36 protein-coding genes (2 of these 36 cut by a window edge) are annotated in these 57,671 nt (G+C 44.5%); 20 read left to right on the top strand and 16 right to left on the bottom strand.

The genetic code is table 11. From position 1 onward, the window contains the following. The 17 genes from MUCPA_RS33450 to MUCPA_RS33365 all read left to right on the top strand — a co-directional run. Positions 1-2,746, top strand: the 3' portion of a protein-coding gene (locus tag MUCPA_RS33450; protein ID WP_008512787.1) for an alpha-L-rhamnosidase. 32 nt of this gene lie to the left of the window's left edge; 2,746 of the gene's 2,778 nt are visible here — the last part of the coding sequence; its start codon lies beyond the left edge, outside the window; it ends in the stop codon at positions 2,744-2,746. Next, entirely contained in the window at positions 2,743-3,978 is a 1,236-nt protein-coding gene (locus MUCPA_RS33445; RefSeq protein ID WP_008512786.1) for a sialidase family protein, read from the top strand. Before MUCPA_RS33450 ends, MUCPA_RS33445 begins: the two co-directional genes overlap by 4 nt. A gap of 4 nt (positions 3,979-3,982) precedes the next feature. Continuing rightward, positions 3,983-5,395, top strand: coding sequence for a dienelactone hydrolase family protein (locus MUCPA_RS33440; protein WP_008512785.1), 1,413 nt, complete (start codon positions 3,983-3,985; stop codon positions 5,393-5,395). Positions 5,396-5,447: 52 nt separating this feature from the next. Further along, a complete protein-coding gene (locus tag MUCPA_RS33435) occupies positions 5,448-6,374 on the top strand; it encodes a sugar phosphate isomerase/epimerase family protein (RefSeq protein ID WP_008512784.1) in 927 nt (308 codons plus the stop codon). A gap of 334 nt (positions 6,375-6,708) precedes the next feature. After that, positions 6,709-8,676, top strand: a complete 1,968-nt coding sequence (locus tag MUCPA_RS33430) for a hypothetical protein (RefSeq protein WP_233276818.1) — start codon at positions 6,709-6,711, stop codon at positions 8,674-8,676. After that, complete coding sequence (locus tag MUCPA_RS33425) at positions 8,663-9,379, top strand: L-rhamnose mutarotase (protein ID WP_008512782.1); 717 nt, start codon at positions 8,663-8,665, stop codon at positions 9,377-9,379. The genes MUCPA_RS33430 and MUCPA_RS33425 overlap by 14 nt, the downstream gene beginning before the upstream one ends. Positions 9,380-9,589: 210 nt before the next feature. Beyond that, entirely contained in the window at positions 9,590-10,663 is a 1,074-nt protein-coding gene (locus MUCPA_RS33420; protein WP_008512781.1) for a Gfo/Idh/MocA family protein, read from the top strand. A gap of 201 nt (positions 10,664-10,864) precedes the next feature. Continuing rightward, a complete protein-coding gene (locus MUCPA_RS33415; protein ID WP_008512780.1) occupies positions 10,865-12,457 on the top strand; it encodes a sodium:solute symporter family transporter in 1,593 nt (530 codons plus the stop codon). A gap of 41 nt (positions 12,458-12,498) precedes the next feature. Next, the gene (locus tag MUCPA_RS33410) at positions 12,499-14,703 is read left to right on the top strand and encodes an alpha-L-rhamnosidase-related protein (RefSeq protein WP_008512779.1); all 2,205 of its coding nucleotides are present in this window, start codon (positions 12,499-12,501) and stop codon (positions 14,701-14,703) included. A 20-nt stretch (positions 14,704-14,723) separates the two neighbouring features. Beyond that, positions 14,724-15,797 carry a mandelate racemase/muconate lactonizing enzyme family protein gene (locus MUCPA_RS33405; RefSeq protein ID WP_008512778.1) on the top strand — a complete coding sequence of 358 codons (1,074 nt, stop codon included), beginning with the start codon at positions 14,724-14,726 and terminating at the stop codon, positions 15,795-15,797. A 3-nt stretch (positions 15,798-15,800) separates the two neighbouring features. Continuing rightward, positions 15,801-19,094, top strand: a complete 3,294-nt coding sequence (locus tag MUCPA_RS33400; protein ID WP_008512776.1) for a glycoside hydrolase family 2 TIM barrel-domain containing protein — start codon at positions 15,801-15,803, stop codon at positions 19,092-19,094. A 1-nt stretch (position 19,095) separates the two neighbouring features. Next, positions 19,096-22,761: a glycosyl hydrolase gene (locus MUCPA_RS33395; protein WP_008512775.1), complete on the top strand. Its 3,666-nt coding sequence runs from the start codon at positions 19,096-19,098 to the stop codon at positions 22,759-22,761. Between the two features lie 3 nt (positions 22,762-22,764). Beyond that, positions 22,765-24,804 carry an aceric acid hydrolase gene (locus MUCPA_RS33390; protein ID WP_008512774.1) on the top strand — a complete coding sequence of 680 codons (2,040 nt, stop codon included), beginning with the start codon at positions 22,765-22,767 and terminating at the stop codon, positions 24,802-24,804. Positions 24,805-25,055: 251 nt separating this feature from the next. Beyond that, positions 25,056-25,511, top strand: coding sequence for a DUF4279 domain-containing protein (locus MUCPA_RS33385; RefSeq protein ID WP_008512772.1), 456 nt, complete (start codon positions 25,056-25,058; stop codon positions 25,509-25,511). A gap of 26 nt (positions 25,512-25,537) precedes the next feature. Continuing rightward, complete coding sequence (locus MUCPA_RS33380; RefSeq protein ID WP_008512770.1) at positions 25,538-25,966, top strand: hypothetical protein; 429 nt, start codon at positions 25,538-25,540, stop codon at positions 25,964-25,966. 222 nt (positions 25,967-26,188) lie between these two features. Then, a complete protein-coding gene (locus MUCPA_RS36595; RefSeq protein WP_008512768.1) occupies positions 26,189-29,581 on the top strand; it encodes a VIT domain-containing protein in 3,393 nt (1,130 codons plus the stop codon). Positions 29,582-29,738: 157 nt separating this feature from the next. Then, entirely contained in the window at positions 29,739-30,317 is a 579-nt protein-coding gene (locus tag MUCPA_RS33365; RefSeq protein WP_008512762.1) for a YdeI/OmpD-associated family protein, read from the top strand. Positions 30,318-30,510: 193 nt separating this feature from the next. Here MUCPA_RS33365 and MUCPA_RS33360 read toward each other — a convergent pair whose 3' ends face one another. The 16 genes from MUCPA_RS33360 to MUCPA_RS36590 all read right to left on the bottom strand — a co-directional run bounded on the left by MUCPA_RS33360 (position 30,511) and on the right by MUCPA_RS36590 (position 54,032). Next, entirely contained in the window at positions 30,511-30,924 is a 414-nt protein-coding gene (locus tag MUCPA_RS33360) for an SRPBCC family protein (RefSeq protein ID WP_008512754.1), read from the bottom strand. Then, positions 30,921-31,262: an SRPBCC family protein gene (locus tag MUCPA_RS33355; protein ID WP_233276817.1), complete on the bottom strand. Its 342-nt coding sequence runs from the start codon at positions 31,260-31,262 to the stop codon at positions 30,921-30,923. The genes MUCPA_RS33360 and MUCPA_RS33355 overlap by 4 nt, the downstream gene beginning before the upstream one ends. Continuing rightward, positions 31,220-31,429 carry an SRPBCC family protein gene (locus MUCPA_RS39130; RefSeq protein WP_233276816.1) on the bottom strand — a complete coding sequence of 70 codons (210 nt, stop codon included), beginning with the start codon at positions 31,427-31,429 and terminating at the stop codon, positions 31,220-31,222. Before MUCPA_RS39130 ends, MUCPA_RS33355 begins: the two co-directional genes overlap by 43 nt. Further along, positions 31,426-31,746: an ArsR/SmtB family transcription factor gene (locus MUCPA_RS33350; RefSeq protein WP_040628637.1), complete on the bottom strand. Its 321-nt coding sequence runs from the start codon at positions 31,744-31,746 to the stop codon at positions 31,426-31,428. Before MUCPA_RS33350 ends, MUCPA_RS39130 begins: the two co-directional genes overlap by 4 nt. Positions 31,747-32,053: 307 nt before the next feature. Beyond that, positions 32,054-32,944 (bottom strand): right-handed parallel beta-helix repeat-containing protein, encoded by an 891-nt coding sequence (locus MUCPA_RS33345; protein ID WP_008512748.1) that lies wholly within the window; start codon positions 32,942-32,944, stop codon positions 32,054-32,056. A 325-nt stretch (positions 32,945-33,269) separates the two neighbouring features. Then, positions 33,270-33,707 carry a hypothetical protein gene (locus tag MUCPA_RS33340; RefSeq protein WP_008512747.1) on the bottom strand — a complete coding sequence of 146 codons (438 nt, stop codon included), beginning with the start codon at positions 33,705-33,707 and terminating at the stop codon, positions 33,270-33,272. 90 nt (positions 33,708-33,797) lie between these two features. After that, complete coding sequence (locus MUCPA_RS33335; RefSeq protein ID WP_008512745.1) at positions 33,798-34,745, bottom strand: pectinesterase family protein; 948 nt, start codon at positions 34,743-34,745, stop codon at positions 33,798-33,800. Positions 34,746-34,849: 104 nt separating this feature from the next. Further along, entirely contained in the window at positions 34,850-36,745 is a 1,896-nt protein-coding gene (locus tag MUCPA_RS33330; protein ID WP_008512743.1) for a RagB/SusD family nutrient uptake outer membrane protein, read from the bottom strand. A 12-nt stretch (positions 36,746-36,757) separates the two neighbouring features. Next, a complete protein-coding gene (locus tag MUCPA_RS33325) occupies positions 36,758-40,018 on the bottom strand; it encodes a SusC/RagA family TonB-linked outer membrane protein (RefSeq protein ID WP_008512741.1) in 3,261 nt (1,086 codons plus the stop codon). 247 nt (positions 40,019-40,265) lie between these two features. Continuing rightward, positions 40,266-44,657: a hybrid sensor histidine kinase/response regulator transcription factor gene (locus MUCPA_RS33320; protein ID WP_008512739.1), complete on the bottom strand. Its 4,392-nt coding sequence runs from the start codon at positions 44,655-44,657 to the stop codon at positions 40,266-40,268. Between the two features lie 306 nt (positions 44,658-44,963). Next, the gene (locus MUCPA_RS33315) at positions 44,964-45,353 is read right to left on the bottom strand and encodes a hypothetical protein (RefSeq protein ID WP_040626793.1); all 390 of its coding nucleotides are present in this window, start codon (positions 45,351-45,353) and stop codon (positions 44,964-44,966) included. A gap of 91 nt (positions 45,354-45,444) precedes the next feature. Next, complete coding sequence (locus tag MUCPA_RS33310) at positions 45,445-47,055, bottom strand: hypothetical protein (protein WP_008512738.1); 1,611 nt, start codon at positions 47,053-47,055, stop codon at positions 45,445-45,447. A 151-nt stretch (positions 47,056-47,206) separates the two neighbouring features. After that, on the bottom strand, positions 47,207-48,379 hold the full coding sequence (locus tag MUCPA_RS33305; protein WP_008512737.1) for an exonuclease/endonuclease/phosphatase family protein: 1,173 nt from the start codon (positions 48,377-48,379) through the stop codon (positions 47,207-47,209). A 144-nt stretch (positions 48,380-48,523) separates the two neighbouring features. Next, positions 48,524-49,921, bottom strand: coding sequence for a hypothetical protein (locus MUCPA_RS33300; RefSeq protein WP_008512736.1), 1,398 nt, complete (start codon positions 49,919-49,921; stop codon positions 48,524-48,526). 16 nt (positions 49,922-49,937) lie between these two features. Further along, a complete protein-coding gene (locus tag MUCPA_RS33295; protein WP_008512735.1) occupies positions 49,938-52,760 on the bottom strand; it encodes a TonB-dependent receptor in 2,823 nt (940 codons plus the stop codon). A gap of 279 nt (positions 52,761-53,039) precedes the next feature. Beyond that, positions 53,040-54,032, bottom strand: a complete 993-nt coding sequence (locus MUCPA_RS36590) for an AraC family transcriptional regulator (protein ID WP_008512734.1) — start codon at positions 54,030-54,032, stop codon at positions 53,040-53,042. Positions 54,033-54,133: 101 nt separating this feature from the next. On the opposite strand from MUCPA_RS36590, the gene MUCPA_RS33285 reads away from it, so the two are divergent. From MUCPA_RS33285 to MUCPA_RS33275, 3 genes are all read left to right on the top strand, one after another. Next, the gene (locus MUCPA_RS33285) at positions 54,134-56,236 is read left to right on the top strand and encodes a TonB-dependent receptor plug domain-containing protein (protein WP_040626792.1); all 2,103 of its coding nucleotides are present in this window, start codon (positions 54,134-54,136) and stop codon (positions 56,234-56,236) included. Between the two features lie 19 nt (positions 56,237-56,255). Then, positions 56,256-56,861: an HmuY family protein gene (locus MUCPA_RS33280; RefSeq protein ID WP_008512732.1), complete on the top strand. Its 606-nt coding sequence runs from the start codon at positions 56,256-56,258 to the stop codon at positions 56,859-56,861. Between the two features lie 63 nt (positions 56,862-56,924). Next, positions 56,925-57,671, top strand: partial view of a heme/hemin ABC transporter substrate-binding protein gene (locus MUCPA_RS33275; RefSeq protein WP_040626791.1) — the 5' portion only. The gene runs 99 nt beyond the window's last position; the window shows 747 of its 846 coding nt (coding positions 1-747); its start codon is at positions 56,925-56,927; its stop codon lies off the right edge, out of view.

Below are 57,671 nucleotides of genomic sequence, written 5' to 3'. Positions count from 1 at the left end.
ATTAGCCTTATTGCTGGGCGCGGTATCTTCGGCTGTCTTTGGCGGCAAACTGCCGCCCGTACCGCAGTTGCAAAACCTGCGCTGCGAAATGCTGGTTGACCCGGAAGGGATTGACGCTGTCAATCCGCGTTTGAGCTGGGAGATCACGTCCGGAGAACGCGATGTGCAGCAAATTGCCTATCATATTTTGGTAGCATCTTCAGCCGAAAAGCTGGCAGCCAATACCGGCGACCTTTGGGATTCGGGTGTTGTAAAGTCTGGCCGCTCCGTCCAGGTAACTTACGCCGGGAAAATACTGGTCAGCCGCGCAAGTTGTTTCTGGAAGATAAAGGTAATCACCAGCAAAGGCGAAAGCAACTGGAGCAAAATGGCTACCTGGAGCATGGGCCTGTTAAAGCCAACCGACTGGCAGGCCAAATGGATTGGGCTCGATAAGTCTTTCGCATGGGATAGTGTTTCTAAGTTTTCGAGGCTTTCGGCAAGATATTTCCGCAAGGAATTTAAAGCTCAGGCAGCAATCAAAAAAGCCACGGTTTATATAGCCGGTTTGGGTTTGTACGAATTATATATTAATGGCACGCAGGTAGGCAACCAGGTAATGGCCCCATCGCCAACTGATTTTACCAAAGCGGTTAAGTATAATACTTATGATGTTACTGCGCAGCTTAAGCAAGGCGATAACGCTATTGGAACCATCCTGGGCAATGGCCGCTTTTTTACCATGCGCCAAAATTATAAACCGCTAAAAATTAAAACTTTCGGTTACCCTAAAATGCAGTTGCAGTTAGAGGTTTTATATGCCGATGGAACAAAGAAAATAATTGCCAGTGACGATTCCTGGAAAGTTACTACCGATGGGCCGATCCGCACCAATAACGAATATGATGGGGAAGAGTACGATGCCAATAAAGAACTAACAGGCTGGGCAGCGCCGGGCTTTAACGATGCATCCTGGCTGAAGCCCGGGTTAGTACAATCTCCCGGTGGCAGGGTAGAGGCCCAGATGAACGAAAAGATCAGGGTGGTAGATTTGATCAGGCCGAAATCGATCACCCAACTTAACCCAACTACTTATGTGATGGATATGGGCCAAAACATGGCTGGCTGGATTAAAATGAAGGTTAAAGGTACTAAGGGCCAGAAGGTTGAACTGCGTTTTGCCGAAACTACTAAGAGTGATGGTGAGCTTTACGTAGCCAATTTACGTGACGCCAAAGCCACTGATGTGTATACCTTAAAAGGTGGAGAAACCGAAAGCTGGCACCCGGTTTTTGTATACCATGGCTTCCGTTATGTGGAAATTGTGGGCTATCCCGGCACGCCAACCATAGCTGATTTTGAAGGCCAGGTAGTTAATGATGACCTGGAAAATACCGGGCGTTTTGAAACATCCAGTCAACTCGTTAACCAAATTTATAAAAATGCTTACTGGGGGATCCGTGCCAATTATAAAGGCATGCCGTTGGATTGCCCCCAGCGTAACGAGCGCATGCCCTGGCTGGCCGATCACGCCACCGGCTCGTACAGCGAAAGTTTTGTGTTTGATAATGCCAAACTCTATGCTAAATGGGTGGATGATATAGCCGATTCGCAAAAGCCAGAAGGTAACCTGCCCGATGTGGCGCCCGCCTACTGGAACTATTACAGCGACGATGTAACCTGGCCGGCTACCTACCTGATTGTGGCCGATATGTTGTATCAGCAATATGGGGATACCAAACCTATCGCGAAGCATTATGACTCGATGAAGAAATGGCTCGGCTATATGCAGGGCAAATACATGAAGGATTATATCCTAACCAAGGATAAATATGGCGACTGGTGCGTGCCGCCCGAATCGCCGCAACTGATCCACTCAAAGGATACCTTACGCGCTACCGATGGTAAGCTGATAGCTACAGCCTATTATTTCAGGCTGCTATCGTTAATGCAAAAATTTGCCAAAATTTTAAATAAGCCCCAGGATGCCCAACAATTCGAAGTTTTATCAGCCAAAATTAAAACCGCCTTTAACCAGCAGTTTTTTAATGATAAAACCAGCCGCTACAGCAATAACTCGGTAACTTCAAACTTGCTGCCGATGTATTTCGGCATGGTTCCCGAGGGTAAACGCGAGGCCGTTTTTAAAAATATCGAGGATAAGATCATGATTGATAATACGGGCCATATCAGCACCGGCGTTATCGGCACGCAATGGTTGATGCGCAGCTTAACGGATAACCAACGGACAGATATTGCCTATCATATCGTATCCAATACCGATTACCCAAGCTGGGGCTACATGGTAAACAAAGGGGCTACCACATTTTGGGAGCTATGGAATGGCGATACGGCAAACCCGCAGATGAATTCGCAAAACCACGTGATGTTATTGGGTGATTTGCTGGTATGGTTTTACGAAGATCTTGCCGGTATTAAAACCAACCCTTTGCAGCCCGCCTTCAAACAATTGATGATGAAACCGGAGCCGGTTGAGGGATTAGATTTTGTAAACGCCAGCTATCATTCTATCCAGGGGATGATCAGCAGCAACTGGAAAAAAGACGGTAAGACCTTTACCTGGAATATTACCATCCCGGCGAACGCCAGCGCTGTAATTTATGTACCGGCAACATCCGAGGCAGGTGTTTTTGAGTCTGATAAAAAGGCAGCCGTATCAGAAGGTGTTCAGTTCATCAGGATGGAAAAAGACAGGGCTGTGTTCAAAATCAGCTCAGGTAATTATTCATTTAAATCAGCACTATGAAAACAGATATTAAAAACTTCGCGATTGGGCTTTTAAAAACACGTAATTGTCCCGGCGAAATACAAAATAGCCGGGCCGGAAGGCTGGCTAATGTAAGCTTAAAAGGCTTCCTGTTATGTCCGCTGTTATGCCTTATCATGGTTTCGTCTTTTGCTCAAATCCCTAATCCCTGGCGCAAAGGAATCCTTACCGATGAGTTCATTTACGAAAAAGCTCCTTTTCCAGAGTGTCATGCCGCCACGATAGCCGAAACTGACGAAGGCTTGGTGGCCGCCTGGTTTGGCGGGACCAAAGAACGCAACCCTGATGTATGTATCTGGATAAGCCGTCAAAAGAAAAACGGGAAATGGTCTACCCCCGAAAACGTAGCCAACGGTATTCAGCCTGACACCACTCGCTATGCTTGCTGGAACCCGGTTTTATACCAGGTGCCCCACGGACAATTGATTTTATTTTACAAAATTGGCCCTAAACCGGCCACATGGAAAGGCTTTTACAAAACATCCGACGACGGTGGCAAAACCTGGTCGGAGCAACAGGCGCTCCCTAACAGCATTTTAGGACCCATCAAAAACAAACCGGTGTTGCTGAGCAACGGCCAGCTTTTATCACCATCGAGCACCGAAGAAAAAGGCTGGGACGTGCATTTTGAAATGAGCCCCGACAATGGTAAAACCTGGAAACTGATTGGCCCCGTAGCCGATGGCGAAACCCAGGGTGGCATACAACCCAGTATTTTGTTTCACAAAAATGGCAGCTTGCAGGCCCTGTGCCGCAGTAAGGATAGGGCTATTGTTGAAACTTGGTCAACCGATAATGGTTTAACCTGGTCGCCACTGGCTAAAACATCCTTGCCCAATAATAATTCGGGCACCGACGCGGTAACTTTAAAAGATGGCCGCCAATTATTGGTTTATAACCATGTGCTTCCCCCAGGTAAATTAGCTAAAGGTGCGCGTACGCCCTTAAATGTGGCGCTATCTAAAGATGGTAAAAAATGGTTTGCCTCGTTAATTCTCGAAGATTCGCCTATCAGCCAATATTCTTACCCTGCCGTTATACAAACCAGCGACGGCCTGGTGCATTTTGTTTATACCTGGCGCAGGCAACGCATCAAGCATGTAGTTGTTGATCCGTCGAAGCTCAAAATGGTTGAAATTAAAAACGGCGAATGGCCTAAAGTACAGGGCTATACCCTGCCTGTGGTAACCGGCGATACTAAAGATTTATAGTTTGATGATCAAAAGGCTCAATATCGTTTTCATTTTCTTGCTGATGGTTCCGGCGAAATTGTTTGCGCAAAAAAGTGCGGATGATAGCCTGAAAGAGCCTTTGAAACAGGTATTGACTGAGATAGAAGCCCGGTTTCATGTACAGATCAAGTATGATGAAAGCCTGGTAAAAGGTAAAATAGTAACGTTTGCCAAATGGCGTTTCAGGCCGGATGCTGACAAAACATTGAATAACATATTAACTCCTTTAGATATATCGTTCCCTAAAACGGGCAACGTTTACAAACTCCGGAAGTTTGATTATCCCCGCTGGACGGTTGAGGACGGCAGGCAACAACTGGACTATCTGTCGTCGCTTTACAACGACGTAGCCAGCTTTGAAAAACGCAAGCAAGCTATCCGCGAATGCGTATACAGTACACTCGGCCTTTCGCCCCTTCCGGCAAAGCCTAACTCGAAACCTATTGTTACCCATATCAGGCAGATGGACGGCTATACTATTGAGAATGTAGCTATCGAAACTCTGCCCGGTTTATATGTGTGCGGCTCATTATACCGCCCCGCTAAAAGCAAAGGGAAAATCCCGGTGGTTATTGCGCCTAACGGGCATTTTCAGAGTGGCCGTTATAATAAGGATCAGCAAAAGCTCTGTGCTACGCTGGCGCGGATGGGGGCGATGGCCCTCAGTTATGATTTGTTTGCCTGGGGCGAATCAACTTTACAATTTAAGTTTGAAGATCATAACCGTAGCCTGGCCATGTCTATCCAGGCATTGAACGGAATTAGGATGATCGATTTTTTACTGGCTCAAAAAAATGCCGACCCGGCACGTTTGGGAATTACAGGTGCATCCGGCGGTGGCAGCCAAACGATATTGCTCTCGGCCTTAGACGATAGGATTAAGGCGAGCGCCCCGGTGGTGATGCTCTCTTGCTATTTCTACGGCGGCTCGCTGTCCGAAAGCGGCATGCCCATTCATTTATGCGAAGGGGGCACAGATAACCCGGAACTGGCGGCCCTATTTGCACCTAAACCGCAATTGGTGGTATCGGATGGTAAAGACTGGACAGAGCACGTACCCGAAATTGAATTTCCGTACCTGCAAAAGGTTTACGGCTATTACGGGAAGAGGGATGCCGTTACCAATGTGCATTTGGCTAACGAAGGGCACGACTATGGTATCTCAAAACGCAAGGCAGTATACCAGTTTATGGCCAAAAATTTAGGCCTCGATTTAAAAGCTGTACAAGACGAAAACGGTAATATCGACGAAAGTAAAAGCACGGTGGAAAACGAACAGGCCCTGTATGTATTTGGCGATAAAGGCGAACGCCTGCCCGGCAATGCCATACATGGATTTGAAAATATGGAGCAAGTTTTTAATCAGGCTACCTCGGGCAATAAACAGCATAACTGATTTTGCCGATTAGTGATTTAAGGAACCTATTTAAAAAATTATAGATCAGGATATGAAATCTGAAGAAGAAATATCAGCAACTTTTAACAGGCGCCGCTTTTTAGGAAATACCGCTTTGCTTACTGCGGGCTTGCTGTTAGCTAAAAGCACATCATGGGCGGATGTATTTTTGGCGGATAGCAAAAAGCAAAAATACAAAGTTGCCGTTGTTGACCTGATGATTTTAAAAAGACAAAAACTGGGTGCCTTCCAGTTAACGAAGGATATTGGCGCCGATGGTTTGGAGGTTGATATGGGCGGGCTGGGCAACCGGCCAACGTTTGAAAGCCAATTGGCTGCGCCCGAAATACGCCAGCAGTTTTCAAATAAAGCTAAAGAACTCAACCTGGAAATATGTTCATTGGCGATGACTGGCTTCTACGCCCAGTCGTATGCTGAACGCGATGGGGTTGACCGCATGGTTCAAGATTGTATAGATACCGCCAAGGCGATGAATGTGAAGGTTGCATTTTTACCCCTTGGCGTGTGCGACCTGGTTAAAAAACCCGAACTGCGCCCAGCCGTAATTGAACGCCTAAAGGCTATCGCACCTAAAGCGGAAGCGGCTGGTGTAACCATCGGTATAGAAACATCCTTAGCCGCGGCTGATGAAGCCAAACTGCTGGACGAGGTTGGCTCGGCGTATGTGAAAAGCTATTTTAATTTCGCCAACGCCTGTGATAACGGCAGAGACGTAAGTCAGGAACTGGAGATTTTAGGCAGGAAACGGATTTGCCAGATCCATTGTACCGATACGGACGGCGTGTGGCTGCAGAACGACCCGAAGATCGACATGAAAAAGGTTAAGAAAACCCTCGAGAAAATGAAATGGAGCGGCTGGTTAGTGATTGCCCGCTCACGCGATAAAAACGATACCAAAAATGTAAAAGGGAATTTTAGCGCAAATACGGCATATGTAAAATCTATTTTTCAATCCTGATTTTTTTGTGAGTAACAATCAAAACATATCGTCAATTACGCAAGAGCAGATAGGGGAAGTGTCATCATCACCTCACCAACCTGCGCCATTGCGAGGAACGAAGCAATCTCTATGCTATACAGAGCGGCTACACCCTTGCGGAGGTTGCGTTATGCATGATAATGCCGATCTAAATAAGTTAATGCTGATCAATCTCAAAGCGTCATTGCGAGGTACGAAGCAATCGCGAACAATACAGAGCAGACCTGTCTCCGTGCGATTGCTTCGTACCTCGCAACGACACAGTTTGAGAAACTATTCGCACGTCTTCCCAATTTTCCTTCCGTTGGTTAGAATGGTGTCCCGCAGCAACAACAACAATAGCCTTGTTCCAGCATTTGCTAAAAAAGCCATTCTCATCTTGTTGCTTTTCTTGTGTGCAAACCCTCTCCAAGCCGCCGATATCTGGGTATCACCAACAGGCTCCGACCAAAATAGCGGCACTAAAGAGCAACCCCTGGCCACACCATCAGCCGCCATACGCCGTGCAAGAGAACTGCGCAGGCTGAATGATCCGGGAATCAAGGATGGCATTCATATCATCTTAAAGGGAGGCAACTATCAATTGTTCGAAACTATAGTAGTGCGCCCCGAAGATTCAGGCACAGCTGTCAGCCCGACAGTGATAGAAGCCGCGCCAGGCGAAATGCCAATATTCAACGGAGGTATAAACATAACAGGCTGGCAAAAACTTACCAAACCGGTTAGCGGCTTACCCCATATAACCAAAGGGAAAATCTGGGTGGCGGATGCGCCAATGATAGGGGTCGACGTGCTCAACTTCAGGCAGCTTTGGATCAATGGCCGCAAGGCTGTCCGCAGCCGCGAGGTAAACACTGGTAACATGAGCCGTATTTTATCATGGAACCACAAGGATCAAACCTGTTGGATCCCCAAACCTAAAACCGCCGATCTATCTCATGTCGACGGTATGGAGATGTTTATCCACCAGATGTGGGCCATCGCCATCCTGCGTATTAAATCGCTTACCGTTCAGGGCGACAGCGCGAAGCTTTCCTTCCTTCAGCCAGAAAGCCGTATACAATCCGAGCATCCCTGGCCTGCACCCATGATCTCAAAAACAGCCGGCAACTCGGCCTTCTACCTAACAAACGCCATCCAGTTTTTAGATCAGCCTGGCGAATGGTATCTCGACGCTAAAAATCGGAAAATATATTACTGGCCACGTATGGGAGAGAACATTGCATTAGCCACCATAGTTGCGCCATCGCTGGAAACCCTGTTGAATGTTGAAGGCACCATCGATAATCCAGTGAGCTATGTTTACTTTAAAAATATCGGCTTTGCCTATTCCACCTGGTTATATCCATCGCGCGCGGGGCTTGTACCGCACCAGGCTGGCATGTATATGCTCGATGCGTACAAGTTAAGAATACCTGGCACTCCCGACAAAAAAGGGCTGGAAAACCAGGCCTGGGTTGGCCGTCCGGCGGCTGCGGTTTCGGTGGCGTACGCTAACCATACCGGTTTTGAATTATGCCGGTTTGAACACTTAGCCTCCACCGGCCTCGATTATAAACGAGGCACCCACGATGATGAAATTAAGGCTTGCCTGTTTAAAGATATTGGGGGCACGGGGATACTTGCCGGCGTATTTTCGGACGAAGCAACCGAAGTTCACTTACCTTACAATCCTAAAGACCTGAGAGAGGTTTGCACTAACGAACATATCGTCGATAACCTGGTAACCGATGTTACCAACGAGGATTGGGGTTGTGTAGGGATAGGGGCAGGCTATGTAAAAAACATCAACATTGAACATAACGAAATTTGCGAAGTAGCATACAGCGGAATCAGTGTGGGATGGGGCTGGACCAAGACGATTAACGCCATGAGCGGTAACCGAATCTACGCCAATAAAATCAGTCATTATGCCAAACACATGTACGATGTTGCCGGGATTTATACCCTATCGGCGCAGCCCGGAACCATGATATTGGAGAACTATGTCGACTCAATTTACAAGGCCCCCTACGCTCACGATCCAATACATTGGTTCTATTTGTATACCGACGAGGGCTCATCATATATCACCGTAAAAGATAATTGGTGTCCGGCTGAAAAGTTCCTGAAAAACGCCAACGGCCCCGGTAATACCTGGGAAAATAATGGCCCCCAAGTGGCGGAGAAGATAAGAAATACGGCCGGCCTGGAGCCAGCTTACCGTTATCTTTTAAAAGAGAAAGTCAACAATCCGGATAATCAAGCTATTAATCACTATGTAAGTAATGAAATTAAGTAAACTATATAATATTTTGAATATCAATATTTTATTGATATTATGTGTTGTCGTTTCTTTGCTGTGCGGCTCACGTAAAAGCTTTGCTGTTGCATCTTCCAAAACACCTTCGGTAGTTGAGCTGACCGGAAAAACAGGTGCAAGCATCAATGCCCGGCTATTGCTTAACGTATGCAAACAAAATGGTATCCCCTTGTCATCAGTTTACCAGTGGAAGAATCATTTGGTGATTTATGGTAACCTGCCGGACACGGTGAAATTGCTAAAACAAATCAAAGCCAGGTATCCTGCTTGCAGCATTAAATCGTACAGTCGCCCTTTTTATAATTTCAACCGGAAGTACTGCAATAACCAAACGGAAGCCAAGGACTGGGAAAATATTATCCTTACCGCAAACCTGGTTGCAGACCCTAAAATGCAACAGGAATACCTGCAATATCACGCTACGCAGTTTCAAAAATGGCCCGAGGTTTCAAACGGATTTTGCCATGCCAATTTTCAACAACTACTGGTATTTGAAAACGGCAGGCAGTTGATGCTCGTGATCAGTATCCCGAAAGGAGAAAGCCTGGATAAGCTAAATCCCAAAACTACCGAGAATAACCCAAGGGTTGACGAATGGAACGCGATGATGAAAAAATACCAAACCGGTATTCCCGGAACAAAAAAGAATGAAGTATGGGTGTTTTTTAAACCGGTGGGATAGTCTTGAGTCCTGAGCCGGGAGTCTTGAGTCCGGAGTTCTGAGCCGAGAGCCTTGAGTCTTAAATTAATAAAGAGTTTAGTAACCATAAAAATGCCGGAGCACTCAATAACCAATAACTAATAACCGAATAACCAGTAACCTAATAACCCAATAACGAATAACCAGTAACTCAATAACAAATAACCTAATAACAAATAACAACACACAGTCATGCTCAAATTAGGAATATTAGGATTAGGCGAGGGCCGGAGTACGATGTCGGCAGCTATACAAAGCCCTAAATGGGAATTGAAAATGGTGTGCGACCGCAGTGAGGATCTATGCCGCAAACGCGCCGACGAATTCAAAATGTACGATTACACAACCAACTACCAGGATATGTTGGATGATAGAGAAATAGACGCGATAGCAATTTATACGCCCGATCATTTACATGCTGAACATGTTAAGCAGGCGCTGTTGCATGGTAAGCACGTGATTTGCACCAAGCCCTTTATTGATGACCTGTCAACAGCCAACGAATTGATTGAGCTGGCCGAAAAGGTTGGCAAGAAAGTGTTTATTGGGCAGAGCTCTCGTTTTTTTGAGCCCGCCAAAAGGCAACGGAAGGATTTTGAAGCTCAGCTGATAGGCGATTTAATTACGATTGAAAGTCACTACCACGCCGACCATCGCTGGTTTTTAGAAAAGCCCTGGGCATTGGAGTCGTCATTTAAATGGTTGTACGGCGGTCTGAGTCATCCGGTGGATTTTATCCGCTGGTATATGCCCGACATTGAAGAGGTAATGGGCTATGGCATGATCAGCAGTAATGCTAAAACAGCCGGGTTAAAAAATGAGGATACCATGCATTTCATCTTCCGCGCAACCGATGGGCGTATTGCCAGGGTGAGCGGAGCATACACAGGCCCAACGCAGCCTGCCCAAAGAGATAGCGGCATGACCGTTATTTTAAGAGGCACCGAAGGCGCATCGCAGGCCGATTACCATGAGCTGCGTTATGCCATCACCGATAAAACCGGCGAGGAAAAGATAGTTTGCTGGGGCGATAGCACCATCAAATATTACTTCCGTTTTGAGGGTCAGAGCCACCACGCGGGCGAGTATCAAAACTACCTGGAATATTTTGCCGATAGCATAGAGCAGGATTTTACCGCATATCCCGATTTAAAAGAGGGTATAGGCACTGTGGCTTTATTGCAGGCGATGGATCAGTCACTGCAAACAGGAAAGCCAGTTAAGATTGCGGATATATTAAACGGCATAGGCCCCCTAACCCCCTGAAGGGGGAACGAGTTGGGAGAGATATTAGAAGTAAGAAACAAGAGGCAGGATGCACGCCGGGGAAACCAACCTTCACGCACTAATAACTAATATATTCATTAACAGACAATACAGAAAGAATAACTCAATAACCTAATAATCCAATAACCTAATAACTCAATAACTCAATAACCAATAACCCACTAACAAACAGCAACACACATGAACAGCATCATTGACCGACTCACCATATTGGATTATGGCATTGTGGTAGCCTACCTCATCATATTGATAGTGATAGGTTACAGGGCCAGTTTTGTGGGCAGAAATAAGGAGGAGTCGTACTTTTTGGCTGACAAATCATTGGGTTGGGCCAGTATTGGTTTCAATATGTGGGGTACCAATGTTGGGCCATCGTTGCTTTTGGCGTTTGCAAGCATTGGTTATAGCTCGGGCATTGTAGGGGCTAATTTTGATTGGTATGCTTTTGTTTTCCTGATGTTGCTGGCGATGGTTTTTGCACCGCGCTACCTGGCCGCCAAGGTGACCACCATGCCCGAGTTTATGGGGAAGCGCTATGGCGATTCAACACAAAATATACTGGCTTGGTACGCGCTGGTTAAAATGCTTATCTCCTGGCTGTCATTAGGTCTGTTTGCCGGGGGCCTTTTGGTGAGGCAGGTATTGGGCATCCCCATGTGGGAGTCGGTTATCGTGCTGGTATCATTCGCAGGTTTATTTGCCTTTACTGGCGGTTTAAAAGCAATAGCTAAAGTTAATATCTTTCAGATGTTGTTGTTAATTGGCGTATCCGTTACGCTCAACGTTTTGGGGGTGATCAAAGTAGGTAGCATCTCATCGGTTATTCATAATGTACCGGCAAATTACTGGCAACTGATTCATCCCGCTAACGATCCTAAATATCCCTGGTATGCTATCCTGTTGGGTTATCCCGTTTCGGCTATCGCTTTTTTCTGTACCGATCAGGCCATGGTACAATCAGTATTGGGCGCAAAAAACCTCGAGCAGGGGCAATTGGGCGTGAGCTTTATCGGCTGGCTGAAAATCCTTTCGCTGCCCTTGTTTATTTTAACAGGGATGATTTGTTATATCCTGTTCCCGCATCTCAAAGACCCAAGCGAAGCGTATATGACGATGGTAACCAATCTTTTCCCTCCGGGAATGAATGGCTTGGTTATCGTTGTGCTGATAGCCGTTTTGGTGGGTACCATAGGCTCGTCGTTAAATGCATTGAGTACCGTATTTACCATGGATATCTATGTTAAAAAGCTTAACCCGATGGCCAGTAATCAGCAAATCATCAGGATGGGCAGGCTAACGGTAATTGCGGGTTGCATCTTTGCCATCGGCATGGCGTTGGCTATCGATAGCATTAAAGGCCTCAACCTGTTTGATGTATTTCAATCCATTCTTGGCTTTATAGCACCTCCGCTGGCTGTCGTGTTCCTGCTTTCTGTATTTTGGAAACGCACATCCCGAAAGGCGGTAAACTTTGTTTTATCAATAGGTTCTATCATCAGCCTCGGCACCGGTGTGTTATATTTATGGGTGTGGCCTGCAACTACTCACCATTTTTGGCCGCATTACTTGCTTCTGTCGTTTCTCATCTTTGTGGTACTAACGGTGTTGGCCATAGGCATCTCCGTTCTGGATCCGTCTCCGCAAATTTACGTGGTTGATGAAGCTGCCGAAGCACCTGTTTGGACAACGACCCCAACGGTTAAGCTATCCTGGATTTTACTTAGCCTGGTGATGGTGGGCTTGTATTTGTTTTTTAGTTTCGTTAAGTTTTAGATGATGGAATTTGATTTTACAACGATTTTAAATTTGAATAAATGATAAAGATAAAATTACATAAGTTGCTTTTTTATAAGGCTTTATTAGCTGTATTTGCTGTTTGTAATTTAACTGGTTTTAGTACGGCATCGGCCCAAGCCAAAAAAGCGACCTGGATTTATTACCCCGGCGATTTTGAAGTTTGGCTGGGTAATAAAATGCAAAACCGCAGAACCGACCGAGGATCATTTTTACCGGTATTATGGAAAATGGATAGCCATTATGTACTGGTTGAATTCCATAAAGATTTTGATGTACCCGCCACCGAGGAGGTAAAGCTATATGTGGAAGGCATCTATAATGCCAAGGTTGATGGGCAGGCTTTTATAGGCTACCCTAAAAGCATCACCGTACCGGCGGGCCATCACAAGGTGAGCTTAAAGGTTTATTGCCAGGATAGGGTTCCAGCTATATTTGTGCAGGGCAAAACCGTTGTATCTGATGATACCTGGTTGGTTACGTTTGAGGATAAAGAGTGGATAGATGCCACCGGCAAGGTATCCGATAAATCGGGCACTACTTACCTTAATGCTGGGGCCTGGAACTTTAACGACCCGCTTTCACCGCCGTCTAAATTCAGGTTGCCAACTTTGCCGCAGCATGCTGTTAAAAGCGAAAAAAAAGCAAATTCAATTTTTCTTGATTTTGGTAAAGAAACTTTTGGCTTTGTTAAACTGCATGGCTTAAAGGGAAAGGGCAAGCTGCATATTTATTATGGCGAGTCGAGAGAGGAGGCCATGTCTGTTGAGCATTGCGAAACCCTGGACGAACTGGATATCAATGAGCCTGTAAAAAAGGATTCGGTGATGGAACTGTCCAAGGCTTTGCGTTATGTTAATGCGCAGTATGATGGCGGCATCAGTGTGGATTCTGTTTCCATGTTGTACGAGTATGCGCCGCTAACGCAAAGGGGAGCGTTCCGTTGCTCGGATGATGAGGTGAACAAAATTTACGATATCTCGAAATATACGCTTCAGTTAGCCACCCGCGAGTTTTTTATCGATGGTATTAAGCGCGACAGGTGGATCTGGTCGGGCGACGCTTATCAAAGCTATGCCATGAACTATTATTCGTTCTTTGATTCGCCAACGGTTACCCGCACCATATTGGCCCTTCGCGGTAAAGATCCCGTAACCAGCCATATCAATACCATTATGGATTATACCTTTTACTGGTTTTTAAGTATCAACGACTATTACCAGTACACGGGCGATAAAAGCTTCATCAAACAGTTTTACCCCAGGATGCAAACGCTGATGGATTATTGCCTGGCGCGCCGCGACAGCAACGGTATGATGGCAGGCTTACCCGGCGATTGGCTGTTTATTGATTGGGCCGATGGCTTAAGCAAAAAAGGCGAGCTGAGTTTTGAGCAACTGTTATTTTGCCGTAGCCTGGAAACTATGGCTACCTGCGCCAAATTAAATAACGATGCCGAAGGAGCGGCAAAATACCAGGCCCTGGCCGATGAGCTCAAAGCCAAGATATTCAAATTGTATTGGAACGATCAGAAACACGCCCTGGTACATAGTCTGATTGATGGCGCTCAAAGCGATAATGTTACGCGTTATACCAATATGTTCGCTATCTTCTTCAATTACTTTAACGAGCAGCAAAAGCAGGATGTAAAAACCAACGTGCTGCTAAATGATAAGATACAAAAAATTACCACCCCCTATATGCGCTTTTACGAGCTGGAGGCATTATGCGCCATGGGTGAGCAGGGTTACGTTTTAAAACAAATGAAGGATTATTGGGGCGGGATGCTCAAGCTGGGCGCTACCTCTTTCTGGGAAGAATATAACCCCGATAAAACCGGAGCCGACGTTTACGCCATGTATGGTCGCCCATTTGGCAAGAGCCTCTGCCACGCCTGGGGAGCCAGCCCGATATACCTGTTAGGTAAATACTATTTAGGAATAAAACCCTTAACGCCAGGCTATCAAAGCTATTTGGTTGAACCTAATTTAGGTGGATTAAAATGGATGGAAGGTACTGTGCCAACACCCGATGGAAATATCAAAATGTATTGCAGCACCAGCCAGATAAAAATTAAAGGCGATATAGGCACTGGCTTATTGCGCATTAAAAGCAAAAGCAAACCAGTTTGTAAAACCGGAACCATACAAGCTAAAGGCAATAACGGCTATGAGTTGAGTATTGAAAAGGGCAAGGATTATATCGTTTCTTATTCAGCTTTATAAATTTTATAAAAATTATTGAAATGGAAAAAATAAAAAGTTACCAGGTTTATAGCGCAAAGGCTAAGTTAGAAAAACCAATTTCGGATGCTACACATACGCTCACCGAGATTTCTTTTATTGTTCTACGGATTCAAACCGCAGGCGGAGTAATTGGCGAATCGTATTTGCTCAGCTTTCAGTACAGCGCCGGTGCTATAGCGGGTGCCATGAAAGATGTAGGCGAGATGGTTATTGGCGAGCCGGTTCACAATACGGTAAAAGTATTTGAGCAAATTAATGCCGCCAACGAGTACTTTGGGCAGGAGGGAATAAACCGCTGGGCACAAGCCGCTTATAATATTGCCATGTGGGATGCCTGGTGCAAAATATTGGGCCAGCCTATCTGGAAAGTGCTGGGTGCTTCGCGTACAGAAGTGCCTATTTACGGAAGCGGGGGATGGACGTCTTACTCAGTGGAAGAGCTGATTGCCGAAGTGACCGGCTACAAGGCCCGTGGATTTAAAGCGGTAAAGATAAAAGTTGGAAAGCCCGATTGGAAGGAAGACCTGGAAAGGTTAACCCTTGTACGCGAAGCCGTAGGCAACGAGATTGGTATTATGATGGATGCCAACCAGGGCATGACGGTGCCAAACGCCATCACCCTGGCCCGTGCGGCACGCGCCTTAAACATTCAATGGCTTGAAGAGCCCATCCACCATGCCGATTTTGAAGGTTATAAATTGTTGCGCAACCAAACCGGCATTTCGTTGGCTATGGGCGAGCGCGAGTATTCAACTTTACCACTTCGCGAGTTGCTGAGCCGCAATGCTATCGATATCTGGCAGCCTGATATTTTACGCCTGGGCGGAGTAGAGGCCTGGAGGGATAGTGCCGCATTGGCCGGTAGTTTCCATATCCCGGTGCTGCCGCATTATTATAAAGATTATGACATTCCGTTGCTGTGTACCATACCCAATGGGGCCGGGGCCGAATCCTTCGATTGGATCGATCCGCTGATTGATCATCCTATCCAAATCAGAAACGGTATGGCATCGCCACATAACAGGCCCGGCTGGGGTTTTGGTTTTAAGGATGAGTTTTTAAACGAAATTTAATTTATGAAAAGATCGAAATGGGCTTTTTTGCTGGCTGGTATGCTTTGTTCGCCGCATGTGCTGGCCCAATTGGTAGATAAAACTCCGGCGGCTATCCCTAATGCCCCGGAAATTTATAATGCCGAACCCTGGGAAAATCCATCCGTGGATGGCATCAACCGCGACGCTGCCAGAGCCACGGCCTATTCGTTCAGTAATATTGATGGCGCTCTGAGTTTCGATAGGGAAAAATCAGGCCGGATGATCTCTTTAAACGGTCTGTGGGATTTTTCCTTCGCCCTGAAGCCATCCGATGCGCCAAAGGATTTTTATAAAAGCAGGGTAAGCGGCTGGAAAAAGATCATCGTACCCTCAAGCTGGGAAATGCAAGGCTATGATAAGCCGATCTACAAAAGCGCCGTTTACCCGTTTCGCCCGGTAAACCCGCCACATGTACCCCAGGATTACAACGGTATGGGCAGTTATCAGCGAACATTCACTATCCCTGCTAACTGGAAGGATATGAATATCACGCTGCACTTTGGCGGCGTGGCATCGGGTTTTAAAGTTTGGGTGAACGGCAAATTTTTAGGTTACGGCGAGGATAGCTTTAATTCGTCGGAGTTTAATATCACGCCTTATCTGCAAGCTGGTGAGAATGTGTTATCGGTACAGGTGATCCGTTGGAGCGATGGTTATTTTTTGGAAGACCAGGATCAATGGCGCATGAGTGGCATCCATCGCGAGGTGATGTTACTGGCCGAACCTAAACTGCGCATAGCCGATTTCTTTTGGCAGGGCAAACTGGATAAGGATTATAAAGATGTACTGTTTCAGTTAAGGCCGAGGATTGAGAACCTCACCGGTAAACAAGTGGTAGGGTATCATATAACCGCTCAATTGTACGATCAAAACAACAAACCTGTACTGGATAAACCCCTGGACAGAAGCGTGGAAAGCATCATCAACGAAATATTTCCTCGTTTGGATAACGTCAAGTTCGGCTTGATGGAAGCCAAATTGAAAAACCCTGCCAAATGGAGCCCCGAAATGCCTAACCTTTATAAACTGGTTATTGCGCTTCGGGATTCTACAGGCCATATACTGGAGGCGAAAAGCTGCCGGGTAGGCTTCAGGAGCATTGAGTTTTCTAAAGACGACAGTAAATTGCTGATCAATGGAAAGCTAACTTACCTGTACGCCGTAAACCGCCCCGATCATGATCCCGTTAAGGGGAAAGCCTTATCGCGGGATATTATCCTGCGGGACGTGCAAACTATTAAACGCTTCAATTTTAATTGCATCCGTACCAGCCATTATCCGATGGATCCCTACCTCTATGATCTGTGCGATCAGTACGGATTGCTGGTCATCGACGAAGCTAACCTTGAAACGCACGGTTTAGGTTCTAAACTGAGTAACGACCCGGTGTGGGCAAGTGCTTACCTGGATCGCGTTACCCGAATGGTAATGCGCGACAAGAATCACCCGAGTATCATCATCTGGAGTTTGGGCAACGAGGCGGGCCGCGGGCCAAACCACTCGGCTATGGCCGGTTGGGTTCATGATTTTGATATTACCCGCCCGGTGCATTATGAGCCCGCTCAGGGCACTCCGCAGGCCGAGGGGTATATTGACCAATCGGATCCAAGATATTTGAAACCAAACGACCATTCGCACCGCCTGCAGAATCCTGTTGACCAACCTTATGTCGATATTGTAAGCCGGATGTATCCGGGGCTGTTCACTATACCCTTACTGGCTAATCAGCAAAACGGCGATCATCGCCCTATATTTTTCGTTGAGTATTCGCACGCCATGGGTAATTCAAACGGTAACCTTAAGGAGTTTTGGGATCTGTTCCGCTCTACCAAACGGATCATCGGGGCCGGTATCTGGGAGTTTAAGGATCAGGGCTTGTTAAAAACTGATTCTGCCGGAGTACCTTTTTATGCCTACGGCGGCGATTATGGCGAGCGCTATTTTGACGACTTTACCATCAAGGGAATTGTTGCTTCTGATGGCAGGCCCAAAGCTGCTATTTACGAATGCAAGCACGTATTTCAGCAAACAACCTGCGAACTTGCTGACGCGGCTAAAGGTTTAATTAAAGTAACTAATCGTAATGGTGCTCAATCACTTAACTACTTTGATGTAAACCTGAAAATATTGGAAGATGGTAAAGTAATTTCAAGCAAGGCTATCCCGCATATCAACCTTGCGCCAGGCAGAGATACCGTTATTAGTATATTACCTTATCTGCCTAAATTAAAGGCGGGTATAGAATATTTTGCCAATATCAGCTTCACTTTACCCGAAAGTGCCTTATGGGCCGATAAAGGTTTTGAAGTAGCATCCGATCAGTTTGCCTTAAGCGGATTAGCTGCTGCGAAAAAGCAAAACGAAAATTTTGCAGCTGTCCGCCTGAGCGAAACAACCGATGGTTACTCTGTAGCCGGGAGCAATTTTACAGTAAGTATTAATAAAGCCAATGGCGCCCTTGCTTCCTACATATTAGATGGCAAGGAGCAGGTTTTTAGTCCGCTGCTGCCGCACTTTAGCCGCCCCGCTACTGATAACGACCACCGGGGATGGAAAGCTGATAAAAAACTTCAGGTGTGGTATGAGCCTGATTTAAAGCTGACGGGAATTGCCAGCGATAACTCACGCAAAGGCACCGTTAAAATCATCAGCAAATACAGTTTAATTAAGGGTAAAGCTTCTGTTGATGTTACCTATACTATAAATGGTAATGGCACCGTTAAGGTAGATTATAATTTAACTCCTTTAGCGGGTTTGCCAAATATACCGAAGGTAGGGATGCAGTGTGGAATAGTGAGGGCTTACGGCCAGATCAGCTGGTACGGGCGCGGATTAATGGAAAATTACATCGACAGGCGGACAGGTTTTCCGGTTGGTATTTACTCACAACCAATAGACCAGTTTATGGAAAATTATGTGGTGCCGCAGGAGAACGGTAACCGTACCGATGTGCGTTGGATGTTTCTATCCGATAAAAAGAACGACGGCCTGCTGGTAGTTGCCGATAGTTTATTAAGCATGAGCGCCTGGCCGTATACCGAGCAAAATATTGTAGCCGCAAGGCATACCAATAAACTGAAGGACGCCGTTTTTTTAACCTTAAATATCGACCTGATCCAGATGGGCGTTGGCGGCAACGATAGCTGGACAGACCAGGCTGCACCACTACCAGAATATCAAATTCAGGCTAAACCTTATCGCTATAGTTTTTATATATTGCCGGCAAAAAGCAAACCCGAAGAAGCGGGCGTGCTGGCAAAGAAAATAAAATTCTGATATGCAGATACTGATTAAATATACCGTTCAAATAAAAAAATATATTTTATTGATAGCCTTGTGTTTATGTGCTATAGCTAACGCGGGTGCCCAGCATAAAAAATCATCACACAAAAAAGCGTCGCATCAAAGTACAACACGCAAAAAAACAACGAGCCACCACGAAAGTAGCAGCCATAGCAAAAAAACAAAGCATTCCGATTCGCGCGGAAAGAAATCAAAGCATGGCAAAAGCAAGGAGAGCAGCCATAGTAAAAGGCATGGCAGGCATACACGGTATGAACCCGCTAATGACGAGCAGGACGAAGAAGTTGCCGTTGTAAAAACCGAACCGGTTAACGATGAGTCGCCCTTAAGGCAAGCCTTTCTGCACCCATCGGATGAAGCCAAACCCTGGGTGTTTTGGTATTGGATACAGGGAAACGTATCCCGCGAGGGTATCACAGCCGACCTGGAAGCTATGAAAGAGGCCGGTATTGGCGGTGCTTATTTAATGAGTATCAAAGGCCCGGTAACACCACCGCTGATGAATCCTCCCGTGGTGCAACTAACACCGCAGTGGTGGCAGATGGTTCATTTTGCCATGACAGAGGCCCAAAGAATTGGTGTTAAGCTGGCCATGCACGATTGCGACGGCTTTGCCCTGGCAGGTGGCCCCTGGATAAAGCCAGAAATGTCGATGCAGAAGCTTACCTGGTCTAAAACCATTATCACCGGCGGTCGCCGTTATAACGATACTTTAGCCCGGCCAAAAACCAACGAAGGTTATTATAAAGACGTAGCCGTTTTTGCTTATCCGCTTAATTCGGGCGATACGCTTTCTACAGAAACTGTGATACCCCGGATAACCAGCAGTAAGCCCGGCGCCGAGGTGCAGTTTCTGGCCACCAAAGGCAATAAAAAAAGTTTCAGCAGCGATACCACCTGCTGGATTCAGTATGCCTTTAATCAACCCTTTACATGCCGATCGGTTACTATCCGTACCAACGGTAACAATTACGAGGCCCAGCGCCTCCGGATCCTGGTGAGCGACGATGGACAGAGCTTTCGCCCGGCTGCGCAGTTAGAGCCCGCGCGCAGTGGCTGGCAGGACGGCGATGCACCAAATACCTATTCCATCAATCCGGTTACCGCAAAATATTTCCGTTTTGTGTATGACAAGGCAGGCTCTGAGCCGGGTGCCGAAGACCTGGAATCGGCCAAGTGGAAACCTAATTTACGCATACAGGGCATCGATCTTTCGGGAGCGGTACGCATCAACCAGTTTGAAGGGAAAAACGGCGAGATCTGGCGTGTGGCCAAACGCACCACAGCCAGCGAAGTGCCCGATAATCTTTGCATCCCGAAGGAAAAATTAATTAATATTACCACTTACCTGGATGCCAGCGGCCGGTTAAACTGGAATGTGCCTGCCGGTAAATGGGTAATAATCAGGATGGGGCATACCTCAACCGGCCACATGAACGAAACCGGCGGCGGTGGTATTGGGCTGGAATGTGATAAGTTTAACCCGGAAGTAGTGAAATTTCAGTTTGATCATTGGTTTGGCGAAGCTGTACGGCAAGCCGGGCCCGACCTTGCCGCGCAGGTTTTAAAGATATTCCATGTAGATAGCTGGGAGTGCGGCAGCCAAAACTGGTCGCCCGTTTTTCAGGCTGAATTTAGCAAACGGAGGGGATATGATTTATTGCCCTATCTGCCTGTAATGGCTGGAATCCCTATCCAAAGCGCCGAAGTATCTGAAAAAGTACTTTACGACGTAAGGCGCACCATTGCCGAATTACTGGTTGACAATTTTTATGTAACTATGGCCAGGCTGGCGCACGAAAAAGGAACTGTTTTCAGTGCCGAAAGCACCGCGCCAACAATGGTGGGCGATGGCATGCTGCATTACCGCGAGGCAGATCTGCCGACGGGAGAGTTCTGGCTTAACAGCCCCACACATGATAAGCCAAGCGATATGCTCGATGCCATTTCGGGAGGACACATTTACGGTAAAAACATCATACAGGCCGAAGCCTTTACTACGGTTAGGATGGCCTGGGATGAGTATCCGGGAATGCTGAAGCCCTTAGGCGACCGTAATATGGCCTTAGGCGTCAATCGCTTTGTATTACACGTTTTCTCGCATAACCCCTGGCTGGACCGTAAACCGGGCATGACGCTGGATGGCGTAGGCCTCTATTTCCAGCGCGACCAAACCTGGTGGAAACAGGGCTTCGCCTGGATACAATATTTACAACGTTGCCAGGCCATGCTGCAAATGGGAAAGCCTGTGGTGGATGTTGCCGTTTTCACGGGAGAAGAAGTTCCGCGCCGTGCCGTATTGCCGGATAGGTTAGTGAGCGTATTGCCGGGTATCTTCGGTGCCGATGTAGTAAAAAACGAAGCTAAGCGTTTAGCCAACGAAGGGCAACCCCTGCATTCGATACCTGACGGTGTCACATCATCAGCCAATATGGCCGAGCCTCAAAAGTGGGTTGACCCTTTGCGGGGATATGCTTATGATTCCTTTAACCGGGATGCTTTATTGCGCCTTGCAACGGTTAGAGATGGCAGGATAACACTTCCGGGAGGAGCGAGCTATGGCTTGCTGGTATTACCCGGTTCCACAAAAATGGATCCTTCCGGCGGTGGATTGATGTCACCCGAGGTGTCCGACCGGATTAAGCAACTGGTGAATGAGGGCGCTAATATCCTGATCAACGAAGACCCTAAGGCGGCCCCTGGGCTGGTATCGCCGATGTTAAAGGTGGGTGGCTTAATGACGGTGCAGGGCAAGGGACGTATTTTAAAAGGCCCGTATCAGGCTGAAACATTTGATAACATAGGTTTACAACGTGATGTGATCGCTACTGATTCAACCGGCGCACACGCTTTGGATGTGGCCTGGACGCATCGCACCGACCCCGAATTTGATATCTACTTTATATCCAACCAACAAAATAAACAAAGGGCAGTTGATCTTTCTTTTCGCATAGCGAACAAGATTCCTGAAATGTGGGATCCCGTAACCGGGGAAACTTATCAATGCAGCGAATATACCAACGAGAATGGGCGGACTAATTTAACCCTACGTTTGGAGCCTAACGGATCCTTTTTTATCGTTTTCCGCAAGCCAAGTCAGGTTACATCCCGTAAAGGAAGAAACTGGTCTGATTTTAAATCCATTCGCTCGGTTGATGGCATTTGGCAAGTGAATTTTGATACCAAAAACGGCGGTCCCGATGCCCCCGTACTATTCACTACTTTAACAGATTGGAGCAAGAATGATATTCCGTCCATAAAATATTACTCGGGTACTGCCGATTATATGCAGATTGTGAAATGGAACAGTAACCTGGTGGCCCATCGCCAGATCTGGCTCGATTTGGGCAATGTGGCCAATACGGCCAGCGTTACCATCAATGGGATTTTTTGCGGTACCGCCTGGACGCCACCGTACCGGGTTGATATTACCAAAGCCCTGCATACAGGATACAACAAAGTGCATGTTGAGGTGAGCAATACCTGGGCAAACCGCTTGATTGGCGACCATGCCCTGCCCGAAAATAAGCGCGTAACCTGGACAACCGCGCCCTTCCGCTTAGAAGGAAAACCATTATTGCCTGCCGGGTTATTGGGACCCGTTAAAATAGTTGAGATTGACAGAACAAAAAGATATTGATCAATGATTACAATAAAAAAAATTGGCCTTGGTGTGGCAGGCCTGGTAATGGCATGTGCATCGATGGCGCAAAACAAAAGTTTGGTAAATACCTCCAAAAGCCCGTATGCGGTTTTAAGCAGCGTAGATATGGATGGTGTAACCTGGACCAAAGGTTTTTGGGCCGACAGGTTTAAAGTTTGCCGCGATTCGATGTTGCCCAACTTATGGAAAGTTTATACAGACCCGGCTATGGGGCATGCTACGCAGAATTTTGAAATTGCCGCCGGACTGGATACCGGATCGCACGTTGGCCCCCCGTTTCAGGATGGCGACTTTTACAAGCTGATTGAAGGGGTAGCCAGCATGTATGCCGTTACTAAAGATCCTAAATTAGATGCCCTGATGGATAAGACCATCGCCTTGCTGGCTAAGGCCCAGCGCGCGGATGGCTATATCCATACACCAACCGAAATTGACGAACGCCAGAACCCTAATAAAGCCAAGGCCTTTGCCGACAGGTTGAATTTTGAGACCTATAATTTAGGCCACCTGATGACAGCGGCCTGCGTACATTACCGGGCTACAGGGAAAAGAAACTTTTTAGATATTGCCATTAAGGCGACGGATTACTTATACCGCTTTTATAAAACCGCATCGCCAGAGCTGGCACGTAACGCCATCTGCCCATCGCATTATATGGGCGTGGTGGAAATGTACCGCACCACGCGCGAGCCGAAATACCTGGAGCTATCCAAAAACCTGATAGACATCCGTGGATTAATGAAAGACGGTACCGATGATAACCAGGACAGGATTCCATTCCGTGAGCAAACCCAGGCTTTGGGGCATGCCGTCAGGGCCAATTATTTATATGCAGGCGCGGCTGATGTATATGCAGAAACTGGCGACACCACTTTAATGCATACCCTAAACTTGGTTTGGAACGATGTGGTTAACCGCAAAATGTATATTACCGGTGGCTGTGGAGCTATTTACGATGGAGCATCGCCCGATGGAACATCGTATTTACTGAAAGATGTGCAGCAGATTCACCAGGCTTACGGTCGCGATTACCAGTTACCTAATTTTACCGCCCATAACGAAACCTGTGCCAGCGTTGGTAATGTGCTATGGAACTGGCGAATGCTGCAATTAACCGGAAAGGCGCAGTATGCTGATGTGATGGAGCTTACCTTATATAACGGCATGCTGTCGGGCATCAGCCTGAACGGCAAAAAGTTTTTGTATACCAACCCGCTGAGTGTTTCGGATGATATGCCTTTTCAGCAACGCTGGTCGAAGGATAGGGTGGACTATATCGGTTATTCGGATTGCTGCCCGCCGAACGTGATCCGCACCATTGCTGAAATTGGCAACTATGCTTATAGCATATCCGATAAAGGTGTTTGGGTAAACTTATACGGCGGCAATAACCTGTCAACCCAGTTGTTGAAGGATGGCTCCAAAATAAAACTCTCCCAACAAACGGATTATCCCTGGGATGGTAAAATCAGCATAGCTTTAAACGAAGTTCCGGCAAAGGCGTTTTCTTTATTTTTGCGGATACCCGGATGGTGCGGCAGCGGTGCCAGTGTAACTGTTAACGGTAAAGCGGTGAATACAATTTTAACTCCGGGCCAATATGCAGAAATTAACGGCAAATGGCATGCAGGCGATAAAATTGAACTGTTGTTGCCGATGCCGGTGAAAATGATAGAAGCCAACCCGCTGGTAGAAGAAGTGCGTAACCAGATTGCTGTAAAACGTGGGCCTGTTGTTTATTGCGTTGAATCTGCCGGGATGCCCAAAGATAAAAAGGTTTTCAGTCTGTCGCTGTCGAGCAAGATCAACTTAGTGCCACAAAAAATCGTGATTGATAACAGCGATATTGTTGCTTTAAACGGCAATGCCACACTGGAGAATGCCAACTGGAAAAATAAGTTATATCGTGAAGTATCCACTAAAGATCTGGGTACAGTAGATGTACAGTTGATTCCGTATTTTGCATGGGGCAACCGTGGGCATGTGGAAATGGAAACCTGGATACCTTTTAGTAAGTGAACAACAAGCGAAAGATAGGGCAGAGCGCCGGTTAGTTTGCATTTTGCCTCCGTAGTTTTTTACTGACAATCCGGAAATAAGTTTTTTTTGCCCGGTTAAGTAATTGATGTATTAATTCTGCAAGCTTGAATAAGAAGCCGTTGTTCCTTTTTGAATAACGGCTTCTTCTATTCTTGAGTACATCATACAGCATCGTATTATTTCTGGTTTGAATTTAATATACTTGACCTTTAGTACTATTTGAAATAATTATGTACAAAAAAGAAAATGAACTTAATAGAAATGATGAATACGGATGTTCGCTGTTAATTGAAACAGACGAAGATCATCCTGCCATTATAACCAATTTATTACAGGTTGAACCTTCAGAACTAATTGTAAAAGGAAGTCAAAAGTATAATAAAAACACAGGGGAAGTAATTGCTGGAAAGTTTAATAATCGAAATCTTTGGATACTAAATGTGGAGAAGCAAGTTGGAAGTGACGAGGTACATCTAAACAAGCCTATAGAAATTATGCTTGATCTATTAGACAAGCATCAGAGTTCTTTTTTAGAGGTCTTAGATAAATATCCCAAGAATCACTTGTTATGTTATGCTTACTTTTATGATTACAATCCATACTTTGTTCTTAGTAAGCAATTAATTTGTAGGTTAAGTAAATATTCAATCGGCATTGAGTTTGATACTTACTATCTCGTTGAATAAGAGAACAGCCGTTTTAATAAAAAAAGATGGAACAGTTTAAAGTAATGGTAACAGGTGTTGATGATAATATCATATGGCATGTACAAACTGAAGAAAACGTGGCTTTAAGTCATCCTGTTTACCAATTTTTATGGAAAGAAATTAATTGGATGAACTGGAAGGAAGATTATTTGACAGCATACCATAACTGGTTAGATTCTGATGATGAAAGTATTTATGATATTAACGCCCCTACCAATAGAAGGATGATAGATGCAATAACCAGGGTAAATAATCGGAGCGAAATGTTTAAAATTTATTACTGGTTCGATATCGATCGTGATAAAAATCCAAATCACATATGGAGTATATGTCCTTTATCAAATGAACCTCTAAAAGACCTACCCGTGGATACACATCGCAATAATAGAAAAGTTTCGCCATCGATACCGTTGATCTTTCCAGCAGGCAGATAGTATGCTGCCCACAAATATGGGGGGGATCGCGTGAAAAGTGAGTAACTAATGCTGTCAAAGTGAACCACATCGGAAGGGCGTAAAAGTCAGATCAAGTTTAATTTTAAAGAATCTCCTTTTTTAGCTCCAATCCCCGGCAGGGAATCGCAACCGGCGAAAATATTTTTAAAAAAAGTTTATGGAATGTAATACCTCCCTGCATCCTCGGGGAAATTAACAACCATGAAAAGCCTGAAATATTTCTTCGCACTGTTATTTGTTGTACTACAAACGTTAACCGCCCGTGCCCAAACGCCACAATTAACCGTGGATGGTAAAAGCAATAACGGCGTAAAACTGCAACAGTTAAAAATTGATGTTGCCATTTACGGTAATATCAGCCGCACTACCTGGCAAATGACTTTTGCCAACTCTACATCAAGAGTATTGGAGGGTACACTTACCTTTCCGTTGAAAGATGGTATTAGCGTGAGCCGTTACGCACTGGATATTAATGGCAAAATTCGGGAAGCCGTCCCGGTTGACCGTGGAAAGGGTGCTGTGGTGTTCGAGTCGATAGAGCGTAGGCGCGTCGATCCGGGCCTGCTTGAAAAAGTGGAGGGGAATACTTTCCGTACACGCATTTATCCTATAAACCCCAACAGCACACGCACGGTAACTATTGGTTACGAAGAGGAAATTCCATTGGCAGATAACGGAAATCTTAAATTTAATTTGCCGCTCAATGTAAAGGATACAGTTAAAAATTTTTCGCTCCAGGTAGCAGTTGTTCAAAGCGCGGCTGCCCCTATTACGGATAATGCCAATAGTGATGAGCTGCAATTTGATAAACATCAGAATACGTATTCCGCTTCTATCGATAAAAATGATTATGTGCCCAATCATTCCTTATCGTTCTCAATACCCAAGCCACTGGATGCAAGTGAGGTGGTGATACAAGCGCAAGGCAACAAATATTATTATTTTATCAACACAAGGCTACAAGCCAAAACGATTAGCAGGCCGGTTTCGCAGCACATTGGTTTATTATGGGATGCTTCGTTAAGTGGGGCAAACCGGGATATAAAAAAGGAGTTTACATTACTGGATGCTTATTTTAAACGGGTTAACAATGCCGAAATTACATTGGTAACTTTTGGCAATACCGTTTTAAGCACGAAGGCATACACAATTGATGGTGGAAACTGGGCTCAGCTTAAAACCGATTTGGAACATGTTACCTACGATGGGGCTACCAACTTTGGCAACGTCAATTTATCAAAATATGCGGTAGATGAGTTTTTGCTGATGAGTGATGGGCATCAAACCTTCGGCGAGAAAAATATCAAACTGGGCAATAGGCCTGTTTATTGTGTTAATTCAGCAACGGTTGCCGACTATAGTAATCTGAAACTGATTGCGCTTAAATCCGGCGGCGAACTGATCGACCTCAATAAGGACGACGATAAAGCGGCTCTAAACAAACTCACCACGCAATCTCTTCATTTTTTAGGTGTGAAAGCCACCGATGCGGTAGAAGAGAATTATCCCTCCTTGCCGGTTGCCGTAAGTGGCGCTTTTTCTGTCGCAGGTATCACCCGGAATCCCAATCAAACTATTACTTTACAATATGGCTATGGTGATAAGGTGGCTTACGAAAAAACAATAACGCTTGATCTGGCAAAAAACGGCGTTGAGGATATAAACGTAGCCAGGCTTTGGGCGCAGAAAAAGATAAGTGAACTGGATATTAATTATGAGGCCAACCGGCAGGAAATTGAATCGCTTGGAAAGCGTTTCTGTATGGTTACCCGGAATACATCGCTGATTGTTTTAGAAACCGTATACGACTATATACAGTATGAAATTGAGCCTCCGGCGGAGTTGCAGGCGCAGTATGATATGATTATGAAGCAAAGAGGGACCGATAATACCGGTACCCGGCGCGAAAACGTAACTACCGCTGTGAACATGCAGAGCGAACTGAGCCAGTGGTGGGCCGCTGATACACAAGCTAAAGCAATTAAGGTGACCGACGAACCGTCGCACCCGAGTAGTCATGTTGCCGAAAGTCGCCAGGCATCGGGAGGGCAATTGCAAATAACGGGTACTGTTATTGCCGGTAATGATAAGCGCCCAATGCCCGGCGCTACAGTACGGGTAAGCGGCCAGAATACCAGTACCGTAACCAATGCCTCAGGCGAGTTTACGGTTAACGGCAGGGTAGGCAGTATAATCACGGTGACTGCAATCGGATATCAATCCAAACAGATTGTTGTAAGAAATTATGCTCTCGGCAGAATTACATTGCCCATTGCCGCGAATAGTTTAAACGAGGTAATGGTTGTGGGATACGCAACACAAAAAAGGGTTTCGAGTAGCGCAACTGTTCAAGCTTTGCCTGATATGGAATTCAAGGGAATGGTGGCAGGGGTTGCTATATCCAATACGCCAACTCCAGGTGCAACTGATAAAATTGTGATCCGCGGTAATGCGAGCGTTACTTCTCCTCAACCATTATATGTGGTAGACGGCGTTGCGATGGGGTATATAGGCGGCATTAAACCCACCGACATCACGTCCGTCGGCATATTGAAAGATGCCAGCGCAACAGCCGTTTACGGAGGTAGGGCCGCCAATGGAGTGATTATGATTACTACAAAGAAGGGTAAAGCACAATCGCCCTCGGCAGATACCGTCGCAACGGATAAAAATGGGGGGATCAATATTACTTATAATCCTGCTGGGGCTGATTATTTAAAGTTGATTCAAAAAGTGGCCAAAACCGATCAATATCAAAAGTACCTGGATTTAAGGCAGACCTTTAGCAGCAATCCGATTTACTATTTTGATGTGGCAGATTATTTTATTAAAACCGGTCACAAAGAAGTTGGCCTCCGCATTTTAAGCAACTTGGCTGAGTTAGATCTGGGTAGTTACGAGCTATATAAAATGTTAGGTTACAAGTTAAAGCAGCTTGGCGATTTTGAGGGCGAGGTATTCGCCTTTAAAAAGGTTACAGAACTGCGCCCCATGGATCCGCAGAGCTATCGCGATTATGGATTGGCGCTGGAAGAAGCCGGTGAACACCAAAAAGCGCTGGATGTGCTTTATGATGCCATGACGAGGAGTTACACAGCAGAAGCAGACCGCCTTTACAACGGGATACAGGAGGTTTTTCTGCCCGAAATTAACCGCATCATCGCGCTGAACAAAGGTAAGCTCAATCTGTCATCAATCCCTAAAGCTATCATCAAACCCGTGCCGGTAGATGTGCGCATTGTAATGGATTGGAACATGAACAATACCGATATTGATTTATGGGTAACCGACCCTAATAACGAAAAATGTTATTATAGCCATAACCGCACCGAAATTGGAGGGCGCATTTCGCACGATATGACCCAGGGATTTGGCCCCGAACAGTTTTTATTGAAGAAGGCGATTAAAGGGACATACAAAATTGAGATCAATTACTATGGCGACAGGCAGGCCACCATTGCCGGGCCCACAACCATTATGGCCGAATTGTTCACCCATTACGGTACCCCACAGGAAAAGAAAGAAATTATAGTGTTACAAATGAAAAAAGGGACAAACGGTGCCGTTTACATCGGCGATTTGGATTTTAAGTAAGCTTTTGTAGTTAAATAGCGTGTTTTTAAAATAGGGGAAAGTTTAAAAACTTTTCCCTATTTTTATTTTAGGTGAGGGCATGCTTGTGTTTTTAAAAGGTGCTGCTCCTAACTCAGAATGAGTAAATAACAATAACGAAATTATAAGCGAGCGTAACATGAATCCTGAGGTTGACTTTTATTTTCATAAAACCGATAAGTGGCAGGCTGAAATCAACAAGTTAAGAATGATCATTCTGGACTGCCAGCTACGCGAAGAACTCAAATGGGGAACTCCCTGTTATACGTTTCAAAAAAGGAATATTGTATTGATACATGTATTTAAAGAATATTGTGCAGTGCTGTTTTTCAAGGGCGCCTTATTAAGTGATAGCGATGGTATCCTGATCCAACAAAGTGAGAATGTGCAGGCAGCTCGCCAGGTAAGGTTTACCCATGTTCAGGAAATAATTGAACTGGAGCCTGTTTTGAAAGCCTATATTGCCGAGGCTATTGAAGTGGAAAAGGCCGGGTTAAAGGTAGAAATGAAAAAGACCACAGAGTTTGCCGTTCCTGAAGAGTTCCAGGTTAAATTAGATGGTCATCCATCGCTGAACAATGCTTTTAAAGCTTTGACACCTGGCCGCCAACGAGCCTATCTCCTTCATTTTTCTGCTCCCAAGCAGTCCAAAACCCGCGAGGCAAGAGTTGAAAAATGTATGCCACTAATCTTGGATGGAAAGGGATTAAATGATTAGCGGCTCAAGAAATAGTTACCATTCAAAAATGGCCTCATAAAAGTTATTGAGAGAAATTGAGGCGATAGCTCTCAGATATTTTCCGTTTTAATTATTTTGCTACCACTTTCAATTCCTAAAAAAATGGGAATTCCAGTAGGCAAATTCCCGTTTTTGCTTTTAGAGCTCACAATGATTTTAAATTAACTTAACGTTAGTTTGTTTCGACGTAGTTTTTAAAATTGTCAAGTATAGCTTGCCAACCATTTTTTTGCATTTCGATGGGGTTTTGCTGTTCCGCGTCAAATTTTATTATAATGTCGGTTCGGTTGCCATTATTGTTAAAGTTAGCTGTTACCTGCCTGCCGTCGGGCATGGTATAGATAAAGCTTTCGCCTTCAATAATTTCATCGTAAATAGCTTCAAAATCAAAACCAAAACTTCCGTCTTTGGCTTCCATCCTTGCAGAGTATTTCCCACCAACCCGCATATCATTTGAGGCAAAAGGGCATTGCCATGATGGGTCTGCAAAGTTCCATTTTGTGATGTGTATGGGGTTTGTATAATAATCCCATACTTTTTTGATGTCTGCATTTACCGTTGAGGTAATGATAATTTTGTTGCTCATTTTAATTTTTTTAAGGTTAATAATAGTTCATTCAGTTTTTCCAGTGTGGCCATCATACCTTGTTCCATGCCCATCTGAATAATTTGTTCCAAATCCGATAACGATTTATAGGTAACGACAGTTTCTACCAAGGCGTTTTCATCCTTGTCGGTAAAAGTTACCAGCCACTCCGCCTTGGGTAGGTCATTATTAATTTCGCCATCCGCGTTCGAGAAAGCATCCAAAGAGGTATAGTAGTCAATCGGTTTGATTTTTATGTACGCCGTATAACCCCAATATTCGGCACCGTTTAGTTCTACCATAGCATAATGCCAATGCCCACCTTCGCTAAAATCCATTGATTTTGTTTGGTGGTGAAGGGCTTGGGAGCAAACCATTGGTTGAGCAACTCACTTTTGGTATAACAGTCCCAAACCAATTGCCTTGTGGCTAAAAACTCCCGCCTTATGGTCAGTTTGTTTTTCTCTTTGTCGGCAATAAAGTCGAATTGCAGATTGTGTTTCATGGCGTTTGTTTTTTTATGGTTAGTAAGAGCTCGTCGAGTTGTTGGAAGCGTGTTTCCCATATTTTCCGGAATTGCTCCAACCATTTGTCTATTTCTTTCATTTTATCAATTTCCAGCTGGTAAAATATTTCGCGGCCCTGGTGTTCCTGCCTCACCAGTTCGCATTCTGTTAATACACGCAGGTGTTTTGAAACGGCTTGGCGCGAAGTATCAAAATGTTCAGCAATAGCATTAGGTGTCATGGCCTGTATAGCAATTAAGGCGATGATGGCCCGGCGGGTGGGATCGGCTATGGCTTGAAAAATATCTCTTCTCATTAAAGTTACTGTTTGGATGTGGTTAGGCATCAATTTGCGTAAACGCCATCATTGTTGCATAGCTTTGAAACCATTTGGTTGCAAATATATATGCAATCAAATGGTTTCTCAAGTCTTTTTTGGAAAAAATTATGGAAGTAAATAAAATTATTAGCGATAGGAGTGGGATTGACCTCGGAGGATATATTTACGGTTCTACATCGATTGGGGAAGGATAAAAATTATTTAATAGTAAAAAAGCCGCTTTATTAAAAGCGACTTTTTTGCTATTGATAAACCAATTAGCTATGGTTAATAATTTGGTGAATTAGTAAATGCGGTAAAATAAAGCGTATCCGTTACCGCTGCCGCTGCTGCCTGTTGTAGTGATATGGCCGGTGTTGCCATTACCATCATAGCCTGATTTTGTATTATTACTTGATGTGCAGTTGGTAACTGTGTGTGGTACAGACTGACCTGCGCTACCCAGTTTAAAGCCGTTTCCGTCGCCAGAACCACCGTAACCGTTATTGGTTGATGTGCAATTGGTGATGGTTACGGTATAAGGCTGGCCATACAGATCCCAGCCGTCGTCAGAGTTATGATAGGCAGTGCAATGGTCAAATTTGTTGTTTTGGCCGGCTGATAGTTTACATGCAAATCCATCTGCATTTTCGCCACCGTTGGCTGTGTCATAATTTTCAGATGACGTGCAGTAGGTGATGTTATCGTCGTGTGCGCCGTTATAAACCTGTATTCCGGAGTCTTTATTGCCGGTTGATGTTATTTTATAAGCATAGTTGTAACCGCCGCTTTGAAATACAATACCACAGCTTGGCGCGTTTTTAATGGTTATGTTTTGGATGTTCCAGTAACTGCCATTAACTTTTACACCCCAGCCCGATGATATGCCCGAGCAATTCAGGGTACCGCCCGATAGGTTGATTTTGGCGCTTGCAGTGCCGCTTACCAGCAATTGCAAGGTGCTGGTCAGGTTAATGGTACCGCTAACGGTAATTACATCGCCGGGCTTTGCATTGGCAACCGCAGTTTTTAACGCCGCCTCGGTGGTTACGGTGGTACTGGCGAATGATTGCGAAGTAATGGCAGGCAAATTTACGCTTGCAGCCACGGCGCTACTGGCGGGGTTTACGGTTGAACTTTTTTGACAACTCAAAATAGCGCACGAAAGCACTAAAAATCCTAATAGTTTTTTCATTTTCTCAAAGGTTAATATTAAATACTAATTGGTTTATAATTTAACTCTAATGTCATTTTAATATATTGATATTTGAAATATTATTAGATAAAAAACTGTGCAATCGTTACCGGCAACGATTGCATTAAGGTATTGATTGATAATTATTTACTTGATTTTACAATGTTGGTAAGGAGTGTATTTTATTATATTTTTTTAATATAAAACAATGTTGATTGCTGGAGATCTACTCGGACAAAAGCCTTAAAGGTAGGGTAGTTAAATCGGCTTCCGGACTGCGTTATTATTAAAATTCACCGGCATAGGCTGGCTTTCTGCTATACATTTAACCGGCGTAGAAGCCTGTCATTATTTTACAACCGTAAAATTCTGAAATCATAACCGCGCCGTGTACGGTTACCGAAAAAATATCGAATTTGTTGATTTGCTTGGCCGTCACCTGCAATGCTTTTTGCTCGGCAATATATCCCCGTTTGCGGCGGGCGACAGCATTGGTATTAAAATACAGCATGGCATTTTCAAAATATTTGGTGTCGTGGGTGATAAAATCTACCAGGACGCCAAATTCGCTCATCAGGATAAAAACCTCGGTAAATTGATCATACTCATCCAAAATAAAGTTTTTAACGGTAACCGCGTTCTTGTCCTTGCGCGTATAGTCAAGCCCGGCCAGGTCATCATCGCTCAGCTTTCTGTTGTTTACGGCGTTAGATATGAGGTTGTTATTTTTTAATAAATTAAAAAAATAAGGTAATTCTTTCATTTCGTATCGCTTTATTTATTTCTGTAAAATGCTTATCAAAAATATCCGTCATCACACCGGCAGCTTGGGCAATAATCCCCGGTAACCTGTTTAATCAGGATTCCAATCGTTTAAAATTTGTTGTTTTGTATATAATCTGGCTTCTTTATCGTTGAGCTGGTGCGACCAGGCTACCCGTTTATCCGGGCGATACCCCGGGCCGGTATTTTTGTATTCAGCATAATAGGCTGTTTTTTCGTTTTCCGCATTACGCCAATTGTCCCAGCCTGCGTCCATAATCACTCTGCCGAGCTCGCAATATAAATAAACAACTTTGGCGTAAGCCCGCCATGGCCTGCCTAAAGCAAAGGTGCCGTCGGGTGCGTTCCCGGTAACGGTACAGTGCATAAAAACATAACCGTATTGGGTAGTATCGAGCGTTGAGGCGGCAGAAATGTACAACCCGCCTTTTTTGCAGAATATGGTGCAGTGATCAAACAAAGCGGTTGCCGCGCCAAAAATAAAATCCGTTGTACCCTCGATATAGCAATCCTGGTAGTACTCCCTGGCACCATGGCCATTGGTATATATGGTATCCTGGAAACCCAGAAAGCGGCAGCCAAAAAATGCGGCCCTGTCACCGGCTATGTAAATTGCCAGCGCCTGGCCAACAGGCCCAGCCGAGTTTTGGAACGTGATGTTTTTGGCGGTAAAGCCACTGCCGTATACATAAAAACTTGCCGTTCGTGCGGTGCCCAAAGCTACCCCGGCCGAATCTAACCGTAAGGCATAATTATCAAAAACAAGCACCGTATTTTTTACATCTTCGCCGATAAGCGAGATGTTTATTTTATTGAGACCGACAATTATCCGCTCTTTATAGGTTCCTTTTTTTACAAATATTTCCGTCCGTTCAGCGTCATTATTTTTTACCGCGTTAACAGCCTCCTGAACTGTTTTATAATTGCCGCTGCCATCCTGTGCTACCGTAATGCGTCTGGCTCCATATACCTGGTTTAAGCTGGTAAAAATCAAACAGAAAAATAAGAGCTTTTTCATTTTAGTTTACGGGTTGGAGGTTTACTTTGTTTTTGTGATTACCTTAAAGGTGATTAAATTGTACAGAGGTTACCCGAGGTAGCCTCTGTACAAAAGTGTTAATTTTAATAGTTGTAATCCTGGGTTAAAACACCTGCACTTGCATTGATCTGGTTGATATAGATGGGGTACAGCTCACTATGATTGGGCTTGAAAGCAAAGGCGAATAAATTGGTATAAACCGCGTTAAAGCCCGATGTGCCCTGAACGCCAACCCAGTTTACCTTTGTGGTATTGGCCGGTGTTGTAGTCGGGGCTGGTTTATATAAGGAGTTTGCCCATATCCTCGAATCATCGTAGGTATTTAAATTACTGCCATTATATACCGTTGGAAGTGTAGTCCAGTAGTACATAAATTGTGGCAAGGTGGCGCTAAGGCAGTACGGAGCTGGGGAGGCCATGTAGCTTGGTGCATTCATGGCCAATGGCACGGCGGCTCCCATATTAGCCAGGTTTACCTTGGTTTCGGCAATGGCGGCGGTTAACAGGTTCCAGCGGATCAGATCGTATTTGCGGATGCCTTCGCCACCAAATTCGAGGTAGCGCTCACGTACCAGATACTTGAAAAATCCGGTGTAGTCGGTAGGGATGGCGGGCACCAAAGCTTGGTTGCCGCCATGCGCCCGTTTACTTACCTCGTTAACGGCCGATATAGCTGCCTGAGACGGAGCGCCGTTAAGTTCATTATCAGCTTCGGCATACATCAATAAAACATCCGAAAAACGAATTAAGATCCAGTTAATGCCCGATTGCAGCGTAGCCAAGGTAGGGTTTACCGGGTTGCTCCACCATTCCCTTCTGAATTTGCCATCCGGTATATTGGTAATAGCGTGGCCGGTGCGGCTCACCAAATCGTTTTTGGTTTCATAAGGTGCGGCAGTAACATCGCGGCGAACGTCGGTAGAGTCGAAAGAATAATAGTAGGTAGGTAGAATAGATAAGGAACCATTTGAACTCTGGCCAACTTTGGTGCCATTATAAACCCCGATCCGCCCGTCGGTGGTGCCGGTATTGCCACCTTCGGCTATCTGGAACAAAAACTCGCCGTTAGGCTCATTGGCGTTACGGCCGCATACATAAGTTTGCCACAGGGCTTTATAACTTGCGTTAAGCGTATGCTGATCTCTTCGCGCCATAATATCGGCACACTCGTCGCGGGCTATGGTATAATAGGTTTTATAATCAGCGCGGCGTTCCATGGCATTGCTTACCCTGCGTAAAGAATATCCACCACGAAAAAGCGCTATCCTTGCTCTTAGCGCCTTTACTGCAACTTTGGTAATACGTTCGTCGGCGGCATCGCCTAAAGTGGCAATCTCAGTTCTCCAGGGCACCAGGTCTTCGGCTGTTTTCAGGTCGTTAAGCAAACGGTTGTAAATGGTGTCGCGGTCTGTTTTGGGTATAAATAAAGTAGGCATCTCTGCAGAAGGCAGCCATTGCGCCGGCACATCTCCCCAAACCTTTACCAGGTCAAAATAAAACTGCGCCCTTAACGTAAGGGCTTCACCATATAACCTTCGCAGCTCGCCTTTTTCAATTGCGGAGCCCGAACTATATAACGCCATCTGAGGTATTTGCTCAATGCAAATATTGGCGCGCTCAATACCCGAGTAATTGTTGGCATAAGCAGCCGATATACCACCGTTGGTTGAGGTGATATTGTAACGGGCCAGGTCGCGGCGCTCCCCGTCCTGGGTATTGCCGCCCGCTCCCATCATTTCGTCGGTATCGTAGGGGTAATACATGCTATAATACAGCCCGTAAGAGTTTTGCCCCGAAAGGTTATTATAAACTCCGATTACCGCGGCCTTGGCGTAAGGTAAGTTACTAAATACAAATTGCTGGCTGAAAGATGAAACAGGTTCGGGCGAAATGAACTTTTTACACGAAACCAATGCGCAGGAAGCGATGCCGGCAATAACCGCCAGTTTGGTTAGTTGAGGATATATTTTAATTTTCATAGTTGATTCCTTTTAAAATGAAACATTTAAGCCGGCGGTAAATACACGGGCCTTTGGAAATGCGGAATAATCGGCACCCGCTGTAACCGGCGACCCGCGCCTGGTGCTCACATCCGGATCATAACCGGTGTAACCTGTAATAGTGCCCAGGTTGGTGCCTGTAATAAACACCCTGAGGCTTGAAACTTTGATCCGGTTGGTGACGTTGCGGGGAAGGGTATAGCCCAGCGTAACGTTATTTAGGCGGATGAATGAGCCGCTCTCTAAAGCGAACGACTGGTTGTTATCCCACTCAACACTCTGCACGGGTATCCAATACTTTGCATTGCCGTTAAGGGCATTCAGTATATCCGGCGAAGCACCTATTACGCCAACGGCCGCGCTGGGTACGCCCTGCACCTGTACCCCGGTTCTGGGATCAACGGTACGGTACCTGTCGTTAAATGAGCTGAGCAGGTTGGCGCCGTTTGAGTAGGTGCTGGTAAACTCAAGCTTGTTGTAATTGGCCACCTGGTTGCCGTAAGAAAAATTAAGGAAGATGTTGAGGTCGAAATTTTTATAGGCAAAGGTTTGCCCAAAACCGCCTATGCCTTTGGGTAAAGCATGGCCAATTACCGTATAATCTGCCGTGGTAATTTTACCATCAGGTACAACATCAACAAATTTTTGCGTTCCGGGCTGTACCGTTGTTGAAGATATGGACGATGTTGGCACACCTGCCTTCAGCGTATATTTGGTAGTTGCCCAGGGATATAGTGGATTGCTGTAAGGCGTGGCATCAAAATCAGATATTTTGTAATAGCCATCATTCTTTAAGCCATAAAAGGTACCAACTTCTTCTCCCACTTTAACCAGGTAGTCAGCCGGTTGCTGTGATGAGTTGAAAAATCCGGAATTAACGGTGAACGATTGTTGTGCCCCTAAGCTTTTGATAATGTTTTTGTTCCATGCAATATTAAAGTTTCCGGTCCATCTAAAGTTTTTAGTCTGCATAATGGTGCCGTTCAACTGGATTTCGAGCCCGGTATTTTGGGTAGCGCCTACATTCTGCAACTGGCTGCTATAACCGGAGTTTGTAGGTATCACATTACTTAACAGCAGGTTGCTGGTAGTATTACGGTATGCATCCACGGTAAGCTGAAGGCGGCCTTTAAAAAAGGCGACATCTATCCCGATGTTTCTTGATAACTGCGATTCCCATTTTAAGTCGGGGTTACCCAGGCTGGTGGTTGATGCTCCGAAAACAAAAAGGTCATTGAGATAATAGGATTTGCCCGGTGCAAAAAAGTTTCCATAAGAAAACGGACTGATGCGGTTATTACCCACAGAACCATAGCTTAGCCTCAGCTTCAGATCAGATACCAGGTTTTGGTTTTTCATAAAGTTCTCGTCAGATACACGCCAGGCCAAAGAGGCGGAAGGGAAATAGCCCCATTTATTTTGCGGCCCGAAAACAGAACTTGCATCGGCCCTTAAATTAAATGTGGCAAAATATTTACCGGCGTAATTATAGCTCACCCGGGAAAACAGCGAGAAATTTTGGATCGGGATCTCTGATACGGTTGGCGGCTGAACAGTTTGTGCCAGGGAGTAGTTGGCAAAAGCCTGATCCGGCGATGTGCCTATGGGGTAATTGCGCAGGTCGAGGCCATTTACAACGGTATAGGTTTGATAGGTTTCCTGACCCACCAAAACATCGATACTATGCTTTGACCCCATAATGGCGGGATTATTATAATCTAAGGTATTGGAGTTATTGATCGTGCGGACATTGTTATTGGTCACCGTTATCAATGGCTGTTTGCCTCCTGTAGTACGTGCGTTGTAGGTGATGGTATCGTCAAAAGTGCGCATATTGGTGTTGTTATAGTCAATTGCCGCTACCGATCTGAAAACCAATCTTTTGGTGATATTGTAATTGACAGATGCGTTGATATTCAATACATTGTTAGATCGCTTTCTGTATTGTTGTTGCATCTCCTCAAGTGGGTTAATTAACGATAAGCCGTTGCCGCTGGTTGCGGCAGCTTCGGCGGCGTCATAATAATCAAGCGTCTGGTTGGGTACCAGTATGGGCTGATAACGTACAATCTGCCTCAGGTTATTGCTCTGCGCGCCGCCCGCGTCGGCTGTGCCTTGCCCGTCTAACACGTTATTATTGTAACGCACATTAAAACTGATTTTTAATTTGCTGCTGGCCTGGTGGTCAAACCTGAAGTTGATCAACCCTCTTTTATATTGGGTATACAACAGGATGCCTTCCTGATCATTATAAGTGCCGCTTAGGTTATACTGCGTTTGTTTGGTGCCTCCGGATATGCTGATGTTATGGGTTTGCTGCAGGGCATTACGGCCAAACATAATTTTCTGCCAGTCGATGTTGTCAACATTCTGGTAATCGGTTATCCTGCTGTAAGGGTTCCCTGTTTTATAATACCGGGCAATGTAGCTCGTATCGCCGGTTATTTTTGAACGCTCGTATTGAAATTCGAGAAAATCGAAGGGGCCCATCACATCCAGCTCTTTGGGCAGCTTTTGGATAGAGAAGCTGTTATTATAGTTTACCGTTGTTTTTCCGTTGGTATTGGTACCGCCTTTGGTAGTAATAATTACAACCCCATTTGAGCCGCGGGCGCCATAGATGGATGTTGAAGCGGCATCTTTCAATACATCTATCGATTCGATATCCTGTGGTGATAAGGCATTCAGCGCGCCATCAACCTGTATGCCATCCACAATATATAACGGAGAACCGCTTTGTGTTATGGAGGTACGGCCCCGGATGTAAATATCTGCGGAAGCGCCGGGCTGCCCATCGGCAACGGTAACCTGTACGCCTGCTAATTTGCCCTGGAGCGCTTCGGCGGCAGATAATGTTGGGTTATCTTTCAGGTCTTTTGCCGTAACAGATGATACGGCGGTAACCAAATCCCTGCGCCTCACGGTTTGATAACCAATGGCTACGACCTCGTTCAGTAATTTGGAGTCGGGCTCAAGCGACACGTTGATCACTGTTTGGCCGCCCACCTTTATTTCTTTAGGTTTATAACCGATGAAAGAAAAAACCAGTACCGATTCGGTCCCCGGAACTGATAATTTGTAGGTGCCATCCGCAGCAGCGGCAGTAACAATGGCAGTTCCCTTTACCTTAACGTTAACGCTTGGTAACGATTCGCCCCGTTCATCAGTTACCTTACCGCTAATTGTTCTGGTTTGGGCCCAGGCTGAGCCCAAAAGGAACATGAGCAAAGTTTGTAGTAAAACTTTTTTCATAATTTAATTTGTTTTTGAAGGTTTAAGGTTCATCGGCACCATTTGATGTATGCCCATTAGCCCGGTTAATAATATAATTGGTTGGCTGGTATAACCTGCCGGGTTTTCCCGGTACCGGAGATGGATGTTACAGGCTATATGCAGCGCTACAAACGTAGGCAGGAGGGTGTGCAGAGGTGTTCGAAATTTGATCGAATTTGTTCAAATTTTAATATAAAATGCGTGAAATAAGGCTTTGAATGCGGTTTTACGCTTTTATTGATATCGACTTGAGATAGTCGGTTGGTGATTGATGATAAAGCTCTTTAAAACAAGTGCTGAAATACCTGGAGTTATTGAAACCTACGGCGTATGCTATTTCGGTCATGTTATTTTGGCCGGCATCTAACATTTGCTTTGCTCTTTTCAGGCGCATCTCCCTTACAAATTCAACAGGGGCCATATTGGTGAGGCTTTTAAATTTTTTATAAAAAGCCGAACGGCTCAAATTAACCGCCTCAGAAACGGATTCGATATTAAACTCAGGATCAACCATTCGATCCTCGACAATTTGGATGACCTTTTTCAGAAATATTTCATCGTGCGAGGTGATTACGATCTCGGCCGGGCTAAGCGAAATGGTTTTTTTGCCGCTTAAAAGAGTATCAAATATTTTTTTGCGCTGCCTGATCAGGTTTTCTATCGATGCCAGTAAAAAGCCGTTATCAAAAGGTTTGGTGATATAGGAGTCGGCCCCGTATTTTAATCCTTCTATCTGGTTTTCAATCGAAAACTTTGCCGACAATAGCACGACTGGGATATGGCTCGTCAGGATATTGTTCTTTAACTCATCAAGCATTTGTATGCCATCCATTTTAGGCATCATTACATCGCTCAACACCAGGTCGGGTAATAAATTGATTGCTTTTTGTAAACCTTCCTGCCCATTTTCGGCAACTTCTACACGGTAAAGGCTACTGAGTTGTGCTGCTAAAAACATCCGCAGATCGTTATTGTCTTCAACCAATAAAACTAAGGGCACGTTTACGTCATGTTGATGTTTGGGATGATGAATGGTTTGTAATAACATACCCTCCATAGTTTCCTCAAACTCATGAGGTACTTCGGGCGCATCAACAAAAACCACATCGGCAGTTGCAAAATGTTCTTTTCCGGCTTTCAATTCGATGGATACAGTGAGGCCTTTATCGGTATTATTTTTCGCAGAAATTTTACCCTGATGAATAGCCACCAGCTCTTTGGCTAAAGCAAGGCCTATACCGGTGCCTTTCAGGTTTTTGCTCTCGTTGTGGTCTCCTTCATAATACAGCTCAAAAATGTCCTGCAGTTTGTTTTCCGGCACGCCCTGGCCCTGGTCGGCTATCTCAATCAATACCGGGGCATTTGCATACGCCTGTCCAATCAGCACTTGTATAGTTTTGTTGGCCGGGCTAAACTTAAAGGCATTGGCCAGCAGGTTATAGATCACAACATCAATTTTTTCGGCATCTATCCAAAGCAATACAATATCACGGCTGGCGGTAATTTGAAGCTCAATATGTTTTTCGCGGGCCAGGTCGGTAAAATATTCACTTATTTTTTTCACGAACGATACCATATCTACCTGTGAAACCCGGAGTGTAGCTTTGCCGCTCTGCGCCTTGCGCAAATCAAGCAACTGATTAATAAAGCGCACCATTCGCTTTGCATTTTTGCGCACAACGTGGATGTGCTCAACGCCCTGAGCTGATAGTTTTTCTTTATCGAAGATCTCTTCTATCGGGTTCAGTATCAACGTTAGGGGGGTACGCAGTTCGTGCGATACGTTGGTGAAGAAGCCTACCTTTAAATCGGCCATCTTTTGTTCAACAGCTATCCGGTGCCTGAGTTTAAGCATGGTCAAGGCAATGCGGCGTACTATGGCTATTGCTATCGATAAGATGACCATGTAAATGAGGTATGCCCACCAGGTACACCACGGCGGCGGTAAAATGGTTATGGATAAACTTTTATAGGGCGTGTTTAAATAAAGATCGGCCGCGGTGCTCTTCACTTCAAACTTATAATCGCCCGGTGGCAGGTTAGTATAAGTAGCCCGCCGCTGCCCTTTGTTGTCGTGCCAAAGGTTATCGAAACCCAGCAGGCGATAAGCATAGTTTTGTTTGCTTGTTAACCGGTAATCCAATACCGCATAGTCTACCGCGATGATATTTTGGTTGTACTGAAGCCGCAAGCCGGATGTTTGATCAATGTTTTGCTTCAGGATACCGCCGCTTTGATCCGGAAAAATATCATTGTTGTTCACCTGCAAATTGGTGAACGCCATATTAACAAAAATTTTAGGGCTGAGGATGCTCCGCGGGTTGAAGGATACGTAGCCGGTAATGCCGCCAAAAACCAGGTTGCCGTTAGGGAGTTTCAGGCTCGATGATTCGGAGAAACCTGTTTTGGGGAGACCATCGTACGAATCGTAATTTCTGAACTTGTCGCTTTGCGGGTTAAATTTAGAAAGTCCGTTCTCTGTTGCCAGCCACAAATTGTTATCGTTATCTTCAACGCAGCTTAAAACATAATCGCTTGTTAAGCCATCTTCGGTGGTGTAAACTTTAAAATTCAGCTTTTTAAATGGATTATCGCCAATGGCTTTATCCAGGCCTCCGCCCGATGTGCATAGCCACATTGCAGCTTTGGAGTCGCGGTAAATAAACTGGATATCGTTTTTACTTAAACTTGTTCTGTCGCCTGATATCTTGCTGAAACCAGCAAACCTCGAATGATCGATATGATATTGATCGGGATCAACAATGAGCAATCCATCCGTGGTTGCCAGCCAGATATTTCCCTTAGCATCTTCTTTTAAATTCCGGATCTTCAGGAACGATTTTTTTGGATAATTTTTAAAACAGTTTTTGATGTTCAAAAATCTGATCCACCCGTTTTGCTCGTCAACTAAATTTAGTCCGCTTTCGTAGGTACCCACCCAAACACGGCCTTGCCTATCCTCCAGCAGCGAATAAATTACGTTGCTGTTTAAGCTGAAAATATCATTCTTGCCGGTTTCAAAATGAGTTAATTGATAGGCTGTTTGTTGTGCATTTACCGGCACAGCCCTGAACAAGCCGTTGCTGCGGGTGCCTATCCATACGCAGCCTTTTTTATCCTGCAAAATGGCATAAATTACGCCTATGCCATCCTTTGGGGTATTTAAAAAAGATACGGGTACTTGCTTGTCGTTTTTGTAGATGTATAAATTACCCGACTTGGATGCCAGCCACAATCTGTTTTGGCTATCATAACATAAACCACGTATTTCATTATCAGACCGGTTGACGGTGTTGGTGACAATAAGTTTCTGGTTGAAATCGTTGCGCTGAAAAACAATTTTATTCAGGCCTTTATCATCGGCATTTAACCACAATACCCCGGCGGGGTCCATATAAGTGCAAACAATAATATTTGAAAACCAGTGATTGCCAGAGCCCGGCTCGTCGTAAAAATAGTCTACATTATCGGTAACAGGGTTGTAGTATCCAAAGCCACCATGATCCATACTCACCCATACCGATCCGTTGTTATCCTCAATTACTCGGTAAAATTTAACGTAATGATCAAAAAAAGCGTCCGTTTTTTGATTGAATCCTTTGAATGATTTGCGCTCCGGATCAAACTTTACAATGCCGTATCGGTCTGCTTCAAGCCATAGCAAGCCGCGCTTATCCTCATACAAAGAAAAAAATTGCCCCGCCTGCGGCATGGTAAATAAGCTGAAAGCCCTGTTTGATCGTTGTATTTTAATCACTTGCGCGCCGGAAGACGTGGCGTAAACACAATTATTTTTTTTGGAAACGATCAGTTGATTGATGCTGTTGTCCGTTAACTTTAACTCCGTAAATTGTTTTGTTGATTTGGGGATGTAAATTAAGCTTCCGGCCCTGGTACCCAGCCAAATGGTATCTTTGGTATCCTCGGCGCAGGTTAAATCGTTTCTGCCCGAAAGCGTGCTGCTCGTATATTTCCCGAACCGGTTTTTAGCAATAAGGCAGATGCCGTTAGCTGTGCTTATCCAAACATTGGATTGTTGATCCTGATGAAAAAACTGAATGGTATTTGATGGCAAACTTAAGCTGCGGCCCAGCCCTTGTGCAAACCTGGTACAATGTGGGTGTACTGCGTCGGGTTCGTCAATCAAAAAAATACCTTCTTTTTTGGTGATAAGCCAGATGCGCCCATTTTTTGATAACTCCATCCTGGTGAAAATGGGCTGGGAGCCCCTGTTGAAAGGAGCGCCGGCCTCAATAGCCAAAAATTGTCCGTTTTTTTTATCAAACCTGTATACGCGGTTATCATAAGCTTGTACCCATAAAAAACCGGCCTTATCTTCAATAATATTTTCTATCCTGTTGTTGCGCAGGCTTGATGTATCGCCGGGTTTGGATTTATAAACCACAAAATTATGCCCGTCAAACCTGTTTAAACCATCCCAGGTGCCAAACCACATAAAGCCCTCCCTGTCTTTGAGCATGCACATAATCCGGTTGTGCGACAGGCCATCTTCAGTAGAATAATGTTCTATTTTGCACTTTAACTGAGCATCAGCGCAAAATGCCATGCTTAAAAAAAATGCAATAACGCATATAGTTAAAACCTTTGTAGCAGGCATAATTTAAGTTAAGCAATAACGACCACTTCTTTATTTTGAGGAAGTATATCAGGTAGTACGAATAAGTTTATATGGTTATACAGGTCAATTATACGTTCATTTTATGATAATTGCCTAAGATAAATGAAAATAAATACGACTATTGCCGAAAGTGCTTGAGCACAGAATGTAACTGTTGATATCCATTCTACGGCGCGCTGCGATAGGAGAGAGAAGTGCCCCAGAAAAGGTATTTTAGGGGGGCGCGTATAAGATAGAAGTAAAATAGCGTATGATAAGTGCCAACCTTATCACACACTATTGATATCAATTTCTTTCAGCTGGGTCAGCTAAACTACCGCCGGTACGGTTAACCTTAACCAGCAACTTGATAGTGATCGGGTATTTATTTGAAAAATTGAACAAGGCATCGATAACGTTGGCCGGTGCAGATGTATTGACCACCGGCGTGGTTGCATTTACATCAACGCCAAGGCGTTGACCGTCATTGCCGACAGTTTGATAAGAGTTAGGAATGTATTGGATATAATTTGCCCCTTTAACCAGCCAGGGCGATATAAAAATATGGTCGTACCATGATTTGGCGCCTCCGCTTGTGCCGCAGGTGTTCGGGATACTGGCAGACAGCCGGGTTGATGTGGTTAAATACGGTTTGAAGGAGGCCGGGTTGCTATCCCAGTCCGTGGGATATTGCAAAAAAAATCAGACTGATCCCTTTAAATAATTCACCTGTTCCAAAAAATGAGAACAAGTGAATTATTATTAAATAGGTGTTTATATCATACACCTAATAAGCATCCTGAATATTGGAGTTCGCCCAAAATGTTTTTATAATGGACGATTTTGGAGCACCATTATTCGGAATCACGTCAAAAGATATTCTAACAGCAACTTGTGGATTTGGGTTTAAATCTCTTTGAAATTGCAATTGGAGGGTAACGGGCTCATCGTCATCATCTAACGCTTGTGTAATCGCAGTATATGTACCAACCTGCTCCAAATTGCCAGTAGTCTGGAAGCCATAATAAGGAGTAGGGTCGGCATTCTGAATTGCTACTACAAGTGCATTGATATTCGCAATATGCGCTCCCGTGGAGCTAGTATTAATTACTGCCGGATTGAATTTAAGAATCTGATCCATACCAGTAGTTAAAGTATAGGTAGTGGTATAATAACCTTGGCCATCAGGTGTATGATTCCGTTTTATCTGTACCGTTGGCCGGGCAGACAAATTAAACATTCCGAGAGGTTGATTGTAAAGTGGAATGTAGTTCTGGGCATTTGAAGTTATAATTGAGCCTGGTACATAAACAGAAGTAGGGCTTGATGGGAATGAGCCGCTACTTGTTTGGGTACCCTTTAATGTAATAGTAGAGTTTAAATTTAAGTTCATTGTTGGCGTACTATTACTTGTGCCTCCAATTATGGCACTAAATATACCAACTATCGCACCGGGTATGTTTCCTGTTGCAGCACCTAATGCAGAAGAAACAGCATCTTTAATTTTTGTAAAGATAACATTGGGCAATCCCACTTTGTTGTTTACGTCACCAGTTTGTGAAACGTTATTTAGTATTTGGCTGCCAATAAAACTGACAGCGGCCTTACCTGCGACAGCCCCTCCATTTTGCAGCGCTGTATTTAGAGGGTCGGAAGGTGCTCCTACGGCGGTTTTTATAGTGCCTGTTTCTGTTCCTCCTAATGATATAGTACTAACACTGTTGTAATTTGTAAACCAACTTAGCTGTATATCCTGATAGCCTAATGTAGTAACCTGGGGGTCGTAAGCCATTTCGTACTGTAGCATATACCATTTGTTTGTGGCTAATGGCTGTGATCCGTCTGCAGGGGCAGGTTCAATTTGTGAAAAACTTAACTGGTTTTGAGCCGGATCAACAATATCCGTACCTAAAAAATTAAGCATAGAAGAACTGTGGTTTGATACAACTTTTAATCCATCCACAATATAAGTTGACGGATAATTGAAAGGTGTAGTAGTATATAAATATATTCTCATTAATCCTCTGTAAGTATTGTATAGAATGAAATATGGATTTGTAAGGCTACCGCTTGCATTGGCGTCAAATGTATTGTATACGAGTATCCATCCATCGGCTGCTTTGTGATCATTTGCAACATCAATGCCGTATACAGAAGTAATGCTTCCTTGACCTACCCATGGTGGGGGTATTTGGGCTTGGCCGGCAGGTGTTGGCATCCAATCTACTGTTTCCCAGTCAAAAGTAACTGGCGTGACTGCGTAAGACGAAATAGTATTTGGGATAGCGTACTTATTATTCGACGATTTAATTGTTTCTTTTTTGCACCCAAGTGGTGTTAATAACAACAAAGAGCTCAAAAAAAAGAATGTTTTTCTTAATGTAATTTTGTTTTTCATGGTTAAGAGTAAGATGTAATATGATTGATTTTATTAATTATAATGCTATTGATTTACTGTTATTTTATTCATAGGCTTATTATTTATTAACATTATTATATAGCTCTATTTAAACACGGGGGTTGCAAGAATATAAAACTTCTATATTATCCTAATTTTTTTCTGCCGGATCATTTAAACTACCGCCGGTACGGTTAGCCTTAACCAACAACCTGATGGTAATGGGATATTTATTGGAAAAATTAAACAAGGCATTGATAACGTTAGCTGGGGTAGACGTATTGGTTACCGGTGTGGTAGAATTCACATCAACGCCGAGGCGTTGACCGTCATTGCCGACAGTTTGATAGGAATTGGGGATATATTGGATATAATTTGCCCCTTTAACCAGCCAAGGCGATATTAAAATATGGTCGTACCAGGATTTGGCGCCTCCGCTTGTGCCGCAGGTGTTCGGGATACTGGCAGAAAGCCGGGTTGACGTGGTTAAATACGGTTTGAAGGAGGCAGGGTCGTTATCCCAGTCCGCAGGATATTGCAAAACCTTATCTACGCCAAAAGGCGGGTCGCTCATCTGGGTACCCGTATCTGCGGCGCTAATAATGGCTTGATAACCGGCTTCGATGCTGTTATGCTGGTTAAAATCGCCCATGTTGATCAGGTTTGGCAAATAAGCAAATTTACTTCGCAGGGCCTGCATCTCCTGTGTTTCCTGCTGATCGCGAATGGCGTTCGGCGAGTTACCCGATTGCGTGTGATTCACCAGTACGTACAAAAAGGTTGTATCGTGAGTGATGCCCAGATTAGGATCGTTATAGTAAAGCTTATACAAATTAAAGTCAGATACATTTTTAACAATGGTTGTCTCGTTAACAAAACTCAGCTTTTGCCTGTTGTAAAAAAGGACGGACATTTTGTTGTCGTTACTAAAGTTGGTGGGGGTAGCATAGGCGTATCGCCCGGCAAAAGTGGCGTTTAATACATTGTCAGTAATCTCAGCAGCATAATTAAGTGCTCCCGTGGCTGAAAGCGAAAAAGCATTCATTTTTTCGCAACTCAATAAATCAGGCTGCGTATATTGAATAATAGTTTTAAAATAATTATCCAGATCGGCGATATTGCCCTGGCAGCCGTCGCCAAAGTTAAGTACGTTGTAAGCCATTACTTTTAAAGTATCTGTTTTATACACCGTATTGGGCAGGGGTGTGGTGTTTGTCGCAGACTTAGCGGCTGTTACAGATGAACTGTTAGTTGAGGATTTGGAACAATCTCCCAATAAAAAAATAAGGCTGAGACCTGTTAAAATGGAGTGAAGTAACTTCATTTGATTTGTTGGTCAGTATTGTTGAGTAGGTAAATGATCATACTTGCTTTTTGATAATTAAAATTTGCCCGCTAAGCCACTTTGATATCAAAAGGCTCAAAATGAGTTTTATGTTGCAACTCATTTTGGGCCAAGTGCTTATAATTAATGTTGGTTTCCTGTACCGTTAAACTGGTAACAGCCCAGGTCTGCTCCAGGCGGCGTTGCCTCAGTCAGCCCATAATTGGGATCTATGGGAACAACAATTAAGGGAACAACAGCAGTATAACCTTTTCCACGTAATGGCGAACTTGCCTGGAGGTGGAAATCGAAATTGCCAATGGCGCTGTAGTCAATTGCATTAGTTCCTGATGGGATAGGCAACGGGAAGTTGACAAACATCGGGTTGTTAGCTCCGATCAGGGGCGTTACACTGGCGACACTAATTGGGTCGCCTAAAGCATAGTTTGCTGGTAGAAAGGATGATGGGGTAGGGATATCCGTAGGTTGCGGTTGAGTGTTGTTACCCAAAGGATAGATGTTTTGCAGAGAGTGCAAGTTATCGCCATAATTGAAATTATAACCATACTTTAAATTGGCAAAATCGGCAGGCGGGTTACCAACCACGCGGAAACCTACGCGGCAATTCACATTCACGTTATTATAGAACATCCCGCTTGCTCCTTCCTCGTAATTAATGTTAGCGCCTTTCAAATCGGCCGAAGAACGCCACCCACAACTAACGAATGTGCCATTATACATAACGATATTAGTTTCTGAAGATCCTACCGGCGCGCCTTTATTTGAAGCTTTTTGGGCATTGGTTGCTGTGCCGATAAAAAAGTTGTAAGCCATGGTACCAACTGTGCCCCCTTTAACATTTACGCAATCGCCTCCGGCAGGACCGCATTTTTCAAAGGTACTTCTAAACACGGCTATCTTACCGTTGGAGATGCGCATAGCATCATCTGTAGCGCCATATAGCCAGCTGTCCTCAAAAACAAATACACCTTTATAATTTTGAAAAAGCATTGAAAAAGAAGTCTTGGCAACCTGTCCCACAGCAGCTCCAGCAGTGCCATAAGCAGCTCCGGCAAAATCAATATGTGTCCATTTAAATACCATCAACGGACAACTTGGGCCACCCATAATTCCCTTCCAAAATCCATAGTAAGCAGAATCGGTTACGGAATTAACGCCAACCGCGTCGGTTTTTTTAACGCCCTTCACCGTAAATGTGATAGGATTGGTTCTTGTTCCCAAACTCAGCAGCGTACCCTGAACAATGACCCCTGATTTCGCCGTACGATCTGCGTATATTGTTACTCCGGGCTGGATAATCAAGGTATCACCGGCATTTATTGTGACATCGCAACCCAAAATATAAGTTTTGCCTGCTAACATCGTTCCCTTGATGGAGCCGCACAATGGCGCGGCATCGCTTATCGGATGTGCCGGTGGAGATACATAGGTTGATATATCATGATGTTCTCCGTTCCATTTTGAACATCCCGCAAACAGCATTGCCAAGGCGGCAAAAGCAACAGTTAAAATATTTTTCATTGTTAGTTGTTAATCATTAAAATTTATATCTCAAACCAGTTAGGAATGATACCTTGTAGATATCTTTCTGAATTAATATTTCTTCAGCATTGTCTTGGGCTGGGATAGGTATCACCTGTCCTACAGTAGACGAATGTTTCAGAAATAGTCGGTTTGAAGCATTAGTGAGGTTGTTGACTTTTCCGTAGAATGACAGCTTTTTGATAAGGACTTTCTCAAAAGAAAAGTCAACCTGGTTGTATTGCTTTTGCCATACATCCAGATCTGCATAATTGGATACCTGGGCTATGCGCTCACCTGTAAATACATAAGCCAATTGCATATCCAAACCGATTTTGCTGCTCTTAAATAATAACGACAGGTTTGCTATGTTTTTGGCTTGGCCTTGTAATGGCCTCGTCTCGTTCACGTAAATAGGAACGGCTGAAACTTTTGACAGTTTTGGGGTAGTTACCTTCGATTGAGTAAAGGTATAATTAGCGGATATACCTAATACACCGAAGTATTTAGTCAACTGCCCTTCAAAACCATAGTTGGTAGCCTTGTCTGTATTTTGTGGCTGAATGTATTGCAGGCTTGGCGCACCTGTTTTAAATACCGACTGAGCAGACGCGCCATTCACGTTGATCAATTCGATTGGGTTTTGTATGTCTTTATAAAAAGCGCCTAACAATAACTGGTTTGAACCGCCTGGAAACAGCTCATATCTAAAATCATAATTTTCTGCCCTTGTGTGTTGTAGTTCAGGATTTCCCACCTGGTCATAAGTATCACCTGCAATTTTGGTTGGTGCAAGTTCACTGAAACTTGGTCGGCTTATAGATTTAAAATAGGACAGGCGTAAATTTTGAACATCGGAAAGCGCATATTTTAAATTGGCACTTGGTAATACATCGGTATAATTGATCCTTCCGTTTTGAGCTGATGTGTTCACCGACTGCGTAGTCGCATAGTCTTGCGCGGTGTTTTCAACCCTTACTCCACCAATAATTTGTAACTTATCAAGCAACATAAATTTGGTCTGTAAATACTCACCAGTTACATTTTCATGAAAGGTATAGTCGTTACCATCTGTTGAACTTGCACCATCCCCGGTTGCCTGTCCGGCTTGATTGAACGCTAATTGTATGGCGCTTAGATTGCCATTATAAACCTGGTTAGGTGGATTTGCCGTTAGCGAATAGCTGGCATAATAATTACTTCTGGTTTTATGACGATATAATCCCCCAAAAGACAGCTCCACATCGCGATCCACAATTTTGGGATTATAGATGAAATTGTAATATCCGGCTACATCCTGATCGGTATTGTGCTGCCATTTATGGCTAATGCTGGCCGCAACGTTTGTAGTACTGTCTATATTCCCGTGAGTATCTCTCAAGCCGGTATGATTGATCTGGTATTCAACCTGGTCGGGCATATTCCTTTTCGCGATAGAGTATACACCATTCCAGTTAAATTTTAATTTATCGGTCAACTGGTGCTCGCCTTGCAAAGTGCTGTTGTACAGGTTCTGATAAGTCCAGGTGGTCCTGTTTAAAGTACGGTAGGTAATACCCTGCTTGCTGGTAGTGGTAATCAAATCGCTATCAGCGGTAAAGCGGTCCTGGTATTCGTTTTGCTTAACGTACAAATTGTATAACGAGATCTTATTTTTGCTGTTAAATACATAATCGATCTTGTTATGTAAACCCACACGTTCGGTTTGTGTGGAAAACTTACGGTTATAAATATTGGAGATAGAGGGCGTGTTGGCTGGCGAATAGCCCGGTTCGGCATTCGGTACAAGGTAGGTTGAGTTTGATCCGCGGTAGAAGTTTTGATAACTTCCGGATACCACCACTCCCAGTTTATGATTTAAAAACCTGTCGCCTATAGTAATACCCAAGGTTGAATTCACCGGATTGGATTTAGGAGTTGAATACAGCGAATTGACCTGGTAATCTTTAGTAGTTGAAATATAACTATTACCGTTAATTTCTGCCGGAGATTGTTTATTGATACTTGAAGTATTGAAGCTATCAAAAGGCCGGTTACCCGAAAATAAGAACGAATAACCTGCGGAAGCGTTTACGTTTAAAAGTAGCCTATCAGGTGCCGACTTCATCACCAGGTTCATCACACCACCAATCGCATCACCTTCCATATTGGGTGTTAATGCCTTAATCACTTCCAGTCTTTCCAGAATTTCCGAAGGGAAAATGTCAAGAGGTACAAAACGGTACTGATCATCCGGACTTGGGATTTTGATACCGTTAACCAAAACAGTGTTATACCTTTGGTCCATACCGCGAATGATGGCATATCTTCCTTCCCCACTTGTTGAACGCTGGATGGTAACTCCGCTCATACGCTGTAGTGCGTTTCCGACAGTTACATCAGGTAATAGCTGAATGGTATTGGAAGACAAGATATTCTCGATGTTGTTTGAGCTTTTCTCCAGGCTTCTGGCTGCGCCATCACTTTCTTTGTTGATCTTTTCGGTCACATTGATTTCAGTCAACGAAGTTAGATCATCAACCAAAGAAACATTTACAGTTGTAACTCCGGCCTTGGCCTCAACGGTGTACGTTATCGAGGTTTTGAAACCAACGAACTTAACCTGTAGCAAATAAATACCAGGCCTTAAATTTTTAAATTGGTATGATCCGTCGAGGTTAACTGGGGCGTAGAGGTTTCTGATGCCTTGCTTCAATTCTACCGTGGCGCCAGGGAGCGGTTCGCCGTTTTTTCTATCTGTTATTTTTCCTTTGATAATTTGCGCATTTACTGCAGTTGCCAGGAAAAGCACGAACAGAAAAGGTAACGCGATCTTTTTAAATAAGTAATGATAAGACATATTCCAAATTGATTTTCCGCAAAGAAGCGCATTGAAAACTGAAGAAATTCTGAATTTTCTACGCTGATATCAACATATAACCTATTCTTAATATTGAGTTAATAATCAGATTTTTAAGATTAAAATGGCATTAAAATAAGGCGCATTATTAGGAAGCTGATTAGAATTTACAGTGTGTTTTTGGTCGTTTTTATGCACTTAAATATTTAGAAATACGCGGTTATTTTTGAGTGCTTAAGCAAAGTTATTTTTGGGTATGTATGTGTTGATCGGAAGGTATTAAGTGGTTATGGATATGGTCACCAATAAAAAGCCTAAAAAACGATTGGCCTTACTGGGCAGATAGCCAAACTTCTTTTTAAACGCCACAGTGAAATGATGGGCATTTTTATAACCAATAGCATGGGCAACTTCGCTGACTGTACAGCCGGGTGATAAGAGCATTGTCTTTGCTTTTTCCATTCTTAATTCCAATAAATATCCAAAAACTGTTGTCCCGAATATTTCCTTAAACCCTTTTTTTAGTTTAAAATCATTGAGCCCAACCTTGTGCGCCAATTCAATTAAGGAGCATGGTGTCTGTAGGTTTTCACCGATCAACATTTTTGCCAGTTGAAGCTTTTGAATGTCATTAGGTTTAACAAAGGTATTGGAGCTTGCTTTATCTTTCTGCTGAAATTGTTCCAGGTCAATAAAAGCCAGTTCAAGCACCTTTGCTTGCAGAATTATTGGGTGCAGGGTCTTATTTTCCGCGTATCGGCTTATCGTATTGATGATATCACTCATTGGCGGTGTTGTTAATCTTCCTGGCAACCACTTTGATTTACTGCTGATACTATTTTGCAGTGGCGATACCGTTTCGGCAAAGCGTAACTTTGTAATCAACCTCCCCGTTAAGCAAACTAAAAATAGTTTTACGTTGCCTATTATGTTTACGGCAAGGTTCTCTTCTCCGGGATTTAACCAGGCTTGATGACTCCCAGCCATGAATGTACCTTTTTGAGTTTCGCTGACCGCGTTTTGAAAAGTCAACTGGCCTTGTAATGTAAAGTTCATCATCCACGCATACTCATTCATCTGCAGTGTAACAGGTATACTATCGGTACAGCTAATCATAACCAGGAAAACGGCTATACCTTCAATCATCAACGTTTCTATTTTCAATTGACACCGGTCATTTGCTTCTTCAATGATTTTGATTTCCAAGGCATCAGTCTGATAGCCGGTATGGTTAAAAACAAATCCTTCAGATGGGAAAGTAATTTTGAGCATAGTGTAAAATCCGTTTAGCGTTTATTTAAATCCTTTTGACGTTGACAGCCTAATGATAAACAGGCCAAATTTGCGTCATTATTTTTAATTAGTCTAAATAAATGTTTATAAAGTTTTGTGTTTTCGTGGCCCTCGTGACAGGTTTTGAGGTTCACGGGCAAAATGCCGCCCCAGTAAAAAAGGATAGTATCAATAATAAGCAATTAAAAGAGGTAGTGATTACAGGAACCCGTACTCCAAAAAGTTTGCAGCAGGTACCGATACCCATTACTCGGATTACGGGCGAAGAGATCAGGAAAGGCGGGTTGGTGCGGCTAAATGAAGTGCTTTCTGAGCAAACGGGGATAAGTATTCTGGATGATCCGCACGGGCAGGGTATCCAACTGCAAGGGTTTGATCCGGCCTATACCATGATCCTGATAGATGGCTTGCCATTAATTGGCCGTACTACCGGGATATTGGAATTATCCCGTATCACCACCAATAATATCAGCCGGGTGGAGATTGTTAAAGGGCCCACTTCATCGCTTTACGGTAGCGAGGCTATGGCGGGTGTAGTAAATATCATCACCAGCGAACCGGAAAAGGGTGTAACAGGAGGATTGGGTGCCCGGTATGGCACCAACCAAACAGTGGACCTGAACGTTAATACGGCTTACAAAAATGAAAAGTTCTATCTATTGGGCTTTGCCAACCGGTACAGCAGCCAAGGCTATACCCTTCAACCTTCGGCTGGCGTTCCTACTGTTTCGCCGTTTGCAGGTTATACGCTCAATGGCAAAGCAGCTTATCAAATAGATAATCAAACAACGCTGAAGCTTTCGATAAGATATTTTACCAATGATCAGCAGAACAAGTACCTGGTTGATAATCGTTACGCGGGTGGGAGAGGCACCGAAAAGGATTTTAACATTGCCCCGGTTATTACCCGGCAGTTTTCGGATAAATTATTCTCCACGATACAACTATACAAATCGACCTATAAAACCAATACCGATGTGCGGTACAATGATAATGGTGAAGTATATGATCAAACCTATTTTAACCAGACTTTTAACCGTGCCGAACTACAAAATGATTATACTTTAAGGGATAATATGAAGCTCACTGCCGGAGCCGGTGGGCAGTATGAAACTGTAGAGGCTACACGTTATACCCAACTGCAATCTTTTACTTCCGGCTATGCTTATTTTCAGGCCGATTGGATAGCCTTTAAAAAACTGGATATTATAGCAGGTGGTAGATATGATATGCATAGCGTTTACAAATCGCAGTTTAGCCCCAAGTTGGCGGTCAGTTATGCACTAAATCCCCAATTTACTTTGCTGGCTTCAGTTGGTAAGGGCTACAAAGCGCCAGATTTTCGGCAACTTTATCTCAATTTTACCAATGCCGAGGTGGGCTACAGTGTTTTTGGCTACGAAGAGGTGGGGCCCGGCATTCAGCGCTTGCAGCAACAGGGGCAGATACAGGCGGTGCTGATTGACCCGTTGACGCTAAAAAGCCTGAATGCCGAAAGTTCTACCGCGTTTAACCTGGGTTACCGGTACCGTCCAGGCGGTAAGCTATACTGGACAGCCAACCTTTTTCGCAACAATATCACCAACCTGATTGAAACGGCTGTAATCGCTATCAAAACTAATGGGCAGTCTGTTTACTCTTATTTCAATCTCAATAAGGTTTATACCCAGGGTATAGAAACAGATTTGAGCTACCAATTATTTAAGCCGTTACAGGTTGCGGGCGGCTTTCAATACCTGGAAGCCAACGATCAGGATGTATTGAACCAGATTGCAGCGGGTCAGGTTTTTACCAAAGACCCAGCGACCAATCAAACCAAGCTTGTTAAAAGGCAGGACTACGGCGGCCTGCTTGGCCGCTCGCGCTACACCTGGAACTTAAAGGTGAACTATAAGGAGGCAAAAACAGGCATCAATACGGCGCTAAGAGCCATTTACCGCGGGCGTTACGGCTATAAGGACACCGATGGTAACGGCATCCTGAACCGCGATGACGAGTATACTAAAGGTTATCTGCTCATTAACGCCTCGCTCTCCAAACCTCTGTTTAAAGATGCCTTACGGGTGCAACTTACCGCCCAAAACCTTTTTAATCATCGGGATCCGCTGGTTATCCTGAACCTGCCGGGGCGGCTGGTCTATGCGGGCTTCACTTACAATTTTGCAAATCACATAATTCAATAATAATCAAACAAATAAACCCATGAACAAATTAACAACTTTATCTTTAGCCTTAGCTGGCGCGGTTACTTTATTGGCATCATGCAGTAAAAACAATGATGACGTGGCTCCTGCAGTAAGCAAGCTCAGCACTAAAACAGTCGCAGATCTTGACGGATCAAAGGGAGCGGTATATTATAGCCTGTCAACCGGTGCCCAGGTTACCGGTGCCGATACCGCTACCACCAAATGGGATATCAAATTCAATAAAACAAGCATCTTGATCAATGGCGGCACATCGGGTACAGGAACCTCGCAAGCACAGGTAGCAAGCAGCACTTTTGAGTCGCTCACGGCGGCACCGACAACCGGGTTTAAAACAGATGCCACCGGTGCGCCTGCCATATCGGGCTGGTATACTTATACTGCCACTACCGAACCTCAGCATGCTATCCTGACTGTGCCCGGCAAGATCATCGTAATTAAGACCAGTGACGGTAAGTACGCCAAGGTGGAAATGATTAGCTATTACAAGGGTAATCCTAACACAACCACAGCTACTTTTGCCGATTTAACAACACGCCCCGCATCAAGTTATTATACCTTCCGCTATGCTTACCAGGGCGATGGCACAACCAGCTTTCAATAATAATGTACAGCAAAATACAATGATTCCAGATCCCCGGAAGGGAAACTTTTAAATTTTAAAAAAATGAAAAAAATAATAACATTGATGGTACTGACTGTACTTGCCCTAACTGCAAAAGCCGGAGCAATATCTAAGTTGGCCGCCAATCAGAAGATTATCTCGCTCAACGGAACGATTAGTGAAATATTAGCAGGCCTGGGTTTGGAGCCTAATATTATAGGTACAGATATAACCAGCAATTACCCCGAAAGCCTGAAACGCAAGCCCAAAGTAGGACATAACCGTAATATTTCGGCCGAGGGCATCATCGCGCTTCAGCCCGATGTGGTAACGGGCATAACCACCGAGATTAAACCGGAACTGGCTGCACAGCTAAAAACTGCGGGAATCAAATTGGTTTTGTTTACCCAGGATTTTTCGGCTGATGGCACGCGGAAGCTGATTAAAGAAGTTGCCGGAGCATTTGGCGCGCAGCCCCAGGCCCAAAAACTGATTGCCAAGCTGGACGCCGACCTGGCAGCAGCCAACAAATCCAACAAAAGCGGAGCTAAACCTAAGGTATTATTTATATATGCCCGCGGCACTGGCACTATGCTGGTAGCTGGCGAGGGAACCTCGGTGGAGAAGATGATCCAGTTGGCTGGCGGACAAAATGCGGTAAGCGGCTTTAGCGATTTTAAACCCCTCACTTCGGAAGCGCTGGTGGCTGCTAATCCGGATGTAATCCTGCTGTTTAGCAGCGGAATGGAGAGCCTGGGTGGTACGGCCGGGCTGCTTAATGTGCAGGGCGTAAGCCAAACCAATGCAGGC

The sequence above is a fragment of the Mucilaginibacter paludis DSM 18603 genome, assembly GCF_000166195.2.
Lineage (GTDB): Bacteria > Bacteroidota > Bacteroidia > Sphingobacteriales > Sphingobacteriaceae > Mucilaginibacter > Mucilaginibacter paludis.
The sequence above is the reverse complement of the archived record's forward strand: the minus strand, read 5'-3'. Positions and strand labels throughout refer to the sequence as shown.

Coding starts and splice junctions, on each gene's coding strand:
- MUCPA_RS33445 (WP_008512786.1), top strand. CDS start 2,743: ATGAAAACAGATATTAAAAACTTCGCGATTGGGCTTTTAAAAACACGT.
- MUCPA_RS33440 (WP_008512785.1), top strand. CDS start 3,983: ATGATCAAAAGGCTCAATATCGTTTTCATTTTCTTGCTGATGGTTCCG.
- MUCPA_RS33435 (WP_008512784.1), top strand. CDS start 5,448: ATGAAATCTGAAGAAGAAATATCAGCAACTTTTAACAGGCGCCGCTTT.
- MUCPA_RS33430 (WP_233276818.1), top strand. CDS start 6,709: ATGGTGTCCCGCAGCAACAACAACAATAGCCTTGTTCCAGCATTTGCT.
- MUCPA_RS33425 (WP_008512782.1), top strand. CDS start 8,663: ATGAAATTAAGTAAACTATATAATATTTTGAATATCAATATTTTATTG.
- MUCPA_RS33420 (WP_008512781.1), top strand. CDS start 9,590: ATGCTCAAATTAGGAATATTAGGATTAGGCGAGGGCCGGAGTACGATG.
- MUCPA_RS33415 (WP_008512780.1), top strand. CDS start 10,865: ATGAACAGCATCATTGACCGACTCACCATATTGGATTATGGCATTGTG.
- MUCPA_RS33410 (WP_008512779.1), top strand. CDS start 12,499: ATGATAAAGATAAAATTACATAAGTTGCTTTTTTATAAGGCTTTATTA.
- MUCPA_RS33405 (WP_008512778.1), top strand. CDS start 14,724: ATGGAAAAAATAAAAAGTTACCAGGTTTATAGCGCAAAGGCTAAGTTA.
- MUCPA_RS33400 (WP_008512776.1), top strand. CDS start 15,801: ATGAAAAGATCGAAATGGGCTTTTTTGCTGGCTGGTATGCTTTGTTCG.
- MUCPA_RS33395 (WP_008512775.1), top strand. CDS start 19,096: ATGCAGATACTGATTAAATATACCGTTCAAATAAAAAAATATATTTTA.
- MUCPA_RS33390 (WP_008512774.1), top strand. CDS start 22,765: ATGATTACAATAAAAAAAATTGGCCTTGGTGTGGCAGGCCTGGTAATG.
- MUCPA_RS33385 (WP_008512772.1), top strand. CDS start 25,056: ATGTACAAAAAAGAAAATGAACTTAATAGAAATGATGAATACGGATGT.
- MUCPA_RS33380 (WP_008512770.1), top strand. CDS start 25,538: ATGGAACAGTTTAAAGTAATGGTAACAGGTGTTGATGATAATATCATA.
- MUCPA_RS36595 (WP_008512768.1), top strand. CDS start 26,189: ATGAAAAGCCTGAAATATTTCTTCGCACTGTTATTTGTTGTACTACAA.
- MUCPA_RS33365 (WP_008512762.1), top strand. CDS start 29,739: ATGAATCCTGAGGTTGACTTTTATTTTCATAAAACCGATAAGTGGCAG.
- MUCPA_RS33360 (WP_008512754.1), bottom strand. CDS start 30,924: ATGAGCAACAAAATTATCATTACCTCAACGGTAAATGCAGACATCAAA.
- MUCPA_RS33355 (WP_233276817.1), bottom strand. CDS start 31,262: ATGGATTTTAGCGAAGGTGGGCATTGGCATTATGCTATGGTAGAACTA.
- MUCPA_RS39130 (WP_233276816.1), bottom strand. CDS start 31,429: ATGAAACACAATCTGCAATTCGACTTTATTGCCGACAAAGAGAAAAAC.
- MUCPA_RS33350 (WP_040628637.1), bottom strand. CDS start 31,746: ATGAGAAGAGATATTTTTCAAGCCATAGCCGATCCCACCCGCCGGGCC.
- MUCPA_RS33345 (WP_008512748.1), bottom strand. CDS start 32,944: ATGAAAAAACTATTAGGATTTTTAGTGCTTTCGTGCGCTATTTTGAGT.
- MUCPA_RS33340 (WP_008512747.1), bottom strand. CDS start 33,707: ATGAAAGAATTACCTTATTTTTTTAATTTATTAAAAAATAACAACCTC.
- MUCPA_RS33335 (WP_008512745.1), bottom strand. CDS start 34,745: ATGAAAAAGCTCTTATTTTTCTGTTTGATTTTTACCAGCTTAAACCAG.
- MUCPA_RS33330 (WP_008512743.1), bottom strand. CDS start 36,745: ATGAAAATTAAAATATATCCTCAACTAACCAAACTGGCGGTTATTGCC.
- MUCPA_RS33325 (WP_008512741.1), bottom strand. CDS start 40,018: ATGAAAAAAGTTTTACTACAAACTTTGCTCATGTTCCTTTTGGGCTCA.
- MUCPA_RS33320 (WP_008512739.1), bottom strand. CDS start 44,657: ATGCCTGCTACAAAGGTTTTAACTATATGCGTTATTGCATTTTTTTTA.
- MUCPA_RS33310 (WP_008512738.1), bottom strand. CDS start 47,055: ATGAAAAACAAAATTACATTAAGAAAAACATTCTTTTTTTTGAGCTCT.
- MUCPA_RS33305 (WP_008512737.1), bottom strand. CDS start 48,379: ATGAAGTTACTTCACTCCATTTTAACAGGTCTCAGCCTTATTTTTTTA.
- MUCPA_RS33300 (WP_008512736.1), bottom strand. CDS start 49,921: ATGAAAAATATTTTAACTGTTGCTTTTGCCGCCTTGGCAATGCTGTTT.
- MUCPA_RS33295 (WP_008512735.1), bottom strand. CDS start 52,760: ATGTCTTATCATTACTTATTTAAAAAGATCGCGTTACCTTTTCTGTTC.
- MUCPA_RS36590 (WP_008512734.1), bottom strand. CDS start 54,032: ATGCTCAAAATTACTTTCCCATCTGAAGGATTTGTTTTTAACCATACC.
- MUCPA_RS33285 (WP_040626792.1), top strand. CDS start 54,134: ATGTTTATAAAGTTTTGTGTTTTCGTGGCCCTCGTGACAGGTTTTGAG.
- MUCPA_RS33280 (WP_008512732.1), top strand. CDS start 56,256: ATGAACAAATTAACAACTTTATCTTTAGCCTTAGCTGGCGCGGTTACT.